Here is a 57,671-nt window from a genome sequence, read left to right as displayed (position 1 = left end):
GTGTTAAAATAAATATGTTGTCGATTTGCAGGGCAATCAATAGCCCAAATGGAATCACGCATTAACTTAGTAGTAGCACGCATGAGTTTTTCGGTGAAAGAAATGATTAGAGATGACATTGAGAGACGCGTAGTATGAGTAATATAAGTATAAATTTAATGGTATAAATGATAAGATAAATTGTTGTAGGCCAAACAGTTTTAGCTAAAGGAGCGAACAAAATGGGATTTTTATCAAAAATTGTTGACGGCAATAAAAAAGAAATAAAACGATTAGAAAAACTAGCTGATAAAGTACTTGCATTAGAGGAAAATATCGCTATTTTAACGGATGAAGAGATTCGTAATAAGACAAAAAAATATCAAGAAGAACTTAAAGAGATAGATGATGTTAAGAAACAAAATGATTATCTAGATAAAATATTACCTGAAGCATATGCATTAGTACGTGAAGGATCTAAACGTGTGTTCAACATGATTCCATTCAAAGTACAAGTGATGGGTGGTATCGCTATTCACAAAGGCGATATCGCAGAGATGAGAACAGGTGAAGGTAAAACATTAACAGCTACAATGCCAACATACCTCAATGCCCTTGCTGGCCGAGGTGTTCATGTTATTACAGTCAATGAGTATTTATCAAGTGTACAAAGCGAAGAAATGGCCCAATTATACAATTTCCTTGGGTTGTCTGTAGGCTTGAATTTAAATAGTAAAACAACAGCAGAAAAAAGAGAAGCATATTTACAAGACATCACATATAGTACAAATAATGAATTAGGATTCGATTATTTGCGTGATAATATGGTGAATTATGCCGAAGAACGTGTTATGCGTCCACTGCATTTCGCTATTATTGATGAGGTCGACTCTATTTTAATCGACGAGGCGCGTACACCATTAATTATTTCTGGGGAAGCTGAGAAATCAACATCACTTTATACGCAAGCCAATGTTTTTGCTAAAATGTTAAAAGCCGAAGACGATTATAAATATGATGAGAAGACAAAAGCTGTACATTTAACAGAACAAGGTGCAGATAAAGCGGAACGCATGTTCAAAATTGAAAACCTATATGATGTCCAAAATGTTGATGTCATCAGTCATATTAATACTGCCTTAAGAGCACATGTTTCATTGCAACGCGATAAAGACTATATGGTGGTTGATGGGGAAGTGCTCATTGTTGACCAATTTACAGGACGTACGATGCCAGGACGTCGTTTTTCTGAAGGATTACACCAAGCGATAGAAGCTAAAGAAGGCGTTCAAATTCAAAATGAATCTAAGACAATGGCTTCCATTACTTTCCAAAACTATTTTAGAATGTACAATAAATTAGCAGGCATGACTGGTACAGCCAAAACTGAAGAAGAAGAATTCCGTAATATTTATAATATGACGGTTACTCAAATTCCTACGAACAAACCGGTACAACGTACAGATAAAGCAGATTTAATTTATATTAGTCAAAAAGGTAAATTTGATGCTGTTATTGAAGATGTAGTAGAGAAACATAAAAAAGGTCAGCCTGTACTGTTAGGTACAGTTGCTGTAGAAACCAGTGAGTATATCTCAGCCTTGTTGAAAAAACGCGGTGTGAGACATGATGTTTTAAATGCAAAGAATCACGAGCGCGAAGCAGATATTGTTGCTAAAGCGGGACAAAAAGGTGCTGTAACAATTGCGACAAACATGGCCGGACGTGGTACCGACATTAAACTTGGTGAAGGTGTCGAAGAATTAGGCGGCTTAGCTGTTATAGGTACGGAACGTCATGAATCACGTCGTATTGATGACCAATTACGTGGCCGTTCTGGTCGACAAGGTGATAGAGGTGATAGCCGCTTCTATTTATCACTGCAAGATGAGTTGATGATTCGTTTTGGTTCTGAGCGCTTACAAAAAATGATGGGGCGTTTAGGCATGGATGATTCAACACCGATTGAATCAAGAATGGTCTCTCGGGCAGTAGAATCTGCGCAAAAACGTGTTGAAGGTAATAACTTTGATGCCCGTAAACGTATTCTTGAGTATGATGAAGTATTGCGTAAACAGCGTGAAATTATCTATAATGAACGTAATAATATTATTGATAGTGATAATAGTTCAGAGCTTGTTACTGCAATGTTGAAATCAACTTTACAACGCGCAGTTAATTATTACATTAATGAAGAAGATGAAGCATTAGATTATAATCCATTCATCAATTATGTTAACGATGTCTTTTTACAAGAAGGTAGCTTAACAGTTGAAGAAATAAAAGGTAAAGATTCCGAAGATATTTATAATATTGTCTGGGGAAAAATCGAACAAGCATATGATGCTCAAAAAGAAACTATTGGCACACAAATGCCAGAATTTGAGCGTATGATTTTGCTCCGATCTATTGATACACACTGGACAGATCACATTGATACTATGGATCAATTGCGTCAAGGAATCCATTTGCGCTCATATGCACAACAAAATCCATTGCGTGATTATCAAAATGAAGGTCATGAATTGTTTGATATTATGATGCAAAATATTGAAGAAGACACTTCAAAATTCATTTTGAAATCTGTTGTTCAAGTAGAAGAAAATATTGAGCGAGAAAAAACAACTGACTTTGGTAAAGCCCAACATGTTTCTGCCGAAGATGGTAAAGAAAAAGTGAAACCACAACCTATCGTAAAAGGTGAGCAAGTAGGTAGAAATGATCCATGTCCATGTGGTAGTGGCAAAAAATATAAAAACTGTCATGGTAAATAATGTGCTTGACGGTAATTGAATTAAATTCTCAATACTTAAACGAAGCGTGACCATAAATGTTATGCTTAATCCGTTTTGAGCCTTTTTGGAGTAGGATATTGAAGTTACACAAAGACTTCTATCCTGCTCTTTTTTTGGATTAGATTAATCATCAATCATACTACAATCGTGACAAAATATAATCATATATGTATCATAAAGAAGACAGAAGATATCATCGTTATAGGAGAGATAAGCATGGAACTTTCAGAAATCAAACGTCGTATAGAGGCGTATCAAGATAGTTTAACTCAAATTAGGGGGTCTCTTTGACTTAGAAAATAAAGAGACAAATATTCAAGAATATGAAGAAATGATGACCGAGCCTAATTTTTGGGACGATCAAAATAAAGCACAAGATATTATTGATAAAAATAACGCTTTGAAAGCAATAACTATGGGCTATCATGACTTAGACAATGAAGTTGAGGACATGTTTGCCACGACCGAGTTATTACAAGAAGAGTATGATGAGGATATGAAGGCTGAGTTGGAAATGGATGTCTTGGCCTTTAACGATAAATTAGATCAATTTGAATTACAGCTGTTATTAGATGGTCCACATGATGCTAATAATGCGATACTAGAATTACATCCAGGCGCTGGAGGTACAGAATCTCAAGATTGGGCGAGTATGTTACTCCGCATGTACCAGCGTTATTGTGAACAAAATGGATTTAAAGTTGAAACGGTAGATTATTTACCTGGTGATGAAGCAGGTATTAAAAGTGTGACGTTACTTGTCAAAGGACATAATGCGTATGGTTATTTAAAAGCTGAAAAAGGTGTTCATCGCTTGGTTCGTATTTCACCATTTGATGCATCAGGACGTCGTCATACATCTTTCGCGTCATGTGATGTGATACCTGATTTTAATAATAATGAGATAGAAATTGAAATTAACCCTGATGATATTACGGTTGATACTTTTAGAGCATCGGGCGCTGGTGGACAACATATTAATAAAACTGAATCAGCTATTCGAATTACCCATCATCCGACTGGCATAGTTGTCAACAACCAAAATGAACGATCACAAATTAAAAATCGTGAAGCCGCAATGAAAATGTTAAAATCCAAACTATATCAGTTGAAGTTAGAAGAACAAGCGCAGGAAATGGCGGAAATCCGTGGTGAACAAAAAGAAATAGGTTGGGGCAGTCAAATACGCTCTTATGTATTTCATCCATATTCAATGGTTAAAGATCATCGGACGAATGAAGAAACTGGGAAAGTAGATGCCGTGATGGATGGAGATATTGGGCCATTTATAGAAGCTTACTTAAGACAGCAAATGGATCAGTCATATTCGTCATAATGATTATTAGAACGCGCATGGGACATCATTATGTTCTAGGCTATAAACGATATATTGTCACTAGTTGACTGGATTGAAAATACGCTGATACCAAGTTTATTTCAATCCTAGTCAACCTTGCCAGAGCGGGACAGAATTCATTATGAATTCTGTCCCGCTCTCGTTTTAAATATAGGTAACGTAACATTATATTAAGATAGCGTAATGCTTTTTATTAGACACCTTGTATAGAAATAGTAAGGTTGGAACTTATTGTAAAAAATTTATTGCTTTTAGAATTGCTAAAACTCTAAGATTTGATTGTTTGTTTACGCATTACTAAACAAAATGGATGTAAAATGCAGTTATTTATATTACTTAACCCTAGTAAATGCATCAAAATATAGGGAAAATATAAACTTTATGTTACATAGTGATAACAATAGCCAATTCGCAACGACTTTATGCTAGTCTAAGATTAAATCAGACTACAAATGAAAAGGAATGACATCATGAAGAAAACAATAACAGCAACAGTTTCATCAGTAGCCGCATTTTTAGCTGTAAATGGTATTGCGGATGCTTCTCCGGCTAAACCAGTTAAAGCGCAAACAACGATTAATACTTTAGATACATCACATACAGAAGCTGTAACAGCAAATAATTATTCTGAAAATGATATCGTGGTAGTGAAATCAGGCGATTCATTAAATTCAATTGCTTCTGCTCATCATATTACAGTGACAGATATTTATAACTTTAACCCAGGAGTTACTGAATTAATTCATCCGGGGGACTTAATCGCAGTTTCTAGCAAAGGTGCTGCATTACTTGGTACTAATATTAATGGTGCAACTTATACCGAAGTATCTTCGTCAAATCAACCACAAGATATTGCGCATTTAGTTACATCGACAACATCATATGATAAACAACATGATTTAACTTTTGATGAGTTAACACATGCAAATGCAACAACAAGCTCACAATCACATGTGACTTCTGGCACTGCAGGATCTCAAAGCTATCATAATAATACGCAAGCATCATCATACAACGGCCAACAAACATCAGCGCCAGCACATCATAATGCAGTAACACATCATCGCTACCATTATGGTTCAACACCAGCGCCTAACAAATATAAATCTGTAGCTAATCAAGGCAACCTATATGCATATGGCAACTGCACATACTATGTCTTTAATCGTCGTAGTGAATTAGGACGTTCAATTGGCAGTACTTGGGGCAATGCAAATAACTGGGCTTATTCAGCAAAAAGAGCTGGATTTACCGTTAATAATACTCCAGCAGTAGGTGCGATTTTCCAAACAGGTGCAGGCTATTATGGACACGTTGGCGTAGTTGAACGTGTGAACAGCAATGGTTCTATTTATGTATCTGAAATGAATTATAATGGACATTTCAATAATGTCACACATCGTTCAATTTATAATGTGAGCAGTTATAAATATATTCATTAATAATAACAGCTTAATTAAGGTGAGGCTTTGAATGCAAATGCATTGAGGAAGTCTCACCTTTATTTATTTTTTATGATAGAGTTACTTTCTTTAACATAGTTGCTTGGTATAATAAAGCTAAGTATCATCAGCGATAAAATAATAGAAAGGATGACAAGTATGGCAATTCACCAGTATTTTAAAAGATTATCAGACTTAGAAAAGTTAATAAGATTGCCTGGTAAATTTAAATATTTTGAACATAATGTTGCTGCGCATTCTTTTAAAGTCACTAAAATAGCACAATATTTAGCAACCGTTGAGGCACATCATGGTAATGAAGTTGATTGGAAAAGTTTGTATGAAAAGGCACTTAATCATGATTTTGCTGAAGTGTTTACTGGTGATATAAAAACGCCAGTGAAGTATGCAAGTAGAGAACTTAAAATGTTATTTTCCCAAGTAGAAGAAGAAATGGTAAATACATTTGTCAATGAAGAGATTCCTGAACCTTATCAAGATATTTATCGCCAGAGATTACAAGAGGGAAAAGATGATTCTTTAGAAGGGCAAATACTAGCAGTAGCTGATAAAATAGAATTACTATATGAAACGTTTGGAGAAATTCAAAAACGTAATCCTGAACCCTTATTTTTCGAAATATATGAAAATAGCCTAGAAACAATAATTCAATTTGATCATTTAGTTTCGGTGCAAGACTTTATTGAGAATGTAATTCCAGAAATGTTAACCGAAAACTTTATTCCTAGAACAGAATTACGCGAGACAACGATGTCAATCTTAAAACAAAGAAATGGGTGAACATCATGATTTGGTATGTCTGTGCTGCGTTATTTCCATGTTTATTAGTCGTCTTGTTTAGTGTTGTAACAAGAAATAAATGGATTGGAACGCTGGTCGCATTGATTTTAATTGCAACGTCTATATATAAAGGTTTTTTTCACAATGAATGGATTATATTTTTAGATGTCGTTTCATTATTAGCTGGTTATGTTATTATTGATAATCTTAAATTACATCAATCACATGATAATGACTAACGAACGTCGAATATGATGTTTAAAATTAAAAATATGATAAACGCTAGCAGTTCAAACTGACCATGAAGAAGGACAAACATAGTAGCAACACTGTGTTTGTTTTTTGTTTAAAAGAATAAAAGATTTAACGGGATGTTTAGCGAACAAACGTTTGTATTTTTGTTGAATTATCTGTTAGAATAGAAAATAAATCGAGCAAAGTATATGATGAGACAAACGATAGGAGGCGTATCTTAATATGGTTGAGCACGTACCATTTAAACTAAAATCTGAATTTGAGCCACAAGGTGACCAACCTCAAGCAATTCAAAAGATTGTTAAGGGCATTAATGAAGGTAAGCGACATCAAACATTATTGGGAGCAACTGGTACAGGTAAGACATTTACAATGAGCAATGTAATTAAAGAGGTTGGCAAACCTACTTTGATTATCGCCCATAACAAAACCTTGGCAGGTCAACTCTATAGTGAATTCAAAGAGTTTTTCCCAGAAAATAGAGTCGAATATTTTGTTAGTTATTATGATTACTATCAACCAGAAGCCTATGTGCCTTCCACAGATACATTTATCGAAAAGGATGCTTCAATTAATGATGAAATCGACCAGTTACGCCATTCAGCTACAAGTGCTTTATTTGAACGCGATGATGTTATTATTATCGCAAGTGTGAGTTGCATTTACGGTTTAGGTAATCCTGAAGAATACAAGGATTTAGTTGTTAGTGTGCGTGTCGGTATGGAAATGGAGCGGACAGAACTTTTAAGAAAATTAGTCGATGTTCAGTATTCTAGAAATGATATAGATTTTCAACGCGGAACTTTTAGAGTGCGTGGCGATGTCGTAGAAATTTTCCCAGCTTCAAGAGAAGAAATGTGCATCAGGGTGGAATTTTTTGGCGATGAAATTGATCGTATTAGAGAAGTAAATTATTTAACGGGTGAAGTGTTGAGAGAAAGAGAACACTTCGCTATTTTCCCAGCCTCTCACTTCGTCACTCGAGATGAGAAGATGCAATTAGCGATTCAACGAATTGAAAAGGAACTTGAAGAACGACTTAAGGAATTACGAGCTGAAAATAAATTATTAGAAGCACAACGTTTAGAGCAACGGACAAATTATGATTTGGAAATGATGCGAGAAATGGGTTTTTGTTCGGGGATTGAAAACTATTCAGTACACCTAACATTAAGACCTTTGGGATCAACTCCTTATACATTATTAGATTATTTTGGTGATGATTGGCTAGTTATGATAGATGAGTCACACGTAACTTTACCGCAAATAAGAGGCATGTATAACGGTGATAGAGCACGTAAACAAGTGCTTGTGGATCATGGATTTAGATTGCCGAGTGCACTAGATAACCGACCGTTAATGTTTGAAGAGTTTGAGGATAAGACAAAGCAACTCGTATATGTATCAGCTACACCGGGACCTTATGAACTAGAACATACGGATGAAATGGTAGAACAAATTATTCGACCTACAGGCCTATTAGATCCTAAAATTGACGTCAGACCAACCGAAAATCAAATTGATGATTTATTAGGCGAAATACAAGAACGTGTTGAACGTAATGAACGCGTATTAGTGACAACATTAACGAAAAAAATGAGTGAAGATTTAACAACGTACATGAAAGAAGCGGGAATTAAAGTAAATTATCTTCATTCGGAAATTAAAACATTAGAACGTATTGAAATCATTAGGGATTTACGTATGGGTACGTATGATGTCATTGTTGGCATTAACTTATTGCGAGAGGGTATTGATATACCAGAAGTATCGTTAGTCGTCATTTTAGATGCGGATAAAGAAGGTTTCCTACGTTCAAATCGGTCATTAATTCAAACGATTGGACGTGCGGCGCGTAATGATCGAGGTGAAGTCATCATGTATGCAGATAAGATGACCGATTCTATGAAGTACGCCATAGACGAAACTCAACGTCGTCGTGAAATACAAACCGCACACAATGAAAAATATGGTATTACACCGCAAACGATTCATAAACGGATACACGATGTTATCAGTGCTACTGTTGAGAATGATGAAACAAATGCACAAGAACAAACTACAGTTCCTAAGAAAATGACGAAAAAAGAACGACAAAAAACAATTGAAAATATCGAAAAAGAAATGAAAAAAGCAGCAAAAGAATTGGACTTCGAGAAAGCAACAGAGTTAAGAGATATGTTATTTGAACTAAAATCAGAAGGGTGACAGTTACATGAAAGGACCAAGTATAGTAGTTAAAGGGGCGCGTGCGCATAATTTAAAGGATATCGATATTGAGCTGCCTAAAAATAAATTAATCGTTATGACTGGATTGTCGGGATCTGGAAAATCTTCATTAGCCTTCGATACCATTTATGCTGAAGGGCAACGTCGCTATGTTGAGTCATTAAGTGCATATGCTCGGCAATTTTTAGGGCAGATGGATAAGCCTGATGTTGATACGATTGAAGGCTTATCTCCTGCAATATCTATCGATCAAAAGACGACAAGTAAAAATCCACGTTCCACAGTGGCTACAGTAACGGAAATATATGATTATATTCGTTTACTCTATGCTAGGGTAGGTAAAGCCTATTGTCCCAATCATGGTATAGAGATTGAGTCCCAAACTGTTCAGCAAATGGTTGATCGTATATTAGAACTTGAAGAACGTACTAAAATTCAAATTTTGGCACCTGTGATTTCTCATAGAAAAGGGAGCCATGAAAAGTTAATAGAAAGCATTGGTAAGAAAGGATATGTACGCTTAAGAGTGGATGGTGATATCGTCGATGTTAATGAAGTCCCACCACTAGATAAGAATAAAAATCATACGCTTGAAGTGGTTGTCGATCGTTTAGTTGTGAAGCCAGGTATTGAAACACGACTAGCTGATTCAATTGAAACGGGTTTAGAATTAGCAGAAGGAAACATTACAGTCAATGTTATTGATGGTGAAGATCTTAAATTTTCTGAGAATCATGCATGTCCTATTTGTGGCTTTTCAATCGGTGAATTGGAACCAAGAATGTTTAGTTTCAATAGTCCATTTGGTGCTTGTCCTACATGTGACGGTCTAGGTCAAAGGTTGACGGTTGACTTAGATTTAGTTATTCCAGATAAGAATAAGACGTTAAATGAAGGAGCCATTGAACCATGGGAACCTACGAGTTCTGATTTTTACCCAACATTACTTGCCCGAGTATGTGAGGTATACAAAATCAATATGGATAAACCATTTAAAAAGTTAACGGATAGACAGCAAAATATTTTATTAAATGGTTCTGGAGACAAAGAAATTGAGTTTTCTTTTTCTAGTAGAAATGGTGGTACACGTCATAGAAAAATGACTTTTGAGGGTGTCTTACCTAATATTAGTCGACGTTTTCATGAATCACCTTCTGAATATACACGTGAAATGATGAGTAAATATATGACTGAATTGCCATGTGAAACATGCCATGGTAAACGACTAAGTCAAGAAGCGCTATCTGTTTATGTGGGTCAATACAATATCGGTGAAGTTGTCGAATATTCGATTGGTAAAGCTTTAGATTACTTTAAGAATTTAGTGCTGTCTGAACAAGATAGAGCAATTGCTAATCAAATTTTAAAAGAAATTATTGCACGATTATCATTTTTAAATAATGTTGGTCTAGAGTATTTAACATTAAACCGAGCATCAGGTTCTCTGTCAGGTGGAGAAGCACAGCGTATTCGTTTAGCAACGCAAATAGGTTCACGATTAACAGGTGTATTGTATGTTCTTGATGAACCATCTATTGGTTTACATCAGCGCGACAATGATCGTTTAATTCATACATTGAAAGAAATGAGAGACCTTGGCAATACACTTATTGTTGTCGAACATGATGACGACACGATGCGTGCTGCGGATTATCTTGTTGATGTTGGTCCCGGTGCAGGAAATCATGGCGGAGAAATTGTTTCGAGGGGTACCCCAGACAAGGTTATGAAAGATAAGAAATCACTTACTGGTCAATACTTAAGTGGTCAAAAACGCATTGACGTACCTGAACATCGAAGAGCGATTACTGAACGTAAATTAAGTATTAAAGGTGCTAGAAGCAACAATTTGAAAAATGTGGATGTAGACATTCCATTGTCAGTAATGAATGTTGTCACTGGCGTTTCGGGTTCCGGAAAAAGTTCATTAGTGAATGAAGTATTATACAAAGCGTTAGCTCAAGCGATAAACAATTCAAAAGTTAAGCCAGGTGACTATGACAAGATTACCGGTATGGAACAGTTAGATAAAATTATCGATATTGATCAATCGCCAATTGGTCGTACACCACGATCAAATCCTGCAACTTATACGGGTGTATTTGATGATATACGCAATGTCTTTGCACAAACGAATGAAGCTAAAATAAGAGGTTATCAAAAAGGACGCTTTAGCTTTAACGTTAAAGGCGGTCGTTGCGAAGCATGTAAAGGTGACGGCATTATCAAAATTGAAATGCATTTCTTACCGGATGTATACGTACCTTGTGAAGTCTGTGATGGACAACGCTACAATCGAGAAACGCTCGAAGTGACGTATAAAGGGAAGAATATTGCGCAAGTATTAGACATGACTGTTGAAGAAGCGACACATTTCTTTGAAAATATACCTAAAATTCATCGGAAATTGCAGACACTGGTTGATGTAGGTTTAGGTTATATTACACTTGGACAACAAGCTACAACGTTATCTGGTGGTGAAGCACAGCGTGTTAAACTTGCTTCAGAACTGCATAAACGATCAACGGGACGTTCGATTTATATATTAGATGAACCAACAACAGGATTGCATGTTGATGATATTCGACGTTTGCTTAAAGTTTTGAATCGATTAGTAGAAAACGGTGATACGGTAGTCATCATTGAACACAATTTAGATGTAATCAAGACAGCAGACCATATTATTGATTTAGGTCCTGAAGGTGGCGATGGTGGCGGTACAATTGTTGCCACAGGAACACCAGAGGAAATTTCAAATGTTGATGCATCCTATACAGGACAATATTTGAAAAATGTCTTAGCACGTGATAAAGCAGAATAACAATTGAACTAGTTTGATATGTATTTTGACTATAGGCTGAAGGTAGGCTTAAGAAAGACGTCAATAGTACAACGTATTGTATAGAAGCCAGTAAATGAGTTTTCTCATGAATTCATTTACTGGTTATTTTTCTAACAATCATCTCCAGACATGTATTATATCCGATTAAAAGCTTCAGTTAAGTGTGACTTTGATTGATGTTATTTATTTTTGTTGCTGTGAAATATATCAGTGTAACGACAATAATATGATATTACGGTATCTTATTATAAATCTTCCATTTTGAATGAACTTTTATATAACTTGGTGTGATATTTTTGATATGATAAGAAGTGAACAATTTCAAGTTACGTTTTGAGGTGAACCCATGCTTACAACAAAAAAGTTAGTTGAGCTATTAAAGTTAGAATTGCTTGTTGGGGAAAAAGGACTAAATAAACAAATTAAGAATACGGATATTTCACGACCTGGGCTTGAGATGGCAGGTTATTTTTCGCACTATGCATCAGACCGAATTCAGTTATTAGGTACGACAGAATTATCATTTTATAATTTACTTCCAGATGACGAAAGACAAGGTCGTATGCGAAAATTATGTCGACCTGATACGCCTGCTATTATAGTGACAAGAGGTTTAGAGCCGCCTAAAGAATTGATTGAAGCTGCCACTGAAATGAATACACCATTAATTGTCTCTAGCGATGCGACTACAAGTTTAATGAGTAGACTTACAACTTTTTTAGAACATCAACTTGCGCGTTCTACATCGTTGCATGGCGTTTTAGTAGATGTTTATGGCGTAGGTGTATTGATCACCGGAGATTCAGGTATTGGGAAAAGTGAAACAGCACTTGAATTAGTCAAACGTGGACACCGTCTAGTAGCCGATGATAACGTTGAAATAAGAGAAATATCTAAAGACGAACTCATTGGTAAACCGCCAAAACTTATCGAACATTTACTTGAGATTCGTGGATTAGGTGTTATCAATGTGATGACTCTATTTGGTGCAGGTTCCATTTTGACAGAAAAGCAAATCCGACTAAATATTAATTTAGAAAATTGGAATAAAGAAAAACTCTACGATAGAGTAGGCTTACATGAAGAAAAATTACGCATACTAGATACTGAAATCACAAAGAAAACAATTCCAGTTCGACCAGGACGAAACGTGGCAGTTATTATTGAAGTTGCAGCCATGAATTATCGCTTAAATATCATGGGCATTAATACTGCCGAGGAATTTAACGAACGTTTGAACGCAGAAATTAGAAAAAATGGACATAATCATGAGGAGCACTAACGTATGAATTTAATGGTAAGTTATATAAATCCAGTGGCAATTGAATTAGGCCCTTTATCGATAAAATGGTATGGGATTATTATTGCTTGTGGCATTTTGCTGGGCTATTTTGTCGCCCAAAAGAGTTTAATCAATGTAGGATTACATAAAGACACACTTGTAGATATTATTTTTTACTGTGCATTATTTGGCTTTTTAGCAGCACGAATTTATTTCGTTATTTTTCAATGGCCGTATTATGCACAGAATCCAGCTGAGATACCTAAAATTTGGCACGGTGGTATAGCGATACACGGTGGGTTACTCGGTGGGTTTATCACTGGAATAATTATATGTAAGCTAAGAAACCTCCATCCATTTCAAATTGGTGATATTGTTGCGCCAAGTATTATCTTAGCGCAAGGTATTGGTCGTTGGGGTAACTTTATGAATCATGAAGCGCATGGTGGTCCTGTATCACGTGCGTTTTTAGAACAACTACATCTTCCAGAGTTTATTATCAATAACATGTACATCGAAGGTACATATTATCATCCGACATTTTTATATGAATCCATTTGGGATGTTGCTGGTTTCGTCATACTCTTAACATTGCGTAAGCATTTACGAATTGGAGAAACATTCTTTAGTTACTTAATTTGGTATTCTATTGGTCGCTTTTTTGTTGAAGGCCTACGTACCGATAGCTTAATGTTGACAAGTCATATTCGTGTGGCACAACTTGTTTCAATCATTTTGATACTCGTCGGTTTAACTTTTATTGTCTACCGACGTTTAAAATATAAAGCGCCAGTTTATAAAGATGCAGGTCCACTTACCTGGCCAAGTCAGACGGCGAAGGTTAAGCGATGAGACGATTACAAAAACGTAGTAGTACAGGCATTAATCCATTATGGCATATGTATCGTTTTATTCGTTTTCCAAAAGTGTTGAAGCAAACCGTTATTATAGAATTTTGTCGTTTTATTCCTAGCATGCCATTGAAGCGATATGTCTATCGACGCTTTTTAAATATGTCTATCGGTCAAGCTACTGCAATTGCTTATAAAGTAACACCAGATTTATTTTATCCAGAACTTATAAGCATTGGTGATAACTGTGTGATTGGGTATAATACTACAATATTAACTCATGAAATTCTTGTTGATGAATATCGACAAGGTCAAGTGATAATAGGAGACCATACGATGGTAGGTGCCAATGTGACGATTTTACCAGGCGTATATATTGGTAAGCATGTGATTATTGCTGCGGGTTCAATTGTATCGAAAGATATTCCAGATGGTTGTTTTGCTTGCGGTAATCCAATTCAAATACATAGGAAGTGAGGTGACCAACAGTGAATCAACAAGATGATAATGTCATACATGTGAAATTTAATAATCATTTTTATCTTAAAATGGCAGACGAAAAATTTGAAAATGAAGATTGGGAACAGGCAGCTGAATATTACAGTCGAGTAATGGAACATGAGTCAGATAATATTGAAGTTATTACCAATTATACAACTGCATTAAAAGAGTTGGGACGATACAAAGAAGCAATTGCGATTAATTTTGATTTAGTTGCTAAAAATGAACATGTTCGCTCGGCATTTAACAATATTAGCAATGTTTATTTCAAATTGAAAGATCATTATAAGTGGTTTATTTTTGCCATGTCTAGTGCTGCTATGTCTAAGGACGTGGATATAAGAGCTATCTTTGAAGATGTACATCAGGTAGAATACGATGATGAAGAAAAATTTTACACGGAAGTAATGCTAGTTTCATTCCAATACGTATTTCAATATTTACTGACACAACAACGCTTTGAAGATGCTAAAAATTATATTTCTCATTTAGAACACCCACTGCGCAAACAACACATTGTTCAAAATTCTCTTGTACTATGTCATATCTATTTACGAGAATATCAGCAAGCGAAAAGAATATGTGAGCGTTTGTTAAAAGAAGATTCCTCTGACGTATACGCATTATGTCATTATACATTGGTGCTATATATTACTAATAATAAAGAAAAGTTTAATAAATATATGAAAGTAATGAAAAAGATTAGACCAATGAACGATGACGAGAGATTTAAACTTGGTATCATTCTTAGTTATTTAAAGCAATATGAAGCGTCTCAAAAGTTATTACTACCACTTTATCGTAAAAGTAAATTTCCCTCACCTCAAATGTACAATGCTTTAAGCTTTAACCATTATTACCTAGGAAATGAAATCGAAAGTGAAGCCATGTGGAAAAAGCTCCAGCATTTGGCAAAAAACGAAGTCGGTCCACCTCCATGGACGCTTGAGGATAGTAAAGAAAAATTTAATCAGAAAGTACTGCCATTATTACTTCATGATAATAATCATTATAGACTATACGGTATCTTTTTACTTAATCAATTAAATGGTAAAGAAATATTTATGACAGAAGAAATATGGGCCATTTTAGAAGAAATGACAGATTATGAAAAATTATATTTAACGTATCTGATACAAGGACTGAAACTAACAAAATTAGATTTTATCCATCGTGGCTTAGTTGAATTATATAAAAATAAACAACTGCAACAAGATATGGAACTGTCTATTAGTTGGATTGATACCGCAGAAGCACTTATTGCAAGTAAAGTGGATTATAATGAAATGGAACGCTATTTAGCTGCACATGTATATCTCTATTATCGCCACACAGCATTAAAAATGACAAAACGAGAAATCTTTGATTGGCTAGGTGTCACAAAATATAAGTTAGATTCAGCAGTAAAATACTTGTTGAGCATATAAATTTTATCGGTAATGATTATGGTTTATAATGCGCATGGTAAAGATAAACGAGGAGGCATATAAAATGACTGAAGTAAATTATGACGTTGCTATTATCGGAGCTGGACCAGCCGGTATGACAGCAGCGGTTTATGCATCACGTGCGAACTTAAGTACAGTTATGATTGAACGTGGTATGCCAGGTGGCCAAATGGCAAATACAGAAGAAGTTGAAAACTTTCCAGGCTTTGAAATGATTACAGGCCCAGATCTTTCTACTAAAATGTTTGAACATGCAAAGAAATTCGGTGCTGAATATCAATACGGGGATATTAAATCTATTGAAGATCAAGGTGACTATAAAGTCATTCATCTTGGTAATAAAGAAGTGACAGCACGTGCAGTTATTATTGCTACAGGTGCAGAATATAAAAAAATAGGCGTGCCTGGTGAACAAGAATTAGGTGGCCGTGGAGTAAGTTATTGTGCTGTATGTGATGGTGCCTTCTTTAAAAATAAAAATTTATTTGTTATTGGCGGCGGTGATTCAGCAGTTGAGGAAGGAACCTTCTTAACGAAATTTGCAGACAAAGTAACGATTGTACATCGACGAGACGAACTGCGTGCACAAAAAATCTTGCAAGATCGTGCATTTAAAAATGATAAAGTCAACTTTATTTGGAGTCACACGTTGAAATCAATTAACGATAAAGATGGAAAAGTTGGTTCAGTGACACTCGTATCAACTAAAGATGGTTCAGAACAAACATTAGATGCAGATGGTGTGTTTATCTATATAGGTATGAAACCATTAACTGCACCATTCCTTGATTTAGGTATTACTAATGAAACTGGCTATATTGTAACTAAGGACGACATGAGTACAGCGGTTCCTGGCATCTATGCTGCTGGAGATGTGCGCGATAAAGGTTTACGCCAAATTGTTACGGCAACAGGTGATGGTAGTATCGCCGCACAAAGTGCCATTGATTATATTGAAGAATTGAAAGACAAAGAAGCTTAAATTTAAGCATGTGCACAGTATGATATAAAGCCAGTACTATTTAGATTAAAATGGTACTGGCTTTTATTTACATACTTACATTTGTTTAAGCTATACGTTATGATTAAAGCATATAAAAATAAGTTGGAATAAAAAGTTATGGTGGTGATTCTGATATGACTCAATCAGAAAGGGAAATAAGTAAAAGTGAATTACTCGTTGTAACTGGTCTATCTGGGGCCGGTAAATCACTCGTTATTCAAAGCTTGGAGGATATTGGCTTTTTTTGTGTGGACAATTTGCCGCCAATATTATTGCCAAAATTTGTAGAGCTTATGGAACAAGGCAACCCTTCATTGCATAAAGTAGCCATAGCTATTGATTTACGTGGGAAAGAACTATTCACCTCACTCGTACAAGAAATTGATAACATAAAAAGTCGCAATGACGTTATTGTTGATGTTATGTTTTTAGAAGCGAGTACAGAAAAGCTTATTTCACGCTATAAAGAATCAAGACGTGCCCATCCGTTGAATGTAAAAGGAGAAGTATCGTTAATTGATGCGATTGAAGAAGAACGCCAACTGCTTTCAAGAATACGCACAATTGCTAATTATATAGTAGACACAACAACGATGAAACCGAAAGAATTAAGAACACGTGTTAATAAGTATTTTAAAGATGAAACATTTAAATCATTTAGTATCAATGTTACTAGCTTTGGATTTAAACATGGCATTCAAAAAGACGCCGACTTAGTATTTGATGTACGTTTTTTGCCAAATCCGTACTATGTTGAAGACTTAAGACCGATGACTGGTGAAGATGAACCTGTATATAATTATGTTATGAAATGGAAAGAAACTGAAATTTTCTTTGATAAACTAATGGATTTATTAAAATTTATGATTCCAGGTTATAAAAAAGAGGGTAAATCTCAATTAGTGATTGCAATCGGGTGTACAGGCGGTCAACATCGTTCTGTAGCACTTGCGCGACGCATCGGAGAAAAGCTCGATGAAATTTTTGACTATAATGTATATGTTCATCATAGAGATGCGCATATTGAAAGTGGCGTGAATAAATGAAAAAGCTAAAAATTGTGCTTATCGGTGGTGGCACAGGACTATCCGTATTAGCAAGAGGACTTAGAAACTATCCAATAGATATTACTGCAATTGTGACAGTGGCAGATGACGGTGGTAGTACAGGCGTAATACGTAATGAAATGGATATTCCGGCACCAGGAGATATTCGCAATGTCATCGCAGCATTAAGTGACGCTGAACCTATCATACAAGATTTATTTCAATATCGCTTTGAAGCTAATCAAATTGGCGGCCATTCGTTAGGCAATTTATTATTGGCAGCACTGACAAATATAGAAAATGATTTTGGTCACGCAGTAAAAGAACTGAGTAAAATATTAAACATCAAAGGTAAAGTTATCCCATCAACTAATACGAGCGTTAAATTAAATGCCGTTTTTAAAGATGGAGAAATTGTTTCTGGTGAGTCCAGCATACCAAAACGCAATAAACAAATTGAACGGGTCTATTTAGAGCCAAGCGATGTAAAACCAATGGATGAAGCAGTACAAGCCATAAAAGAGGCCGATTTAATCGTTCTAGGACCAGGTTCACTCTATACAAGCGTCATATCAAATTTATGTGTCAACGGCATCCAGAAAGCACTATTTGATACCGACGCACCAAAGTTATATGTAGCAAATGTAATGACGCAACCAGGTGAAACCAATGGTTATGATGTGTTAGACCATATTAATGCGATACATAAGCATGCAGGTAAAGATTTTATCAAATATGTGATATGTAACACGCAATTATATGATGAAGCAGTGCTAGCACATTATAAGAAACAGAATGCTGAACCTGTAGCAGCCCATTATGACATGTTAACAGCTAAAGGATTAAAGGTAATTACAGCTTCCAACTTAATCGAAGTGTCTAAAGATTACCGGGTAAGGCACAACAACGAAGTGTTAGCCAAATTAATATATGATATAGCACTAGATTTAACAAGTACAATACCGTTTAAACCAACACGGCATCAATCAAAATCTAACGATTAGACTGTTAGTAGTTGACAATGACGCGATTAGAAAGGTGAAGGTAACATGAGTTTTGCTTCTGAAATGAAAAATGAATTAACACGAATTGAAGTTGACGATTTAAATGCGAAAGCAGAACTTAGTGCATTGATTCGAATGAACGGTGCGCTTAGTCTTTCTAATCAGCAATTCGTCATTAATGTGCAAACTGAAAATGCAGCAACAGCACGTCGTATTTATTCATTAATTAAACGTGTGTTTGATGTTGAGGTAGAAATCTTAGTACGTAAAAAGATGAAATTAAAGAAAAATAATATATATATTTGTCGGACAAAAGTGCAGGCAAAAGAAATATTAGATGCTCTTGGAATATTGAAAAATGGGATCTTTACCTATGATATTGATAAAGAAATTATTCAAGATGATGAAATGAGACGTAGTTATTTACGCGGCGCATTCTTAGCGGGGGGATCGGTAAATAATCCCGAGACCTCTTCATACCATTTAGAAATATTTTCACAGTATGAAGATCATTCAGAAGGCTTAGTAAAATTAATGAACCACTATGAGCTAAATGCGAAACATTTAGAACGTAAAAAGGGAAGTATTGCTTATCTGAAGGAAGCAGAAAAAATATCAGATTTCTTAAGTCTTATTGGTGGTTACCAGGCTTTATTAAAATTTGAAGATGTACGAATCGTGCGCGACATGAGAAATTCAGTAAATCGTTTGGTAAATTGTGAAACGGCGAATTTAAATAAGACTGTAAGTGCTGCAATGAAGCAAGTTGAAAGCATTCGGCTTATCGACAAAGAGATTGGATTAGATAATCTACCAGACCGTTTACGTGAAATAGCTAAGCTACGTGTTGAGCATCAAGAGATTTCATTAAAAGAATTAGGTGAAATGTTATCGACAGGAGCCATTTCTAAATCTGGTGTTAACCATCGATTACGCAAATTAAATGAATTAGCAGATAAAATCAGAAGCGGAGAAAAAATCGATTTATAATAGTTTCATACAGTATTTAATCATGATTTATATAACACATAGAAAACACCCGAATGGTTTGAGATTGATTAAACCAATCGGGTGTTTTAATATGTAGCCCCCTCGAGAGGAATCGAACCTCTATTGTAAGAACCGGAATCTTAAGTGTTATCCATTACACTACGAGGGGTAAATAAAATATAATCAAAACGCTGTACTCATTGCGTGTTTAACAGTACAATCTAGTTTAGTGAGCGAATCTAGTTTACAAAATGTAGAACCAAACGTCAATAAGATAAAATAATAAAGCGTCTTTTTTGACCATTTTTGACTTTTAAGGTAAACTAACATTACTAGTTATTATAAGGAGGCAATATGAATGAATTTAATTCCTACAGTAATTGAAACAACAAACCGTGGAGAACGTGCCTATGACATCTATTCACGTTTATTAAAAGACCGTATTATCATGTTAGGATCAGCAATTGATGATAACGTTGCGAATTCAATTGTATCACAATTATTGTTTTTACAAGCACAAGATTCTGAAAAAGATATTTATTTATATATCAATTCACCAGGTGGAAGTGTAACAGCTGGTTTTGCAATTTATGATACAATTCAACATATCAAACCAGACGTACAAACGATTTGTATTGGTATGGCAGCATCAATGGGGTCATTCTTATTAGCTGCTGGCGCTAAAGGTAAACGTTTTGCATTACCAAATGCTGAAGTAATGATTCACCAACCACTAGGCGGTGCTCAAGGTCAAGCAACTGAAATTGAAATCGCAGCAAACCATATTTTAAAAACACGTGAAAAATTAAATCGTATTTTAGCTGAACGTACTGGTCAATCTATTGAACAAATTCAAAAAGATACAGATCGTGATAATTTCTTAACTGCTGAAGAAGCGAAAGCGTATGGCTTAATTGATGAAGTCATGGAACCAGAAGACAAATAATATATACAATTCAACAGAGCAAAAATTGCTTGAGACATCAATGTCTCAGACAAGTAGAAGAAGGCGATTTCTATTGAAATTTAGTAGAGATCGCCTTCTTCATTATTAATATATTAAGTAACAATAAGACCACACAAAAGAACCAACATGACGGAGTATTGAATATAGAAGAAGCACACAGATGATTTGTGTCAAACCATCTGTGTGCTAATATTTTATGATTTATGTCCCAGCTTATTCAGCCTATATTGACATTAGGTGACTGAATTGAAAATGAATTTTGTTCTGCTTCCTTTTAAATATTTATTGAACTAAATCATCTAATGCTGATTTTAAATGAGGATAGCTAAATTGGAAACCTAGCGCTTCGAGTTTATTTGGTAACACCTTTTGTGTATCTAATACAACGGTTGACATTTCACCAAGTACAGTACGTAACACGAATGCTGGCACCCATGTTTCGTGTGGTCGATGCATGGCGCGTCCTAAAGTATAGCCAAATAAATTTTGACGTTCGGCGATAGGTGCTGCAAAATTAAATGGGCCTGCTGCATCTGGTTCATCAATAGTGAAAAGAATAGCACGTACTAGGTCATCAATATGAATCCATGAATACCATTGGAATCCAGAGCCTAATTTTCCACCAACGAAAAATTTATAAGGTAATTCCATCGTTTGTAGTGCACCACCATCATCAGATAAAATCATGCTGAATCTTCCTAAAATCACACGCGTTCCGAATTGTTCAAATTTCTTGGCAAAACGTTCCCATTGATATACAACATCAGATAGAAAATCAAAAGGTGACGTTTGATATAACTCAGTATAAGAACGATTGATATCATGTGGATAATAACCCATTGCACTTGCATTAAATAACACTTCAGGTTTATCTGAGCGCTGTTCAAATAATGACACTAATGCTTGAGTAGATTGGATACGACTAGTCATAATGAGTTGTTTATAGCTATCAGTCCAGCGTTTATTTAAGGTAGCGCCTGCTAAATTTATAACAACATCAATATGACCAATTTCTTGCTCCCACCCGTCTTTAGACCAGTTAACATAGGTAATATGATTATTTTGACTGACTTTATCGCTACGCGTGAGAATGGTGATTTGTGCTGATTCACGTTGTAAAATACGATCCACAAGATGGTGTCCTACCATGCCGGTACCACCAGTGATTAAATAATGTTTCATGCAAGTCACCTCTATAATTTTTTTCTTTTAAGAACTATTATTAATAGTCATTATAATTGTTCAAACTTTATACAATAGTTAGTCATTAATATGTCATTTACTTTCTTTATAAATGGTTTTAAATCATTTTGAATAAGTTATAATAAAAGCGTACCTTCGATAATTAATTAGACATCTCTTAATTAGTATGAGTATACCCCATATTATACCCTCGAAGGTAAATTTTGACTCCCTTTAGTAGTGACCCATGCGATAAGCGTATGGGTCTATTTTACTATATAATTGTAAAACCACTAACAACAACAGATATGCTAACAATACCTATTAATATTATTCTTTATCATCCCACGCATAATATCAACTTTTATGTTTCAAAGTTACAATATGATAGCTGATTTTTTCAATTATTTAACTAAAATTAGAGGGATGTAAGGAAATCTTAATAATTAAATTAATGTTCCCAAGAACTGAAAATGTTATCATATAAATGATAATAAAAAAGTGAGTTGTGTATGAATATCTTTTAATGACATATTGATGTAAAATGTACCATCATAATAGTAAATTATTATACTCAAATATAGAGAAGTGAGGGAGCCTATTGTCTAAGGAAAATAAACAGTTCAATGATTATGAAGATTCAGATAAGAAACGTATGGGCACAGGCGCAAAAGTGATAAGTATCATAACAGTATTATTGCTTTTAGGTGGATTAGTTTTTGCAGTCTTTTCATTTGTAGACCATTCTAATCGCGCCAATGAAAGACTTAACAAGCAGTCAACTGAGGAAAAGAAAGAAGATTCAAAGAAAAAAGACAATAAAACGAATGAGCAAAAGAAAAAGCAACCGACGCAAGAAACACAACAAACGCAGCAACAAATTCCACAAACGCAACAAACACCTCAGACAACGCAACAACCACCAGCGACACAACAAAAGCCAAGAAAACCTTCCACTGAGGAACGGAATACACAAGAGAAAAATACTAAAGAGCCGTCTACCGAAGAAAATAATCAGCCTGACAAAACTAAAGAACCAGCTACACAAGAAAAGTCTAAAGAAAGCAATTCGCGAAACGACAATAAGACGCCAACGAGAGAATCTTCAGGTCAACAACGCTCAAATAAACCATCAGCACAGCAACCTTCTTCAAATCAAAATGGACAACAAAATAAACAGCGTAACAGTCACCAATCGAACACATCACAATCAACATCTAAAGCGCAATAAAGATAAAATCAGCAAGCTAGTCATATAAGCGACTAGTTTGCTGATTTTTTATCTATGAAGCATTTTAGGCACAAAATTTATAGCTTACATCTCGTACGTAGACGATTATCATTGGTGTATCAGGGTAAGAAAATACAAGTATTAAAAGGAAAGTCGTTTAATAGTCAGACTATTGATAATTTTTTGCAATTAAATTTAAAAAAGTCGGTCAAATGTCTTGCATTTTTAAACATCACATAGTACTATTGCAGTGTAGAAAGGTTAGATTTTGTCCCGCGTGGGACTATAAACGTCAAACCTAGTTATAATTTCTACTCATTACCTTTTTTATAAAAAGAGGAGGAAGGTAGTAGTGAAAGACTTGATGAAAGTTCAACAAAAGCTCATACCTGACCTTGTTGATAAAATGTATCGTCGGTTTTCTATCTTAACTACTATCTCTAAAAACCAACCTGTAGGTCGACGTAGTTTAAGTGAATACATGGACATGACAGAACGTGTATTGAGAGCTGAAACGGATATGTTAAAAAAGCAAGAACTGATACGAGTTAAGACAACAGGTATGGAAATTACTGAAGAAGGTAAAATGGTTGTTGAATATCTCAATGATTATTTTAATGTTTATTCAGATGATCATCAGATGGCACAGCAAATTAGAGAGATTTATAATTTGAAAGAAGTTCATGTTATACCGGGTAATTCTGACACTACCGAAACGGTAAAAGCAGAAATGGGTAGACAAGCTGGACAGTTACTTGAAGGTATACTTTATGAAGATGCAATTGTATCTGTTACTGGCGGATCCACAATGGCTCGTGTCAGTGAAGCGATGCATTTACTACCTTTCAATGTCTTCTTCGTTCCAGCGCGTGGGGGCCTAGGAGAAAATATGGTCTATCAAGCAAACACCATTTCAGCAAGCATGGCACAACAAACAGGTGGTTATTACACTTCATTGTATGTGCCAGATAATGTGAGCGAAACAACTTATAATACGTTGATGATGGAACCGTCTGTCATTCATACATTAGACAAAATTAAGCAAGCAAATATTACAATACACGGTATTGGTGATGCGCTGAAAATGGCGCATAGACGTCATTCCTCTAAAGAGGTTGTTGAAAAACTTCAACATCACCATGCCGTAGCCGAGGCATTTGGTTATTATTTTGATGCTTATGGTCAAGTAGTGCATAAAGTTAAAACAATTGGACTACAACTCGAAGACCTAGAATCAAAGGAATTTATATTTGCAGTAGCTGGTGGCAAATCGAAAGGGCAAGCTATTAAAGCTTATCTCAGTATTGCGCCAGACAACACAGTCCTTATCACAGATGAGGAAGCCGCAAAGGTAATATTAAATAAGGAATAAAAAGTTATTTGACTTTTTAAATATCATTTTAAAGGAGGCCATTATTTATGGCAGTTAAAGTAGCAATCAATGGATTTGGTAGAATCGGTCGTTTAGCATTTAGAAGAATTCAAGACGTAGAAGGCATCGAGGTAGTAGCAGTAAACGACTTAACAGATGATGATATGTTAGCGCATTTATTAAAATATGACACTATGCAAGGTCGCTTCACTAGCGAAGTTGAAGTTGTTGATGGTGGTTTCCGTGTAAATGGTAAAGAAGTTAAATCATTTGAAGAACCAGACGCAAGCAAATTACCATGGGGGGACCTAGGTGTTGACGTGGTATTAGAATGTACTGGATTCTATACAGATAAAGAAAAAGCAGAAGCACACATTCATGCAGGTGCTAAAAAAGTATTAATCTCTGCGCCAGCTAAAGGTGACGTTAAAACTATCGTTTACAACACTAACCATAGTGACTTAGACGGTTCAGAAACAGTTGTATCAGGTGCTTCATGTACAACTAACTCTTTAGCACCAGTAGCTAAAGTAATCAGCGATGAATTTGGTTTAGTAGAAGGTTTAATGACAACTATCCATGCATACACTGGTGACCAAATGACTCAAGATGGCCCACACAGAAAAGGTGACAAACGTCGTGCTCGTGCAGCTGCACAAAACATCGTACCTAACTCAACTGGTGCTGCTAAAGCAATCGGTAAAGTTATTCCTGAAATCGATGGTAAATTAGACGGTGGTGCGCAACGTGTACCTGTAGCTACAGGTTCATTAACTGAATTAACTGTAGTATTAGAAAAACAAGATGTAACAGTAGAACAAGTAAACGAAGCGATGAAAAAAGCTTCTAACGAATCATTCGGTTACAATGAAGATGAAATTGTTTCTTCTGACGTAGTTGGTATGACTTACGGTTCATTATTTGATGCAACACAAACTCGTGTAATGTCAGTTGGTGGCCGTCAATTAGTTAAAGTTGCAGCTTGGTATGACAATGAAATGTCTTATACTGCACAATTAGTACGTACTTTAGAATATTTAGCTCAATTATCTAAATAATTTGTAGCATAGTTATTTGACGAGTGCTCTGTACTGATAAATAATAAAGATAAGCTTATGAGTAAGCGGGGAGCACAAACGCTTCTCCGCTTATTTTTATATGAGTGTTCCTAGTAAAAGGAGGAAATTATAATGGCAAAGAAAATTGTTTCTGATTTAGATTTAAAAGGTAAAACAGTTCTAGAACGCGCAGACTTTAACGTTCCACTTAAAGATGGAAAAATTACAAACGACAACCGAATTGTTCAAGCTTTACCGACAATTAAATACATCATTGAGCAAGGTGGCAAATTAGTTTTATTCTCTCATTTAGGAAAAGTAAAACAAGAGAGTGATAAAGCTGGATTAACATTAAAACCCGTTGCTGAAGCTTTATCAGAAAAATTGGGGCAAGAAGTTATATTTGTACCTGAAACTCGCGGTGAAAAATTAGAATCAGCTATTAAAAATTTAAAAGAAGGCGACGTATTATTAGTAGAAAATACGCGTTTTGAAGACTTAGATGGTAAAAAAGAATCTAAGAACGATCCTGAATTAGGTAAATATTGGGCTTCATTAGGAGATGTATTCGTAAATGATGCATTCGGTACAGCACACCGTGAGCATGCTTCAAATGTAGGTATTTCTACTCACTTAGAAACAGCAGCAGGTTATTTAATGGAAAAAGAAATTAAATTCATTGGTGGCGTTGTAAATGACCCTCATAAACCTGTTGTAGCCATTCTTGGTGGTGCTAAAGTTTCAGATAAAATCGGTGTTATTAAAAACTTAGTCAACATTACTGATAAAATTCTTATCGGTGGTGGTATGGCATATACATTTATTAAAGCGCAAGGTCACGAAATAGGAAAATCATTATTAGAAGAAGATAAAATTGATTTCGCCAAAGAATTATTGGCGTCTAATGGAGATCAAATTATTTTACCAGTTGATGCAAAGGTAGCTGCAGAATTCTCTAATGATGCAGCAATTACTGAAGTAGCTATTGATCAAATTCCAGCTGACCAGGAAGCATTAGATGTTGGACCAAAAACGGTTGAATTGTTCAACAAAGAATTACAAGGTGCACATACAGTAGTTTGGAATGGACCAATGGGTGTCTTCGAATTCAGTAATTTTGCTCAAGGTACCATTGGCGTTTGTAAATCAATTGCAGCATTAGACGATGCCATTACAATTATTGGTGGTGGAGATTCAGCTGCAGCTGCAATTTCATTAGGATTTGCTGATGACTTTACACATATCTCTACTGGTGGCGGTGCTTCATTAGAATATCTTGAAGGTAAAGAACTACCAGGTATCAAAGCAATTAATAATAAATAAAATTGTCGTCAGAAATTGATTTATTGGCTAACATATAAAGTGCGGTGGCTTATTCCATGTACTGAGTTATTAGTTTAAGTCATGCGCCTTTAACCTTTAGAATTTAAACAATAGGAGTGTTATTAATGAGAAAACCAATTATTGCTGGCAACTGGAAAATGAATAAAACAGTTCAAGAAGCAAAAGATTTTGTAAATAATTTGCCAACTTTACCAGATGAAAAAGAAGTAGAGTCAGTAATCTGTGCACCAACAATTCAACTTGATGCTTTGATTACGTTAGTAAAAGAAGGTAAAGCAACAAGCCTTAAAATCGGTGCTCAAAATACTTATTTTGAGGATAATGGTGCTTATACAGGTGAAACATCTCCTGTAGCATTAGCTGATTTAGGCGTTAAATACGTGGTTATCGGACACTCTGAACGTCGTGAATTATTCCATGAAACAGATGAAGATGTAAATAAAAAAGCACATGCAGTCTTTAACCATCACATGACACCAATTATTTGTGTAGGTGAAACGGATGAAGAACGTGAAAATGGCAAAGCAAACGATATTGTAAGTAATCAAGTTAAAAAAGCTGTTGCTGGCTTAACTGATGCACAACTTAAAGAAGTTGTAATTGCTTATGAACCAATTTGGGCAATTGGTACTGGTAAATCTGCAACATCTGATGATGCGAATGAAATGTGTGCACAAGTACGACGCACATTAGCTGAAGTTTCTAGCCAAGATGTAGCAGACGCAACACGCATTCAATACGGTGGTAGCGTTAAACCAAACAACGTAAAAGAATACATGGCACAACCAGATATCGATGGCGCTTTAGTCGGTGGCGCATCTCTTAAAGTGGAAGATTTCGTTCAATTGTTAGAAGGTGCAAAATAATAATGGCGAAACAACCTACTGCATTAATTATTTTAGATGGCTTTGCAAATCGTGAGGAAGAACACGGTAATGCTGTTAAGCAAGCCAACAAACCTAATTTCGATAGATATTATAATAAGTATCCTACAACGCAAATTGAAGCAAGTGGTCTAGATGTAGGTTTACCTCCAGGCCAAATGGGTAATTCCGAAGTCGGGCATATGAATATTGGTGCAGGAAGAATCGTGTATCAAAGTTTAACGCGTATTAATAAAGCGATTGAAGAAGGAGACTTCTTTGATAATGATGTCTTGAACAATGCGATTCAACATGTCAAAGATCATCAATCTACTTTACATGTTTTTGGCTTGCTCTCTGATGGCGGTGTGCATAGTCACTATAAACACCTATTTGCATTATTAGAGTTAGCAAAACAACGTGGCATAGACAAAGTTTATGTCCATGCGTTCTTAGATGGTCGTGATGTAGATCAAAAATCAGCATTAAAATATATTGCTGAAACCGAAGATAAATTTAAAGAACTAGGTATTGGACAGTTCGCCTCTGTTTCAGGTCGCTATTATGCTATGGATAGAGACAAACGTTGGGATCGTGAGCAAAAAGCATATAACGCAATACGTGCTTTTGAAGGACCCCAATTTGCTTCAGCCGAAGAAGGTGTAGAAGCTAACTATGCTAAAGATTTAACCGATGAATTTGTAGAACCATTTATTATTGAAGGTCAAAATGAAGGAGTCAATGATGGCGATGCGGTAATTTTCTTTAACTTCCGTCCAGACCGTGCAGCTCAATTATCAGAAATATTTACAAACAAAGCTTTTGGTGGCTTTAAAGTAGAACAAGTCAAAGATTTATTCTATGCCACATTCACGAAATATAATGATCACATTGATGCTGAAATTGTCTTTGAAAAGGTTGATTTAACTAATACAATTGGTCAAGTAGCTCAAGATAACCAATTAAAGCAATTGCGTATTGCCGAAACAGAAAAGTATCCACACGTCACTTATTTCATGAGTGGTGGTAGAAATGAAGAATTTGAAGGTGAACGTCGTCGTTTAATCGATTCTCCAAAAGTAGCAACATATGACTTGAAACCTGAAATGAGTGCTTATGAAGTTAAAGATGCTTTACTTGAAGAGTTGGATAAAGGCGATTTAGATTTAATTATCTTAAACTTTGCTAATCCCGATATGGTTGGACATAGTGGTATGTTAGCGCCAACAATCAAAGCAATTGAAGCGGTAGATGATTGTTTAGGTGAAGTCGTTGATAAAATCTTAGAAATGAACGGCTATGCCATTATTACAGCTGATCATGGTAACTCAGATGAAGTATTAACGGATGATGATCAACCGATGACGACACATACCACAAACCCAGTTCCAGTAATCGTCACTAAAGAAGGCGTAGAATTACGGAAAACTGGCCGTCTTGGTGATTTAGCGCCAACATTGTTAGATTTATTGAATGTAACGCAACCAGAAGAAATGACAGGCGAATCACTCATTAAACATGACTAAAAACATTGTTTAATGGTGAAATCATTGATGCGCAATGATGACATACAGCTTGTCTGCTAATATATGAAATTATTTTATTAATTATTCAAATCAAGCTATAATAGCTTTAGATTAAAGTAAAAGGAGTTTTTGAACATGCCAATTATTACAGATGTTTATGCTCGCGAAGTCTTAGACTCACGTGGTAACCCAACAGTTGAAGTTGAAGTATTAACTGAAAGCGGTGCGTTTGGCCGTGCATTAGTGCCATCAGGTGCTTCTACTGGTGAACACGAAGCCGTTGAATTACGTGATGGTGATAAATCACGTTATGGTGGTAAAGGTGTTACTAAAGCTGTTGAAAATGTTAACGAAATTATCGCACCAGAAATCATTGAAGGTGAATTTTCAGTATTAGATCAAGTATCTATCGATAAAATGATGATTCAATTAGATGGTACGCCAAACAAAGGTAAATTAGGTGCAAACGCAATTTTAGGTGTTTCTATCGCTGTTGCACGTGCAGCTGCTGAATTATTAGGTCAACCTTTATATAAATATTTAGGTGGATTTAATGGTAAACAATTACCAGTTCCAATGATGAACATCGTTAATGGTGGTTCTCACTCTGATGCACCAATCGCATTCCAAGAATTTATGATTTTACCAGTAGGTGCTGAATCATTTAAAGAAGCGTTACGTTGGGGCGCAGAAATCTTCCACAACTTAAAATCAATCTTAAGCGAACGTGGTTTAGAAACTGCTGTTGGTGATGAAGGTGGATTTGCACCTAAATTTGACGGTACTGAAGATGCTGTTGAAACAATTATTAAAGCCATCGAAAAAGCAGGTTACAAACCAGGCGAAGATGTATTCTTAGGATTTGACTGTGCATCATCAGAATTCTATGAAAATGGTGTATATGATTACACTAAATTCGAAGGTGAACATGGTGCTAAACGTAGCGCAGCTGAGCAAGTTGACTACTTAGAAGAATTAATTGGTAAATACCCTATCATTACGATTGAAGATGGTATGGATGAAAATGACTGGGAAGGTTGGAAACAATTAACTGACCGCATTGGTGATAAAGTACAATTAGTTGGTGACGACCTATTTGTTACAAACACTGAAATCCTTTCTAGAGGTATTGAAGAAGGAATTGGTAACTCTATCTTAATTAAAGTTAACCAAATCGGTACATTAACAGAAACATTTGATGCGATTGAAATGGCACAAAAAGCAGGCTACACTGCAGTTGTATCACACCGTTCTGGTGAAACAGAAGATACTACAATTGCTGACATCGCAGTAGCTACAAATGCTGGCCAAATTAAAACAGGTTCATTATCTAGAACTGACCGCATTGCTAAATACAATCAATTATTACGCATTGAAGACGAATTATATGAAACTGCAAAATTTGATGGTTTAAAATCATTCTACAATTTAGACGTTTCAAAAAAATAATTTTCAAAAAATGCAATAAAAGTTCACGCTAATAATTATGAGTCTGGAACATTATTTTTGTTCCAGGCTCATAACTATATATTGGCAGTAATTGACTGGATTGAAAATACGCTGATACCAAGCTTTTTCAATCCTGTTCAACCTTGCCGGGGCAGGACTACGAATTCATAATGAAGCTATCTCGCTTTCAATCCTGTTCTATTTTTTATATAAAAAGCTGGAACGGTAATGTTATCATAGTAGTGAAACTGATATAATAAGATTTGAATTGATTAAAAGGAGTTACATGATGGAAAAACAAACTCAAGTAAGAGAAAAGCGGACGGGCAACTTAATTGCAATCAGTTCACTTGTGTTCAGCTTCTTATTAGTGTTCCATAATTTTGTCGCATTGGATATGGCTACAGCTAAAGCGCTACTTGCTTTTGCAGGTCAGAAAACATCAGATGCTGTCGCACATAATTTATTAAATGGCTTTAGATATACGGGGATTATGTATATTTTAGCTTATTTAGCCGGTATAATTGCATTTTGGAATAGACATATGTACTTATGGTGGTTTATGTTTGCCGTTTTCGTGTCAAATGCCATTTTTACCTTAATCAATATTTCACTAGTGATAAAAGGCATCACTACAGCACATTCATTCATGTATGCATTACCAATTCTTATAGTAATTATTGGTTCTTTAGCACTAGCATTGTATATGCTCGTTATCTCGATTAAACGTAAAAGTACATTTAATCGTTAGTAGATTTGATATAAACAAGCGTTCTGTGATATAATTCAGTTCGTATATAATGAATGGAGGACAATTTTCATGCATACATTTTTAATCGCACTATTAATCATTGATTGTATTGCATTAGTAACTGTTGTATTACTCCAAGAAGGTAAAAGTAATGGACTTTCAGGTGCTATTAGTGGTGGCGCAGAACAGTTATTTGGTAAGCAAAAACAACGTGGCATCGATTTATTTTTGCATAGATTAACAATTATTTTAGCAATCATATTCTTTATCATATTGATTGGCATAAGTTATTTCCAATTATAAGGTCCGACGATATAAATGTCGGGCTTTTTTAATTATAATAAGTGTATGTGACTGTTAAAGTACACAATAAATAGGAAAATAATGTCGCCTTTAAAGACATGTAATAATATAAAATAGTTATGTTTAGAAATAGGAGAGATGTTGTTATGCAAATTAAACTACCCCAACCATTCTTTTTTGAAGAAGGCCCCCGTGCTGTCTTACTGCTTCATGGTTTCACAGGAAATTCTTCAGATGTAAGACAACTAGGGCGTTATTTACAGAAAAAGGGAATCACCTCTTACGCGCCTCAATATGAAGGTCATGCGGCTCCGCCAGAAGAAATTTTAAAATCAAGCCCACATGTCTGGTTTAAAGATGCATTAGATGGTTATGATTTTCTTAAAGAAAAAGGCTATGATGATATTGTCGTTGCTGGATTATCTCTAGGTGGTGTTTTTGCACTAAAATTAAGCTTAAATCGAGATGTAAAGGGTATTGTAACGATGTGTGCTCCTATGGAAGGTAAGACTGAAGGAACAATATACGATGGTTTCCTTGAATATGCACGCAACTTCAAAAAATATGAAGGAAAAGATCAAGCAACGATTGATCAAGAAATGGAAAACTTTCACCCAACTGAGACATTAAAAGAGCTAAGTGCGACATTAAGTGAAGTTCGAGATGTTGTCGAAGAGGTGCTGGATCCCATTTTAGTTATACAAGCAGAACATGATGAGATGATTGATCCTCAATCAGCCAATTATATATATGACCATGTTGATTCAGAACAAAAAGACATTAAATGGTATGCCAATTCAGGTCACGTCATTACGATTGATAAAGAAAAAGAACAAGTTTTTGATGACATTAATGACTTTTTAAATACGTTAGAATGGTCAGAGTAAGGAATAAACAATAGAAATGAATATAGAAAGGAGGGGCATGATGAATTTAAAGCAATCCATTGAAGCAATCGTTAAGCAACCAGATTACGAACCGATGTCTGTGTCAGATTTCCAAGATGCTTTAGGTCTTAATAGTGCCGACTCATTTAGAGATTTAATAAAGGTGCTTGTTGAACTAGAACAATCGGGGTTAGTTGAACGTACAAAAACAGATAGATATCAGCGAAAACAAGGAAAGTCATTAGGCTCAAAATTGATTAAAGGAACATTGAGTCAAAACAAAAAAGGATTTGGCTTTCTTCGACCTGAAAATGATGATATGGAAGATATTTTTATTCCACCGACAAAAATAAACAGAGCCTTAGATGGTGATACAGTGATTGTTGAAGTAAAACAATCTAAAGGTGACCATAAAGGGAAAATTGAAGGTGAAGTGAAATCCATTGAAAAGCATTCGGTCACACAAGTTGTGGGAACATATAGTGAAGCTAGACATTTTGGTTTTGTCATTCCTGATGACAAACGAATTATGCAAGATATTTTTATACCCAAAGGGCAAAGTCTAGGTGCTATAGATGGTCATAAAGTACTCGTACAAATTACTAAGTATGCGGATGGACATGATAATCCAGAGGGACAAGTATCCGCTATACTTGGTCATAAAAATGATCCAGGCGTTGATATCTTGTCTATTATTTATCAACATGGCATAGAAATTGAATTTCCAGATGCAGTCTTGAAAGAAGCAGAAGCTGTTCCAGATGAGATTTCTCCATCTGAAATTGAAGGTCGTACAGATTTACGTGATGAATTAACGATTACGATTGATGGTGCAGATGCAAAAGATCTTGACGATGCCATTAGTGTTAAAGCATTAAAAAATGGAAACACCGAACTTACCGTTAGCATTGCAGATGTCAGCTACTACGTTACTGAAGATTCTCAGCTAGATAAGGAAGCTTACGATCGTGGGACAAGTGTCTATTTAGTTGACCGCGTCATACCTATGATTCCACACCGTTTAAGTAACGGTATTTGTTCATTAAATCCAGACGTTGACCGATTGACATTAAGCTGCCGTATGGAAATTAATGCACGTGGTGAAGTCGTTAATCATGACATCTTTGATAGTGTGATACATTCAGACTATCGCATGACATATGATGCTGTAAATCAGATTATTACTGAAAAAGACCCAGAAGTCCGTCAACAATATGAAGCCCTCACACCTATGCTCGATTTAGCGCAAGACTTATCACAACGCTTGATTCAAATGCGTCGTCGTCGAGGAGAAATCGACTTTGACATCAGCGAAGCGAAAGTATTAGTGAATAGTGAAGGCATTCCAACAGATGTCGTCACACGACAACGCGGTGATGGTGAACGGCTAATAGAATCGTTTATGTTGGCAGCCAATGAAACCGTAGCAGAGCATTTTAGTAACTTAGACGTACCATTTATCTATCGTGTACACGAACAGCCAAAATCCGAAAGACTAAGACAGTTTTTTGACTTTATAACGAACTTTGGCATAATGATAAAAGGTACAGGTGAAGATATTCATCCAGCTACACTACAATCTATCCAAGCAGAAGTAGAAGGACGACCAGAACAAATGGTCATCTCAACAATGATGTTACGTTCAATGCAACAAGCGCATTACGACGATGTAAACCTTGGACACTTTGGCTTATCGGCAGAATATTATACACACTTTACTTCACCAATACGTCGGTATCCAGATTTAACCGTCCATCGCTTGATTCGCAAATATTTAATTGAGCATAGCATGGACAGTAAGACACAACACTATTGGGCAGAAAAATTACCAGAAATTGCTGAACACACATCTCAACGTGAGCGTCGTGCGATAGATGCAGAACGTGATACCGATGAGCTTAAAAAAGCAGAGTATATGATTCAACATATTGGTGATCAATTCGAAGGTATTATTAGTTCTGTAGCCAACTTTGGCATGTTTGTCGAATTACCAAATACAATTGAAGGCATGGTCCATATTTCCAATATGACAGACGATTATTATCATTTTGAAGAACGTCAAATGGCATTGATTGGTGAGCGCTTAGCAAAAGTATTTAGAATTGGAGATACCGTCAAAGTTAAAGTGACCCACGTAGATGTAGATGAACGTATGATAGACTTCCAAATTGTCGGTATGCCAATATCTCAAAGTAGTAGTCAACGTCCAGCGAGAGGTAAAACCATTCAAGCTAAAACACGCGGCAAAGCTTTAGACAAATCAAAAAACGATGGGCAACGTCGCAAAAAATCTAAGAAGTCAAAACAGCGCAAAGGTAAAAATGCACGCAAAAAAGAAAAAAATGGTCAAACAAATCACAAACCATTTTACAAAGATAAAAGTGTGAAGAAAAAGTCACGAAGAAAGAAAAAATAAGCAACAAAGAGGTGATAACCAGTGGCTAAAAAGAAATCACCAGGGACATTAGCTGAAAATCGTAAAGCACGACACGACTACAACATTGAAGATACCATAGAAGCGGGCATCGTCTTACGAGGAACCGAAATAAAATCGATACGTCGTGGCAGTGCTAACTTAAAAGATAGCTATGCCCAAGTAAAACGTGGAGAAATCTATTTAAACAATATGCACATCGCACCATATGAAGAAGGAAATCGCTTTAATCATGATCCATTACGTTCTAGAAAACTCTTGTTACACAAACGAGAAATTATCAAACTAGGCGAGCGTACAAGAGAAGTAGGATACTCAATCATTCCGCTTAAACTGTATTTAAAACATGGTCATTGTAAAGTACTGCTTGGCGTAGCAAGAGGTAAGAAAAAATACGATAAACGGCAAGCGTTGAAAGAAAAAGCGATGAAACGCGATGTAGATCGTGCAATGAAAGCCCGTTATTAAGCAACGTCATTGCTTAATCGGGCTGATTTTGATATGATAATTAATGCTTGTTTATTATTCATTACGGGGACGTTCTTGGATTCGACAGGGGTCCCCCGAGCTTATTAAGCGTGTCGGAGGGTTGTCTTCGTCATCAACACATTCAGTTTATAATAACTGGCAAATCAAACAATAATTTCGCAGTAGCTGCCTAAGCGCACTCTGCATCGCCTAACCGCATTTCCTATGTGCTGTTAACGCGATTCAACCTGAATAGGATATGCTAAACACTGCCGTTTGAAGTCTGTTTAGAAGAATACCAATCAAGCTAGCACAACGTTGGTTGTCTATGACCTTTCATTGTGTGAAACTGAAATATAGACTACACACGTAGAAAGATTTGTATCAGGACCTCTGGACGCGGGTTCGAATCCCGCCGTCTCCATTATATAGCCTGCAACCACTGTGGTTGTGGGCTTTTTATTTTTAGGTGCACAAAAAGTGCGCAGATAGTGCACAACGCATAAAAAACCACTGCCTCATTTTTAGGTAGTGGTTATAAATATTTAATTATTTCTTTCTGTGTACTAAGGTACAAATGTCCGTATCTATTATATACTTCAGTGCTATCTGCATGACCTAATCGTTGTGCTATTATCATAATGCTTACACCATGATTGACTAACATAGAAGCATGAGAATGTCTTAAAATAGTAGATTCACTATAGGCTTTGAAGAACGTACCAAATAATACATAATTATCTTTATAAATGCTATTCTTTTTATATCATTTTAAATAATCTTTGCTATCGTTTATCTCTTTTGATATAAAAATAGTATTATCACTTTTAAGAAAATTAAGCTTGTGGGGATTTATTGGAATTATTATTAGTCATCTCTAGTAACAGAGATAATTACAACAATATTTTTTATTGGATTAATAGGAAATTTAATAATATAAAACTGCATGCTGAAATTATCTCAAAAGCTAGAATTGAGTGGATAAATTAATTTAGAAAGTTATCAAGTATTTGTATGAAGCGTATCAATCATTAGTTATTGGAGAAACACTTTTAAAATTTAGAAGAAAAGTTGAAAGAAATAAATTTGATACGAAATATTTAAAATTAAATAAGGATTGATTTTTTGAATAAAAAAATATTTTTAACAGTTATTATATTAATTAGTATAATATTGATCGTAGGAGGCGTCTATTTAAAAATGAAATATGATGAACAAAAAGAAAAAGAACAAAAGTACTATAATGAACAAAAAGAAAGAATAACTTTATATATGAAATACAATGTCAAAGATTTCAAAAACATTGAATTTACAGAATTCAAAAAAAATCCAATGGATGGCTATGATATTAGCGGTTATATAAATAAAGATAAAAATTTATCTTTTAGTGTAGGTATAAGGTCTACAGAAAATTTTCAATTTAATGGAAATATATCTTATTCAGAAGAATTAGAAAATAAATTTATTAAAAATACGAAAACAGTATCACAAATAAAGAAAGAACATAGGTAGGTCAAAATTGTAACTAAGCAATATTTTAAGTGGTGTTTTTACGCTGAGATATGTTCTTTGTTGAAGTAGAGATGAATTACTACGTAAAGGTTGTGGGTTATGGTAAATATCAAGTGACTAATCGTTACGATTTATGCAAATATAAGGGAACAACTGGTTTCATGCTTTGTTTAAGTAGTTTTAAAATATAATTCTATTAGAATTTATAAAGATGGCCCATCAATCAACTGAAATTACTTAGGTTCTATAATAAATCGGACTGGTGATTTATTATAGAACCAATTTTTATTAATGACTTTAGTCTGTTGAGCACGTAAAGCGTGCGAAATAAAAAATATATTCAAAACTAAGAAATGCAAGATAAAGCACTAGGTAAATTGAATGTAAGAGAAACCTCTTTATAGGCTAGCTAAAGTGACAATCACATTTTGTATTGGACATGAAATGAAAAAGCCAGCGCCTATAGACGCTGGCCGGTATAGCGGGCTTATAGTCGCAGAACAAACCACCCGTTTGACGGGTGGTTTTGATTTTAATAGTATAGCTTAAATTAAGCATTTATTATTTTTAACTTAAAAAAATATCGTCTGACCATTTCTATAACCATCATCCAAACTACATGACCAAATAGTTCAGAAATATGTTCTGTGAATGGTTGTTCAAAAGGACTTGGGACAACTTGCATGATAGGCATAATAACCAAGTGAAAAGCAATCCAAATTACAATTCCAAATAATGCACCATATCCCAAAGTAATCTTAGAATATTTATTAGCTAAAATAATATAAATAATTGCTATTACAATTGAAAAACTATAATGAACAATAAAGCTTACAAATGGCAATGCATGTTCAGAAAAACTATATGTAAGGTGTGTGACATTTGAAGGTATTCCCAATATCTGTAAGAGTTCTTGAGGCGGATTTGTTGCATCTCTAGCTGGTGTTCTTGGTGGGAACATAACTTCCCAACCCAATTTAACTATTCCTGACAATAAACCGGCTAAAATACCTACCCAAAGAACTTTTAACCAGTTTTGTTTCTTATTAGTATTGTCCATTTTTAACTTCTCCTTTCTATATCATTTTTATTATAGCATTATTAGAACTTTTTGAATATTTAATATACTATTTAAAGTTAATAGTCAAAATTAGTATTTTTGTGATGCTTTACTAAAAAATTAGGTAGATTAAGCATAGAAATCTAATTAATGTGTATGTTTGAATGATTATCTATTCTTTATGAATAACAATGTCTAATTTTTGAAAATAGCTACTTAAACAATTCATTCTGTTAGATATAAAGAGTAGAAAAAATGGAATTTCCTTTGTTTTTAGGGGACATGAAATACTAAGTCATACATTCAGTGACGTATTTTTCTCTCACGCTTCGAAAATTGTGAAATTAGATAAATAGAATAAAGCAGACATTAATTGAGACTACGAGTATTAACCAACACTACATTTAGTAATATGGTTTAAAGAATCTGCGAAAAGAGGACTGCGTATAGACGATGAAATAGTAATAAAAAGTTTGTGGTTAAGAAAAGTGAATTTGAACCTAATCTAGACACGAACTAATTGAATGTATTTATACTTTTCAAAAATAAAAATATGTGTTACGCTTTAAGTGGTTAGGCGCCTAACTATATTAGAAAGGGTTGTTCACGTGAACGAATTTTATTTGATAGATAGTCCGACTTATACAAAATTAGAAGGACTGAAAAAAGAATATGAAAACTTAGATATTATTTCTGTCATGTTATATCTTGAAATTAATAAAGCTTACAAAATTATGAAAAGTAAATATGACAAGTTTATAGAAGAATATGATTTGTCAGAAGCTAAGTTTTCAATTTTAATGTTGCTTTCTTATGAAGAAAATATGACTTTATCGCCATCAGATTTATCTAAGAAAATAGGTAATAAAAAATCAACAATTACAGGATTAGTTAAAGGGTTAGAAAAACAAGGCTTAATTAGAAGGGTTAATTTATCAAATGATAAACGTTCCAGTTATGTACAAATGACTGAAATTGGTTATTTAAAGTTGAAAGAGTTTTTACCTAATAATTATGACTTTGTGTCAAATATATTTAGTGATTTTGATGAACAAGAAAAAGAAACATTTTTTCATTTGATGAATAAATTAAGAAATAAAATAGAAGAGGATGGAGAAAATGAATAAAATTGAATTTTTAGAAACTTTTTTAAGCTTATATATTAATCATCATGTTGTGCTTGAAGATATGGAAAAAGGTACAAATAAATATACAGTTTTAGACGTAAGAAATGCACCTAAAGAAGTGAAAAAAGATAAAATTAAAGGTTCTTTAGAGATACCAGCTAAAGACTTAAATAATCGTTTAAACGAGTTATCTCAAGATAATATTTATGTTGTTTATGATTGGACTGGAGGAACGATTTTAGGTAAGCAAGCGTTGTTAGAATTATATCGAAATGGTTTTGAGGCTTATGAATTAGCTGGAGCATTAGAAGGATGGAAAGGTATGAGCTTACCATTAGAAGATGTAGAATAGTTAAGTTTTTATCAGTTATACTTTTAATTTATGCTATTTTTAAAGTTAAATTACCTTCATAAAAGAATAATTGAAATTTTAAGTGAATACATTAAAAAATCGTAAAGATGACCTTATACATGAGGTTATTTTATAAGGTGAAAAGTTATTGTATTTATTGATTCAATCAGTAATTGACGATGAAATAGCAACGAAAGAGATTGTGGTTAAGAATGGTGAAACTTGACTAGAAACTGGTAGGTTAAAACTCGTATACCATGAACATGTGGAATTTGTAGATGTACCTATCAATTCTAGTAGTAGATTAAAGGCTAATGATATATTAGGCCGTTATCTTAGATTAGCAATATTCAAATGCTGTAGTTCACATTTATTACAAATATTAGTTTTATAGAGAAAAGTAATAAGAGTCTGGGACATAATTATATTTTAGGCTCTGAGTTCTATATTGGCAGTAGTTGACTGGATTGAAAATACGCTAATACCAAGCTTTTTTCAATCCTAGTCAACCTTGCCGGGGCGGGACTAAGAATTCATTATGAATTCTGTCCCGCTCCCTTATTATTTAATATTGTTAAAACCAACCATTATATGTTTTGCAACTGTTTTTTACAATCAGCTATTGAATCAGAATTATGAGATACTTTTTTGCGAAACAAAGTACTGGCAATACCCAAGTGAATACGATTTTTTATAAAGAATATAGATATTGGCGACGAACTAAGATTCTAATTTTTACAGCATATTTAATGATTTTTAAAAATATGTTTATATTCAATTTTTTCTATTTGGGGCAGTGATCTATATGGTTTAGATAGGTAAAATATAAGGCTGCCGATTATAAATATCAGACCTGTAAGAACAAGCGTATAATCAAGATCAAAATATTTAATTAATACACCACTAGATAAGCTGCCTAAAGGTAAAGTCATTGCAGATATGCTAGTTATTATAGTAGTAATGCGTGCTAATAATTTTTCAGGAGTTACCTTTTGTTGGATTGATACTAGAGAAACGTTACCTATACTAATAGTGATAAATGAGATTGGAAATAACATCATAAAAATAATATTAGGAACATAGTTAATAAATATTAAAAGTAAACCCGAGGATAAATATAAAAATATCAAGATTTTACCATAACCAATATTTACATTCTTTATATAAGGCGCGAGTAATGAACCAACAATTAAACCTAATGAAAGTAAGCTCATTAATAAGCCAAAATAAAATGAACCACCAAGATAATTTGCTTTTAAAGGGATCCAAGTATAAAGAATTCCTAATCCAAAATTAAGAATGGAACTTAATACAGCTATTAAAAGTAATAAAGAATGATATACCTCTTGAAAGCCTTCTTTTAAATTATTTAAATATTTACCTTTATATATAGATTCTGTTTGTGTTACAGGCCATTTTATTAACATAAAAAATAAAGCAGCGATTAAAAATATTAACGAATTACCAAAATATAATGGAATGAAAGAGAGTGTAGCAACAATAATACCACTTAAAGCATTCATGATAACATCTGTACCTTGATAAGCCACACTCATAGCAGAATTTGCTTTAACTAACGCATCATTACTTACCAAAATAGGAATTGCTTTTGACTGTGCTGGATAACCTATTTGCGCACAAAACATAGCGAGTGTCACTAAAATAATTAAAAGATAAACATTTAAGATGCCAACAAAATACAAAAAAGTTATAGTTAATAAAATTAAAAATTGAAGAATAGGTGTTATGATGAGCGTCTTTCTTAAAGCAATGGCATCTACTATAGGCCCAAACAAAAAAGAAATACATATAGGAATCATTAATAATGTATTTGTTAATCCAACTAATACTGAATGATGTGTCCATTGTAAAACTGTCCATGTTGTTGCTACATAATAAAGGCTATCTCCAGCATTAATTAAAATTCTTGCTAAAAGTAGATTGAAAAAAGATTTGTTTTTATGTAAATGTTTCATATTTATCATCCTTAATTATAGTACTTTAATTAAATTATAAGTTTTTTAGTATAAAAATAAAGTATTATTAACAAATTCGTCAGTATACAATTAATTTAATTATGGTATAGAAAAAATATTGATTAAACATATGTTATACTATCTAAATGTCCATTGCCTGATTTACAAATAATTTTAACGTTGAATGATAATTTATGTTGTAAGACGCAAGTTCAATAATTCTAATGGCAATGCTCAAATAATTCGATAGATTTAGAGTAAGAGTACTTAAGGACGTTGAGAAACTACAAAACGTTTAGTATATTATAGATGTAAATTACATATTTTATAGAAGCTAAATGCCGGTTATATCATTAATAAATATTAAAGAAAGGAGCCTCTTTCAATGAGCTTTTCAGCCTTAATGAGTATTGTTTTTTATTTATGTTTGGCCTGTGTCGTTTCCATTCCATCGATGATTTTAGGGATTAAGAAGCATAATGAAAGAAAAAGAATAATTAGAGATAGATAAGTGATATGTTATATTTTCGATGTATTTATATAAATTCAGTCATGTTGAAATAATTATTTCATGAAATTGCCAACTGAAATATCACGTATATCTTAAATACTTCTTTTCCATAGTTAAGAACAGAACATGCTGTTTCTTTTGCATAAAAGAACTTTGAAAATGTGAACGCTTATGCGTATATTTTTCTATTTTACTAAATATAAAAATATTACTAATTCATGTTACATTTTTTTACAAACATGTAATAATAAAAATAGGGTATTTACAAGAAAGATATTTAGTAAAATAGGGGTTATTTAAAATGGCAAATAATACAAAATATTTTCATCATGTTGAACATAGAAAGTTTCAAAATCATTCTAAATTTACATTATGGTTATCATTAGTTATAACGCTCATCTTTACGATTGTTGAATTTGCGGGTGGTATCTATGCGAATTCTTTGGCGTTACTTTCGGATTCATTTCATATGCTGAGTGATGTCTTAGCTTTAGGGTTATCTATGGTTGCGATTTATTTTGCGAGTAAACCGCCCACAAAAAATTATACTTATGGTTTCTTAAGACTTGAAATTATTGTTGCTTTCCTTAATGGACTGGCTTTAATTGTTATTTCTTTAGGGATTACGTATGAGGGTGTCATGCGTATCATTCATCCAGAACCAGTCGAGAGTGGTGTCATGGTTGTTATTGCTACACTTGGGCTTCTCGTTAATATCATTTTAACGTTGATTTTAGTTAGATCTTTAAAAAAAGAAGACAATATCAATATTCAGAGTGCGCTATGGCACTTCATGGGGGATTTGTTAAATTCTCTTGGTGTTATTGTGGCTGTAGTATTAATTCATTTTACAGGTTGGGAAATCATCGATCCAATCATTAGTATCATTATTTCACTTATCATATTTAATGGTGGCTATAAGATTATAAAAAATGCGTGGAAAGTGCTTATGGAGCGCGTTCCAGAAGGATATAGTTCAGACGAAATTATCGATCATATGAAACGTATTGAAGGTGTTATTGATGTACATGAATTTCATTTGTGGAGCATCACAACGAACCAAAGCTCTCTTAGTGCACATGTGGTTTTAAGTGATAAATATATTAAATCTCCATATGCGACCATTAATAAAGTCTCAGATTTACTTAAAAATAAATATCATTTAGAACATGTCACACTTCAAATTGAAAATATTGAACTCAATCATTTGAATGAAGATTATTTTAAGCAATATCAAGGTGATTCTCAAGACTAATATGGCACGATATTTTATTATTTTCTAAATAGCTGATGCATATGTCGTTTAAAAAACAATAATTTAATACTACTACTGTTTCCTATGATATGTTAATAACATGTCAGGTTGACTATCATGAATCAACAGATAAATAGTGAAGAAAGAATTTTGTACGAATCTAATTTATATCATAGAAATTATATGATAGTCTATACATAAATAAGCAGTAAATTTAATATAGGTGGTCTTATAATGAGTATAAAAGAAATGTGGGATTATTTAGTAAATAAAAAGTGGACATCTAAAGATATTGGTATACTTATTTTTTATGTTATTGTCGCAAGTATCTTTGCCACACCAGTATTAGGAATTCCTCTCGGTGTGTTGGCCTTTCTAATTATTAATGAAGATGTTTTGGATGATAATAAAAAGTAATAAAATATTTATATTGGATTAAGAGTTACAGCACTCATGTGTTGTAGCTCTTTTTTTAATTTTCTTTATAAATAAAAAAAGATGTCAGTGACGCCTTCTGATTTTATAATATAAATATTTAGTTGTCCGCATCTCTATATTTTGATAATATAAAATAAAAAATAAATATAATAGACATCGATGGAAGTATAAGGGATGTGAAGACATGTTGCATTCAAAGAAGTTGCTGATATGCTTTGTCGTTTTAATGCTTTTATTGGCGGGTGTGGCATGAACAACAAAGATAATAATAGAGAAGCTCAAATTAAACGTAGTTTTAATAAAATGTTAAGCATTTATCCGACTAAAAACCTTGAAGACTTTTATGATAAAGAGGGCTTCCGAGACCAAGAATTTGATAAAAACGATAAAGGAACGTGGATTATTGGCTCTACTATGGTCATCGAACCCAAAGGAAAAAGTATGAAAACTAGAGGAATGGTTTTATACATAAATAGAAATACAAGAACTACAACTGGAAACTATATTTTAAGTGAGATAACTGAAGATAAAAAAGGCAGACTGCAAAGCACAGAAAAGAGATATCCGGTAAAAATGGAACACAACAAAATTATTCCAACAAAACCAATAAATGATAAAAAGTTAAAAGAGGAAATAGAAAACTTTAAATTTTTTGTACAATATGGCAATTTTAAAGATATCAATGACTACGGAGATGGTGATTTTTCATACAATCCCAATGTGCCAAGTTATTCAGCAAAATATCAATTAACTAATGATGATAATAATGTGCGACAGTTAAGAAAAAGATATCATATTCCAACCAATAAAGCATCTAAGTTATTGTTGAAAGGTGATGGCGATTTCAAGGGTTCATCTGTCGGTTATAAAGATATAGAATTTACTTTTGTCGAAAATAAGGAAGAAAATATTTATTTTACTGATAGTATTAATTTTAATCCAACTGAGCGTGATGAAACATGATGAAAACAGATTATCAAATAAAATCTGGGAATATAACAAGTAACTCTGAAGAAACAAGTGCCATATCTAAAATCAGTTATGAAATTGAAAATGCCAATGATAATGGTTTGAAGCGTCAAAAAGTTAAACAACAAATTGACAAATTAAAAGAATATAATAAATTTCCTAAAAATCTTAAATATATTGATAGCTATACTGATCCACTCACTGGTACGACAGCAACAGCATTTTTAAATAAAGATACTGGAAAAGTAACGGTTGGTATGACTGGAACAAATATTCATGATGAGGTTTTAAAAAAAGCAGCATCAAGTGTTTTTCGGCGAAGGTCTGAATTTACTACACAAGATTTTGTAGATGCATTTGAATCAGTAAAAGATATAGGGGCAGACTTAAATATTGCTTTACATTCAGTCACTGATAAAGATTTAAGATATAGAAATACACAACAATTTATTGAAAATTTACAAAAATATTATGACATAGATACGATTACTGGCCACTCTCTTGGGGGGAGAGATGCAATCATTCTAGGCATAAGTAATCATATTAAAAACGTTATTGTTTATAATCCAGCACCATTAACAGTAAAGAATTTACGAAAGCATTTACCATTTAGTTTTAAAGAAGATATGAATGACCAAGAAATAGAGGATCTAGTGAGAAATTATGATGGGAATATACTAAGGATTATTTCAGATGAAGACTGGTTAGATAATTCAGTTAAAGGATTAGAACATATAACAGCAGGGAATAAGTTGATTATTAAAAATGGTGAAGGGCATTCGATTGATGGGTTTTTAAAAAAATTTGCTCAAGAAATGATAAAATCAGAATTAAGAAAATTAAAAGTATATCAAGAAGAGAATAATAAAATATTCAAATTAGCGATTAATAAAACTGAAAATCGCTTAGAGAAAGTTAATTTGTTGAGAATGAATTGGATTCAAGTGAATGGTGGGATATTATCGTCATCTCAACAAAAAGTGTTAGAAAACTTGACGGCATTATCTATAGCAGAAGGATTAAGCCAATTAATTAAAGAAGAAAGTCAGCGATTGGAGAAGGTATATCAAGAAATGTCGAGAAAATTTAGTGAAAATTGGAAAGAATCGGAAAAATCAGGGGTTGAAATAGGTAGTCATTTATCATACCATCAAGTATTAAGTGCTTTAGATGCTGGAAATATAACGGAACATAGACTTGAGACACACCCTAAAAGAAAAATTTCTAACAAATTAAAGCAATTAAAAGATGTCTCTAGAGATTATAATGATTACATAGCAAAGATAAAAAAGAGTATCCGTGAAATTGTTGCTAATGATCAAATTCTAGCGAATCAAATAAGTGGTATTATATGATGTTTTCAGCATATCAAAATGTAGATAATCTTGAAGACGCATATGTTATAGAGAGAGAGCATATCGATAAGCAACTAGAATTTCTTAACGAATTAAGATATCAATCGCTTAGAGAAAGTGAACAAAATTATGATCGATTCATATATTTAAAAAATAAAATGAATTATAGCGAGGAAGCTAATGCTAAAATGATAAGTCTAATAGAAGAATTTGATCATGAAATAAATTATCGTATTAGAAGTGAAGAGATGAAATTAGAAGATGATAAAGACGAGCTTAAAAGAGCATATATAAGACAATTAGAGAAAATAAGAGGGGAGGCGTAATCTATGTTAATGCCAAATCCTATCATAGATTCTTATTTAATAGATGAGATAAAAAAAGAAAGAGAACTACAACAAATTATAAATGTAATAGCCCCAGAACATGATAAGATTCATCTTGATAATAAAAATAAGTTAAAAAATGATGAAAAAATATTGATAGATCAAATGGTTAGTCATTGTCATGCTTTTAGTAGAGATTTTAAAAATGTAGCTCAAGGTGATTGGGTCAGACGTGCGATGTTAGAATTAAAAAAGTTAAGTTACCATTTAAGAAAGATTCAGGATATAAAAGTATAAAACTAACAATTACAAGTTTAAAAAGTGGGTGTCTCTCGGTGTGTTGGCCTTTCTAATTATTAATGAAGATGTTTTGGATGATAATAAAAAGCAATAAAATATTTATATTGGATTAAGAGTTACAGCACTCATGTGTTGTAGCTCTTTTTTTAATTTTCTTTATAAATAAAAAAAGATGTCAGTGACGTCTTCTGATTTTATAATATAAATATTTAGTTGTTCGCATCTATGTATTTTGATAATATAAAATAAAAAATAAATATAGTAGACATCTATGGAAGTATAAGGGATGTGAAGACATGTTGCATTCAAAGAAGTTACTGATATGCTTTGTCGTTTTAATGCTTTTATTGGCGGGTGTGGCATGAACAACAAAGATAATAATAGAGAAGCTCAAATTAAACGTAGTTTTAATAAAATGTTAAGCATTTATCCGACTAAAAACCTTGAAGACTTTTATGATAAAGAGGGCTTCCGAGATCAAGAATTTGATAAGAACGATAAAGGAACGTGGATTATTAGCTCTGAAATGAATATTCAAACAAAAGGAGATAATTTGAAGTCAAGAGGTATGATTTTATATATAAATAGGAATACTAGAACAACAAATGGATACTTTGAAATAGATGAAATAAGTGAAGATAAAAAAGGAAGACCAAAGAGTAAAGAAAAGAGATATCCAGTAAAAATGGAGCACAACAAAATTATTCCAACAAAACCAATAAATGATAAAAAGTTAAAAGAAGAAATAGAAAACTTTAAATTTTTTGTACAATATGGCAATTTTAAAGATATCAATGACTACGGAGATGGTGATTTTTCATACAATCCCAATGTGCCAAGTTATTCAGCAAAATATCAATTAACTAATGATGATAATAATGTGCGACAGTTAAGAAAAAGATATCACATTCCAACCAATAAAGCACCTAAGTTATTCTTGAAAGGTGATGGCGATTTCAAGGGTTCATCTGTCGGTTATAAGGATATAGAATTTACCTTTGTAGAAAAAAGAGGAGAAAATATTTATTTTACTGATAGTATAGACTTTAATCCAACTGAACATGACGAAAGATGATAATAAAATATTTATATTTGATAAATAAGCTAGAACATCATTATGTTTTAAGCTATGTACTAAATATTGACAGTAGTTGACTGGATTGAAAATACGCTGATACCAAGCTTTTTCCAATCATAGTCAACCTTGCCGGAGCGGGACTACGAATTCATTATGAATGCTATCTCGCTCTTTTTTATTATGAACTGTGTCCATAAAACCGCTAATACTTTATTAATAGCTGAAAGGCCTAACAATAATTAATATTTATTAGATTATTCTGCATATTAATAGTATATAATTTAATTAATTTTTTAATATAATAATCATGCTAGATTTACATTCTTTTAAAGTCGTCTTGATATCTTAAATATGTAAGGCGATGTTATTCAATTTAATTTAGGGAGGAATTACAGTTGTATTTGCAAACAAAAAAATCAAAATGGATAAGTGGTATGGCTAGTATGGTTATGGTCTTAAGTATGACTATGTATTGTCCAGGAAATGCTGAAGCAAGTGGTGCGGGACAAGGTCCTAATCAAGCTACAAATCAAAATGAAATTAAAGTGACACAGACTAAACCACATGTTGCACCAATACCTACAAAAAACAGTCCGAACCGAATTATGACAAATTTTAATGGCAATACTCAGAAAGAAATGGGCTTTAGTTGGTATACAACGGATCGGTTCAAAGATGCTAAAGTTTGGGTTTCTGAATCTGGACGTTTTGATGATGCACAAATATTTAATGCTAAACCTAAGAAGGTAAACTCAAAATATCTTGAGCGTGATGATAGTGGTCATTTTATTTTTAAAGATGTACAAAAAGATGATGAAGGCAACGTAATCAAAGATAAAAATGGCAAGGAAAAAGTAAACGGGTATTATACTGATGCAAACGCACATGGCCCAGAATGGACAAGTGGTAATGAACATGGTGAAGCTACGTTCACATCACAAACAGAATATACATATAAAGCAAAAGCAACGGGCTTAAAACCAAATACAAAATATTACTATAAAGTGGGCAGTTTGCAAGGTGGTCAAAGTACTGTTGGGCAATTTCAAACATCAGGTAACAAAGGGGATGCCTTTAAGTTTGTTCAATACACAGACACACAAAATGCGTTTTGGAATGAACATGTTAGAAATGAGGCACAATTTGGAGCTGACACATTAAATCAAGCAATTCAAACGGCAGGCAATCCTAATTTTGCATTGCATACGGGGGACTTCGTAGAGACAAGCGAAATTGAAGATGAGTGGGCAGATTTATATGATCAATCAAGACCGTCATTTATGTCCTTACCTGTAGCTGCTACAGCTGGGAATCATGATGAACATGCGTTTAATGAAGATGATCCAAAACTATTAGGACAATTTAATCAACACGTCAATGTGCCAAAAGCAAATAATGCGGTAAATGGTGGTTCTTATTATTCATTTGATTATAATGGTGCACATATGGTTGTAGCAAATACAAATGACAATAAGAAGTCAAAAGATAATCCAGATGAAAAAGCAATTGGTAAACAACAAATGGCATGGATTAAAAATGATATTAAACAAGCCCGCAAAAAAGGTGCTAATTGGATTATTTTAAACTTGCATAAACCAATGTATTCTAAATCTTATCACGCTTTATCAGATGAAGACATTCAAAAAGTTCGCAACGAATTGACAAAAGAAATTGACGATTTAGATGTTGATTTGGTATTGCAAGGTCATGATCACGTGCTTGCACGCACGCATTCACTTAGACATACCTCAACTAAAAACAGTTTTGTTAATGCTAGAAAAGAAGATGCCAAGCAAATATTAGGCGATGATCATGTTGAATATTATGACAATCCTAAAGGATCAGTGTACGTCTTACCAAATACAGGTGGTACAAAGGCCTATGACGATATTTATGATCGTTCATTAAAACACATCAAAAAAGTAAGACCAGAACTTAAAGGATTAACGCAACGTCAACTGGATCATTATAACAGTTTGTTTGCTGTAGGAAAGCAACCACAAAAGACATCTGCATTTAAAAATAAACATGCAAACAATAGAGATTCTTCAGCACAAAACTTTTCAGTGTATGAAGTTTCAGGCAATAAGTTAAAAGTTAAAATATATCAATTATACGGTGATATTAGTAAAGGTGAACCAAGAGATATTAAATTAATAGATGAGTTTGGAATTAAGAAAGATAAAAATAAACGATAAACAGCTATTCTTATGAACTAAATCATAAGTTGAGATAATGGACGATGTGACTGTATTTTTTACAGGGTTAGCAAGAATGGAGTGTTAAACTTTGATGACAGGCAAAAGATACATGGCAGTATTACTAACAGTTTGCATGGTATTGACGGCATGTGATAGTCATGGCGATAAGCAAACAGAAGCTTCTGGCACACCACACGTTGAGCATCATGATAAAGAGCGACAACAGTTAAAAAAAGATGTGCTTAAGTGGGCGAATAAACAAGGTGAACAGCATAAGCGGGCCGTTACCAATCGCTATTTTGGTAGTGGAGAGATATCGACTGGTGATTGGTACGCCTTAACCGCAGATGGTCAGCTACAAGTGAGCAATCAAAACAAACCCGGACCCAAGGCATTTAAACTCCATACGCTTGCAGGGTTTGTAACGTATAAATCAGCACATAAGCAAACTGGAATAGATTCTCGTGCCCAAAACTTATCTAATGTAGAGGGTTATGCAAATGTTGCAGATATGTCATATCCCATAACCAAATATTTAATCGCAGATAATGGTAAAGTATATAAATATCAATTTCAGAAACAAGATGATACGAGGTTATCTAGTGGCTTTGCGCCGAAAGATCATAATGACAAAGATCCCAATCTTAGTCCGAATATACAATTTAAAGAAGTAAACAATGCCACAATGAAACAACTTTTGAAGCAGCTAAAGCATAAATATCCACAGTTATTTCGTGAATCATAGCATTAATAAAAGTACGAAGTAATTTAGAAATAGCAAAATCTATGGTGGTCCTAGCACAAATAAATAGAATTCATTTCAACACCACTAAGATGATTATAGCCGTATGATATTTCAAGGTATCTTGATTTTCATACGGCTTAATTATTTCATTTATAAGTTCTAATTTCTGGCGCTTGATAACATTGAATAAATTGTTCCATTTCATTAATATTATCTGAGAATAGCATATGTTGGCGATCTGTTTGACTCAAGAAGCCTTCAGTAACCATATGATCGTAAAAGTGTTGAATATGGTCGTAGTAATTATTAATGTTATAAAAAATACAAGGGTTTTGGTTTTGTCCAATTCTTGACCATGACACAACTTCGGAAATCTCTTCAAGTGTTCCCGGACCTCCAGGAAGTGCAATGCATACATCACCAAGAGATAAGATTTTTTCTTTACGTTCAGACATTGAATTAACAATGATTAATTCATCTAAGCCATTATGGGCTAATTCTCTTTGTTGCAGAAATGTGGGCATGACACCAATTGTTTTACCACCATGTTGTATGACGCTATTTGCAATCGCTCCCATTAAACCTGCATTGCCACCGCCAAAAATAAGCGTATGGTTTTGTTCAGCAATCCATTGACCTAGCTGAATTGCGCCTTCTTTATAAATACCGTTGTGGCCTTCACTCGCACCACAATAGACAATAATATTCACATGTTTCACTCCTAAGAAGTTTCGTTTTTTGACAGTAATACGTTATAAGTATAGTAAAATGTTTAAGCAATATAAAGCGATATTTTGGATTAAGTGATGCATGAATCATTATTCTACTCTTTATTAACACCCTAAGTTACGTTATATTGTAACCAGAAATGTAAAAACACAATTGGGTTGGTAGTCCCAATGCAAAGTTTAGCTTTGTCAGTAACCTTCCTCCTCAGGTCGTCCATCATTTCTAATTGCTAAAAATTAGAGGAGGGGTAGCATGGAGCTATCTATATTACATGATGGTCAGTTTTTTATAGGTTTGGTTGAATACCGTAAAGGTCAAAAGGTGAAATTTGTAAAATACACGTTCGGTGTAGAGCCAGATGACGAAGTAGTATTGCAATTTATTACCAATCATTTATTAGCTTGTTTAGATGATGCGGAGGTTGAAATAAATAGCAAACCGCCAAAGAAACACCTTAATCCTAAACGATTACAACGTCGTGTGGCTAAAGAACAAAAACAGCCTAAAGATTTAACAAAAGCACAAATGGCATTAAAAGAAGAACAACAACGGAAGAAAAAGCGCCGTAAACAACGTTACAAAGCAGATAAAGAAGCTGAAAAAGCCTATAAAAGAAGAGTCAAAAGAATTAAAGCAAAAGAAAAACATAAAGGCCATTAATGTGTATTGGGAGCGGGACAGCTTTCATTATGAATTCGTAGTACCGCCTCGGCAAGGTTGACTAGGATTGAAAAAAGCTTGGTATAAGCGTATTTTCAATCCAGTCAACGATTGCCAATATATCGTTCATAGCCTAAATACATTATGATGTCCCAGACGCATTACCCTAGCGTTATACTTTAATGTTAAGGGTGAAATTTTATATAAAAGAACAAAACTAAGCTAGTTGAAAATTTTGAAATAGTGGTGACATAATTATCCCAATAAAATAGGGAATGCAAGTAATCGAATGTGTCTTTAATTAAGGAATGAGCTATACAAAGGAGAAAATCGTATGTGTTCAGAGCAAGAAACCTATGACTTTATTTTATCGGTAGCTCTAAGACGCTTATGACAGATTAATATAGAAAAAATAAAGGAGAGATATAATGATACAAGCCATTAACCATATTTGTTTTTCTGTAGCTGATTTAGCGACATCTATAGACTTTTATGAACGTATTCTTCAAGGTGATTTATTAGTACAAGGACGAACTACAGCTTATTTTAATATTGGAGGATTGTGGATTGCTTTGAATGAAGAACAAAATATACCAAGAAACGAGATTCAATATTCCTATACACATATTGCCTTTTCTATTGAAAATAAAGATTTTGATGCTTGGTATGATTGGCTTGAAAAGCATGAAGTACCTATTTTAAATGGACGACTAAGACATCTTAAAGATAAAAAATCAATTTACTTTACAGATCCAGATGGTCATAAATTAGAACTTCATACTGGCACGTTGCAAGATCGTCTAGCTTATTATAAAGATGACAAACAACATATGACTTTTTATGTATAAAGTAAGCAGAATAGTGTTATATAAAAATAGTAAAGAAGTTAAAACAAAAAGCACGCCACACAGCATATTATGATGCAGTGAGGCGCAAGTTATAAATATTAATATGGTTGAAATAATTTTTTCCATTGATAGCTAACGGATATAGCTATACTCATAACTAATAATAAAAGAGGGAGTTCTGAAGCCATATAGCCTTGCGGTAAGTGAACCGTGAACAGTGCACCAAGCATAATGACTATGAAGCCAATAGCGATGTAATTAGTTAATAGACCGACAATCATCATGATACCACCAACAAGTTCAAAGAGGCCTAATAAAATGCCGACAAATGCAGGGAAGCCCATATTAGACATCATTGTCATAGGCTCGTGAAAACCACCGATTGCTTTTTGAGCACCGTGAATAGTGAATGTAATGCCTAACATGATACGAATTAGAAGAAGGCCAAATTTCAAAAAATCACCCTTTCAATAGTATATTTAGTATAATAAATATACTATAACAATAAAAATATTACGAGGTAAGTTTATGCGCCTCGCAAAACATATGATTACTATTTATCAAAGATTTTTATTTCTGTAGTTTCTGATTGTATATCAATCACCAACGTATCATCGAAAAGATATGTAGTGGGCGTTTCACCTTTCAAGTCAATTTCTGCTAATATTTGAAAACTACTATCATCAATTGGCTCTATAACTGAAAGGCTTTGTTCAAATTCTTGAACAGCGATGTTGCGTTTAGATTGAATATGAATATCCCATGCTGGCATGTTATCACCTTTTTCATTATCGTATAGTTCTATATATTAACTAAAACTTTGTTCAAATTCTACAAAAGTTTTAGTCGTTACACTTATATGATTGATGCGATCCCCTGACACATCACCATTAATATAACCATTATTAATGAGCACCTTACAATTTTCAACAAAATCATGATAATCTCTATCACAAAAATAGGTGTCTTGTGCTGATGCAGAATCTTTAAAGTCGTTTGCTTTATCCTCAGGTTGACCAGCATTTGAGCGTTCCATGTAAAGTTTGTAAAACTTTGCAATGGTATATTTTTGTTCTTGCGTTAATTCATCCATAAATATGCCTCCTAAAAAACATCATATACCTATAAATACCCTCTATATAGTCAGGAAATGTTTTGAACGGCATATTGTAATAAAAATGTCTTATTTTGCTTTTTCTATCCCTTTATGAACAGCTTTCGCAAATTTATAAAAAGTATGCGTGTAATTATCACTGTTATTACGTGTTGTTTTATCTAGTTTCAAGTCTTTAAAAAAGAGTTGACGTTGTTTCGTAGTTAACTCCAATTGCACACCTGAATCAGTGCCATTTTGATTAACAAAATTATCTTCCGACATTGCTTCAATTCCTTTAGGGCTAGACTTAATAGTAAAGCCAGCTTTGCGCAGTTCAGTGCGAATCGCTTTGGCCATATATTTGTCTTTTCCACCGATGTAAATAAATGGATCTTCACCATTAAAGCCATGAACCGATATCGTTTCTTTTGTAGCTGCTAGCATATTCATTAATTGAGGTTCATCATAATTGGTTGAAGTAATATGTAAACGTTGATTATCTGCAGGTAATAATCCTTGAAAACTATAAAAATCATACTTCCCTATATTAGCAATGCGGCGAGCAATTTCAGTCGATCCAGGTTCAATCCCACCACCATGTATGGCAGTGATTAAAATATTATCGTTTTTCACATGCTTAGTGCTAATTTTCCAGTCTTTGTTTTGTGTCGTGTGATGCTTTAAGTCATTAAAATCTTTGTAGGTATCTGAGGTTTGGTTAACGGCATTTTGACGCGTAAAATAAATCGCACTAAAAAGGGCGATAATTGTTACAATAAGGCCAATAACCAAGGCATAATAATATTTTTTATTCCAGTGTCGTTGCATAAAAACTCCTTTTAGTAAAAAATAATATAAAACTTAAACTTTAGAAAGTATAATTGAAAACAATTTAAATATAAAGCATTTGCGGCTTTAAAGCATTATAAATGCTAAAAAAATTAAATAAATTTAAAGATTAACGCATATAATACATAAAATTCATCTAAACTTTACAAAAAAAGGATAGAAAATAAGTGAAGGACGTGATGATTATGAATAAAGATCTATTAAGAAAATACTTCCAAAACGAAGATTTTCACCCCATTACTATTGTCGTAGGAGCCAAAAGAATCACCCTAGAAAACGACATAAACATCGACTACCAAAACGAAGTCATCATCTATCCCATGCCCCAAACCACACGAATCATACCATTCACATCCATCACCTATATCGACCTAAAAGACACAAAAAACACCCACATCAACCTATACAAACTAGAATAGGGGCCCCAACAAAAAGGAATGCGCCAAGCATTTCAACGAACAACGCAAGTTGGGGTGGGGCCCCAACAGAGAGAAATGCGAAGCGCATTTCGTCAAGCACAGCAAGTTGGGGTGGGCCCAACAGAGACAGTTTGGCACATCATTATATTTTAGGCTATGAACGATATATATTGGCAGTAGTTGACTGGATTGAAAATACGATTATACCCAGCTTTTTTCATCCATTTTTCGGCTGTTTTATATGTAAAATGTAAATATATATTAAAAGAAAAAGAACTTAAATACAAGATATATACGGGTAATATAGGAGTGATATCTTGAACGTTAATTTAATGTATATGATTATGTAAAGCATATGAATACTGCAAACTAGCTTTAATGTATCGCCATTATATCACTAAAAATATGCCTTTATATTTTTTAATAATCATAAACGAGTTTCAAGCGATAGTCTTTGGAAAAATTGTCTACAAGTGCATAAGGGGAAATAATTTTTAAGCCTTGGTCATTAATTGCATTGTCACTAACACCATATTTATAAGCTTGATAGATAATTTTGGTACAATATGTATAATTTTCACTCTTCAAGTTTAATGTTACGAGATAGGTTTTATCGCTGTCTTTGTAATGCGCTTTTGCCCATTGTGCTGCTTTGATACCAGCGCCTGGTTTAACACTACGATAAACCTTTATCCAGTCATTTTTTCCGTCGCCAAACCGATGTTTAAATGATTCAAAAGATTCCACAATTGGTTTGTCACCAGGTCCTTCAATCTGGAGTACAGTATCATGGTCTATGGCAATACTTGAATGTCCAAAAAAGCCGAATAAAACAGGACCTTTTGTTAAAATAATATCGCCTGGCTGCAGCTTGAAATCTTTATTGTGTATACGAGTGTTTTGAGTCTCAGTAGCTGGTATTAAGCTGACAAAAAACAAAATAACACCAACAATAATAAATATATTTAATCTTCTTAAAACCAACTCAACAAACACCTTCTATCTATCTAATAGTTTACCCAATTATAGCAAACAATCGACGGGCCCCCAAGCACAGAATAACTGGCTAAAATAGTTTTTTAACAAAACAAGCTGGGGTGGTTGAAGCTGTCTTCTAAACAAGTGAGCTTAAATATATAAAGAAGCACAAAGATGACTTATTTTAAACCATCTTTGTGCTATTATTTTGGGAATGATGTCCCAGTTTGTTTTGTTCATACAATAGAGCTTCTATAATACGCCAAATATTAAAACATATATGAGAAGTGCAATACCAAATATATAGAACACCACTGTAAAGCCAAGATATGATTCTTTTTTTGAACCAGCTTTTGTTCGAAGCAATTTAAATAGTATCAAAGATGCAGCAACGACAAAAATGATGCCTAACCATAATAAAATTGTTAAATGTGTGCTCATCTTAGCCACCTCCTATAGACAATTAACTTTATACATTATTCTATGATTAATTTTAATTCATTATAACACTTAATAGAAAGATGTATAAAAGCCAAAGCTAAACTAATGATGGAAAGAATCACTCTTGAAAATATAGTCGTTCTATCATAGCAATTGCAATGAAATATTTTATTTCACAATTTAGACACATTTATCAAAATATAATTAATTTTGTGAAAAAATATACTTTTAAAGGTGATTAATGTCGATATATGTGGATTAGTAAAGCCATTGATGATGTGAAATTATTTTCACCTTTACTAAGAACAATGATATAAGCGCACAACACTATTAAAATTGTATGAAAATAACATGCATAATCTTTAGTAATCTGCTAAGATATAATAAAATAAGAAAGTAAGTTTTAATAAACCTAATAATCAAAAGAAATTAAGGGGAGGTATAACGATGACATTTTATGACTTTATCATCGATTTTAGTAATGATGATACGCCATTAGGCTATTTAGCAAACTATATTTTGAATGATTGCGAATTCCCAAAAGATGAAAAAAATAACAAAATTATTCGCGAATATGTGATATCAAAATATGCCAATCAGCAACTGATTGAAAGCACTAATAGAGCCATTAGCTTGTATAAATTAGTTTGATTGTGTGTAGTACCAATTCTGTTCATGTAAAGCTTGCCATACATCCCGTGTTTTAAAGTTAATTTCATTCCCTTTAATGGAATATGGTTGGATGATTTCATTATCAATCCAACTGCTAATGAGTTCATGTGGTAC

General features: G+C 33.7%; 55 protein-coding genes, 1 other RNA gene and 1 pseudogene (1 of these 57 only partly in view). 45 read left to right on the top strand and 12 right to left on the bottom strand.

Going from position 1 to position 57,671, the window contains the following annotated elements:
• Window positions 1–221: 221 nt before the first annotated feature.
• The 16 genes from secA to clpP all read left to right on the top strand — a co-directional run bounded on the left by secA (window position 222) and on the right by clpP (window position 20,771).
• Window positions 222–2,753: a preprotein translocase subunit SecA gene (gene secA, locus AL499_RS04650; RefSeq protein ID WP_002459714.1), complete on the top strand. Its 2,532-nt coding sequence runs from the start codon at window positions 222–224 to the stop codon at window positions 2,751–2,753.
• A gap of 237 nt (window positions 2,754–2,990) precedes the next feature.
• Window positions 2,991–4,110, top strand: a protein-coding gene (prfB, locus tag AL499_RS04645; protein WP_096032083.1) for a peptide chain release factor 2 whose coding sequence is annotated in 2 segments (ribosomal slippage) — window positions 2,991–3,062 and window positions 3,064–4,110 — 1,119 coding nt in all. Because the reading frame shifts where the segments join, the coding sequence is not laid out codon by codon here.
• A gap of 491 nt (window positions 4,111–4,601) precedes the next feature.
• Window positions 4,602–5,573, top strand: coding sequence for a COG3942 and LysM peptidoglycan-binding domain-containing protein (locus tag AL499_RS04640; protein ID WP_002492754.1), 972 nt, complete (start codon window positions 4,602–4,604; stop codon window positions 5,571–5,573).
• Between the two features lie 159 nt (window positions 5,574–5,732).
• A complete protein-coding gene (locus AL499_RS04635) occupies window positions 5,733–6,374 on the top strand; it encodes a YfbR-like 5'-deoxynucleotidase (RefSeq protein ID WP_002492747.1) in 642 nt (213 codons plus the stop codon).
• A gap of 5 nt (window positions 6,375–6,379) precedes the next feature.
• On the top strand, window positions 6,380–6,613 hold the full coding sequence (locus AL499_RS04630) for a CsbA family protein (protein ID WP_002459710.1): 234 nt from the start codon (window positions 6,380–6,382) through the stop codon (window positions 6,611–6,613).
• A 238-nt stretch (window positions 6,614–6,851) separates the two neighbouring features.
• Window positions 6,852–8,837 (top strand): excinuclease ABC subunit UvrB, encoded by a 1,986-nt coding sequence (gene uvrB, locus AL499_RS04625; RefSeq protein WP_002459709.1) that lies wholly within the window; start codon window positions 6,852–6,854, stop codon window positions 8,835–8,837.
• Between the two features lie 7 nt (window positions 8,838–8,844).
• Window positions 8,845–11,679, top strand: coding sequence for an excinuclease ABC subunit UvrA (uvrA, locus tag AL499_RS04620; RefSeq protein WP_002492758.1), 2,835 nt, complete (start codon window positions 8,845–8,847; stop codon window positions 11,677–11,679).
• Window positions 11,680–12,046: 367 nt separating this feature from the next.
• On the top strand, window positions 12,047–12,982 hold the full coding sequence (gene hprK, locus AL499_RS04615) for an HPr(Ser) kinase/phosphatase (protein WP_002459707.1): 936 nt from the start codon (window positions 12,047–12,049) through the stop codon (window positions 12,980–12,982).
• Window positions 12,983–12,985: 3 nt separating this feature from the next.
• Window positions 12,986–13,834, top strand: coding sequence for a prolipoprotein diacylglyceryl transferase (gene lgt, locus AL499_RS04610; protein ID WP_002459706.1), 849 nt, complete (start codon window positions 12,986–12,988; stop codon window positions 13,832–13,834).
• Entirely contained in the window at window positions 13,831–14,310 is a 480-nt protein-coding gene (locus tag AL499_RS04605; protein ID WP_002492766.1) for an acyltransferase, read from the top strand. The genes lgt and AL499_RS04605 overlap by 4 nt, the downstream gene beginning before the upstream one ends.
• Before the next feature lie 11 nt (window positions 14,311–14,321).
• Window positions 14,322–15,761, top strand: coding sequence for a tetratricopeptide repeat protein (locus tag AL499_RS04600; protein WP_002492760.1), 1,440 nt, complete (start codon window positions 14,322–14,324; stop codon window positions 15,759–15,761).
• A 64-nt stretch (window positions 15,762–15,825) separates the two neighbouring features.
• A complete protein-coding gene (gene trxB, locus AL499_RS04595; RefSeq protein ID WP_002479331.1) occupies window positions 15,826–16,764 on the top strand; it encodes a thioredoxin-disulfide reductase in 939 nt (312 codons plus the stop codon).
• A 155-nt stretch (window positions 16,765–16,919) separates the two neighbouring features.
• A complete protein-coding gene (gene rapZ / locus AL499_RS04590; protein WP_002459702.1) occupies window positions 16,920–17,831 on the top strand; it encodes an RNase adapter RapZ in 912 nt (303 codons plus the stop codon).
• Window positions 17,828–18,835: a gluconeogenesis factor YvcK family protein gene (locus tag AL499_RS04585; RefSeq protein ID WP_002459701.1), complete on the top strand. Its 1,008-nt coding sequence runs from the start codon at window positions 17,828–17,830 to the stop codon at window positions 18,833–18,835. The genes rapZ and AL499_RS04585 overlap by 4 nt, the downstream gene beginning before the upstream one ends.
• A gap of 45 nt (window positions 18,836–18,880) precedes the next feature.
• Window positions 18,881–19,825, top strand: a complete 945-nt coding sequence (gene whiA / locus AL499_RS04580) for a DNA-binding protein WhiA (RefSeq protein ID WP_002459700.1) — start codon at window positions 18,881–18,883, stop codon at window positions 19,823–19,825.
• 358 nt (window positions 19,826–20,183) lie between these two features.
• Window positions 20,184–20,771 carry an ATP-dependent Clp endopeptidase proteolytic subunit ClpP gene (gene clpP / locus AL499_RS04570; protein ID WP_002459699.1) on the top strand — a complete coding sequence of 196 codons (588 nt, stop codon included), beginning with the start codon at window positions 20,184–20,186 and terminating at the stop codon, window positions 20,769–20,771.
• Between the two features lie 303 nt (window positions 20,772–21,074).
• On the opposite strand, the gene AL499_RS04565 is transcribed toward clpP, so the two are convergent.
• The gene (locus tag AL499_RS04565) at window positions 21,075–21,974 is read right to left on the bottom strand and encodes a TIGR01777 family oxidoreductase (protein ID WP_002492762.1); all 900 of its coding nucleotides are present in this window, start codon (window positions 21,972–21,974) and stop codon (window positions 21,075–21,077) included.
• Between the two features lie 601 nt (window positions 21,975–22,575).
• On the opposite strand from AL499_RS04565, the gene AL499_RS04560 reads away from it, so the two are divergent.
• The 13 genes from AL499_RS04560 to ssrA all read left to right on the top strand — a co-directional run bounded on the left by AL499_RS04560 (window position 22,576) and on the right by ssrA (window position 36,087).
• Window positions 22,576–23,205, top strand: coding sequence for a DUF4887 domain-containing protein (locus AL499_RS04560; protein ID WP_002492757.1), 630 nt, complete (start codon window positions 22,576–22,578; stop codon window positions 23,203–23,205).
• Window positions 23,206–23,557: 352 nt separating this feature from the next.
• Window positions 23,558–24,577, top strand: coding sequence for a sugar-binding transcriptional regulator (locus AL499_RS04555; protein WP_002459696.1), 1,020 nt, complete (start codon window positions 23,558–23,560; stop codon window positions 24,575–24,577).
• A 47-nt stretch (window positions 24,578–24,624) separates the two neighbouring features.
• Window positions 24,625–25,635: a type I glyceraldehyde-3-phosphate dehydrogenase gene (gene gap, locus AL499_RS04550; RefSeq protein WP_002459695.1), complete on the top strand. Its 1,011-nt coding sequence runs from the start codon at window positions 24,625–24,627 to the stop codon at window positions 25,633–25,635.
• Window positions 25,636–25,767: 132 nt separating this feature from the next.
• Window positions 25,768–26,958: a phosphoglycerate kinase gene (locus AL499_RS04545; RefSeq protein WP_002492750.1), complete on the top strand. Its 1,191-nt coding sequence runs from the start codon at window positions 25,768–25,770 to the stop codon at window positions 26,956–26,958.
• A gap of 125 nt (window positions 26,959–27,083) precedes the next feature.
• Window positions 27,084–27,845, top strand: coding sequence for a triose-phosphate isomerase (tpiA, locus tag AL499_RS04540; protein WP_002492764.1), 762 nt, complete (start codon window positions 27,084–27,086; stop codon window positions 27,843–27,845).
• A gap of 2 nt (window positions 27,846–27,847) precedes the next feature.
• Window positions 27,848–29,368, top strand: a complete 1,521-nt coding sequence (gene gpmI, locus AL499_RS04535; protein ID WP_002492744.1) for a 2,3-bisphosphoglycerate-independent phosphoglycerate mutase — start codon at window positions 27,848–27,850, stop codon at window positions 29,366–29,368.
• 135 nt (window positions 29,369–29,503) lie between these two features.
• Complete coding sequence (gene eno, locus AL499_RS04530) at window positions 29,504–30,817, top strand: surface-displayed alpha-enolase (RefSeq protein WP_002459691.1); 1,314 nt, start codon at window positions 29,504–29,506, stop codon at window positions 30,815–30,817.
• A gap of 289 nt (window positions 30,818–31,106) precedes the next feature.
• On the top strand, window positions 31,107–31,568 hold the full coding sequence (locus tag AL499_RS04525; protein ID WP_002492742.1) for a hypothetical protein: 462 nt from the start codon (window positions 31,107–31,109) through the stop codon (window positions 31,566–31,568).
• A gap of 69 nt (window positions 31,569–31,637) precedes the next feature.
• Window positions 31,638–31,871: a preprotein translocase subunit SecG gene (gene secG, locus AL499_RS04520; RefSeq protein ID WP_002459689.1), complete on the top strand. Its 234-nt coding sequence runs from the start codon at window positions 31,638–31,640 to the stop codon at window positions 31,869–31,871.
• Between the two features lie 146 nt (window positions 31,872–32,017).
• Window positions 32,018–32,758, top strand: a complete 741-nt coding sequence (locus AL499_RS04515; RefSeq protein WP_002479324.1) for an alpha/beta hydrolase — start codon at window positions 32,018–32,020, stop codon at window positions 32,756–32,758.
• 40 nt (window positions 32,759–32,798) lie between these two features.
• On the top strand, window positions 32,799–35,174 hold the full coding sequence (rnr, locus tag AL499_RS04510) for a ribonuclease R (RefSeq protein ID WP_002492752.1): 2,376 nt from the start codon (window positions 32,799–32,801) through the stop codon (window positions 35,172–35,174).
• 21 nt (window positions 35,175–35,195) lie between these two features.
• Entirely contained in the window at window positions 35,196–35,660 is a 465-nt protein-coding gene (smpB, locus tag AL499_RS04505; RefSeq protein ID WP_002492746.1) for an SsrA-binding protein SmpB, read from the top strand.
• A 65-nt stretch (window positions 35,661–35,725) separates the two neighbouring features.
• Window positions 35,726–36,087, top strand: a transfer-messenger RNA (tmRNA) gene (gene ssrA / locus AL499_RS04500).
• A 108-nt stretch (window positions 36,088–36,195) separates the two neighbouring features.
• On the opposite strand, the pseudogene AL499_RS12290 reads toward ssrA, so the two are convergent.
• Window positions 36,196–36,456, bottom strand: a pseudogene (locus AL499_RS12290) (tyrosine-type recombinase/integrase); the annotation flags it as partial.
• A 329-nt stretch (window positions 36,457–36,785) separates the two neighbouring features.
• Between AL499_RS12290 and AL499_RS04495 the strand changes: the two are divergent.
• The gene (locus AL499_RS04495; RefSeq protein WP_172412343.1) at window positions 36,786–37,172 is read left to right on the top strand and encodes a DUF1433 domain-containing protein; all 387 of its coding nucleotides are present in this window, start codon (window positions 36,786–36,788) and stop codon (window positions 37,170–37,172) included.
• Window positions 37,173–37,722: 550 nt separating this feature from the next.
• Here the strand turns inward: AL499_RS04495 and AL499_RS04490 are convergent.
• Window positions 37,723–38,232: a YagU family protein gene (locus AL499_RS04490; RefSeq protein ID WP_002492767.1), complete on the bottom strand. Its 510-nt coding sequence runs from the start codon at window positions 38,230–38,232 to the stop codon at window positions 37,723–37,725.
• A 608-nt stretch (window positions 38,233–38,840) separates the two neighbouring features.
• On the opposite strand from AL499_RS04490, the gene AL499_RS04485 reads away from it, so the two are divergent.
• A complete protein-coding gene (locus AL499_RS04485) occupies window positions 38,841–39,359 on the top strand; it encodes a MarR family winged helix-turn-helix transcriptional regulator (protein ID WP_002492753.1) in 519 nt (172 codons plus the stop codon).
• Window positions 39,352–39,711: a rhodanese-like domain-containing protein gene (locus tag AL499_RS04480; protein WP_002492756.1), complete on the top strand. Its 360-nt coding sequence runs from the start codon at window positions 39,352–39,354 to the stop codon at window positions 39,709–39,711. The genes AL499_RS04485 and AL499_RS04480 overlap by 8 nt, the downstream gene beginning before the upstream one ends.
• Window positions 39,712–40,457: 746 nt before the next feature.
• Here AL499_RS04480 and AL499_RS04475 read toward each other — a convergent pair.
• On the bottom strand, window positions 40,458–41,687 hold the full coding sequence (locus AL499_RS04475) for an MFS transporter (RefSeq protein ID WP_002492745.1): 1,230 nt from the start codon (window positions 41,685–41,687) through the stop codon (window positions 40,458–40,460).
• Window positions 41,688–42,499: 812 nt separating this feature from the next.
• Here AL499_RS04475 and AL499_RS04470 point away from each other — a divergent pair.
• The 9 genes from AL499_RS04470 to AL499_RS04430 all read left to right on the top strand — a co-directional run bounded on the left by AL499_RS04470 (window position 42,500) and on the right by AL499_RS04430 (window position 50,865).
• A complete protein-coding gene (locus tag AL499_RS04470; protein WP_002492765.1) occupies window positions 42,500–43,453 on the top strand; it encodes a cation diffusion facilitator family transporter in 954 nt (317 codons plus the stop codon).
• 234 nt (window positions 43,454–43,687) lie between these two features.
• Window positions 43,688–43,870, top strand: a complete 183-nt coding sequence (locus AL499_RS04465; protein ID WP_002492763.1) for a VraH family peptide resistance protein — start codon at window positions 43,688–43,690, stop codon at window positions 43,868–43,870.
• 270 nt (window positions 43,871–44,140) lie between these two features.
• Entirely contained in the window at window positions 44,141–44,854 is a 714-nt protein-coding gene (locus AL499_RS04460) for a tandem-type lipoprotein (protein ID WP_062248918.1), read from the top strand.
• Window positions 44,851–46,215 carry a hypothetical protein gene (locus AL499_RS04455; RefSeq protein WP_002492132.1) on the top strand — a complete coding sequence of 455 codons (1,365 nt, stop codon included), beginning with the start codon at window positions 44,851–44,853 and terminating at the stop codon, window positions 46,213–46,215. The genes AL499_RS04460 and AL499_RS04455 overlap by 4 nt, the downstream gene beginning before the upstream one ends.
• Window positions 46,215–46,541, top strand: coding sequence for a hypothetical protein (locus tag AL499_RS04450; protein ID WP_002492130.1), 327 nt, complete (start codon window positions 46,215–46,217; stop codon window positions 46,539–46,541). The genes AL499_RS04455 and AL499_RS04450 overlap by 1 nt, the downstream gene beginning before the upstream one ends.
• Before the next feature lie 3 nt (window positions 46,542–46,544).
• A complete protein-coding gene (locus AL499_RS04445) occupies window positions 46,545–46,838 on the top strand; it encodes a hypothetical protein (protein WP_002492129.1) in 294 nt (97 codons plus the stop codon).
• 364 nt (window positions 46,839–47,202) lie between these two features.
• On the top strand, window positions 47,203–47,916 hold the full coding sequence (locus AL499_RS04440; protein WP_062248915.1) for a tandem-type lipoprotein: 714 nt from the start codon (window positions 47,203–47,205) through the stop codon (window positions 47,914–47,916).
• 398 nt (window positions 47,917–48,314) lie between these two features.
• Window positions 48,315–50,117, top strand: coding sequence for a purple acid phosphatase family protein (locus tag AL499_RS04435; RefSeq protein WP_002493043.1), 1,803 nt, complete (start codon window positions 48,315–48,317; stop codon window positions 50,115–50,117).
• 94 nt (window positions 50,118–50,211) lie between these two features.
• Window positions 50,212–50,865: a hypothetical protein gene (locus AL499_RS04430; RefSeq protein WP_002493025.1), complete on the top strand. Its 654-nt coding sequence runs from the start codon at window positions 50,212–50,214 to the stop codon at window positions 50,863–50,865.
• A 146-nt stretch (window positions 50,866–51,011) separates the two neighbouring features.
• On the opposite strand, the gene AL499_RS04425 is transcribed toward AL499_RS04430, so the two are convergent.
• Window positions 51,012–51,575 carry an LOG family protein gene (locus tag AL499_RS04425; RefSeq protein WP_002493041.1) on the bottom strand — a complete coding sequence of 188 codons (564 nt, stop codon included), beginning with the start codon at window positions 51,573–51,575 and terminating at the stop codon, window positions 51,012–51,014.
• 271 nt (window positions 51,576–51,846) lie between these two features.
• Between AL499_RS04425 and AL499_RS04420 the strand changes: the two genes are divergently transcribed.
• Both AL499_RS04420 and fosB read left to right on the top strand, forming a co-directional pair.
• A complete protein-coding gene (locus tag AL499_RS04420; protein ID WP_002479313.1) occupies window positions 51,847–52,254 on the top strand; it encodes a YjdF family protein in 408 nt (135 codons plus the stop codon).
• A gap of 428 nt (window positions 52,255–52,682) precedes the next feature.
• Window positions 52,683–53,102 (top strand): FosB/FosD family fosfomycin resistance bacillithiol transferase, encoded by a 420-nt coding sequence (gene fosB / locus AL499_RS04415; RefSeq protein WP_002479312.1) that lies wholly within the window; start codon window positions 52,683–52,685, stop codon window positions 53,100–53,102.
• A 98-nt stretch (window positions 53,103–53,200) separates the two neighbouring features.
• On the opposite strand, the gene AL499_RS04410 is transcribed toward fosB, so the two are convergent.
• The 4 genes from AL499_RS04410 to AL499_RS04395 all read right to left on the bottom strand — a co-directional run bounded on the left by AL499_RS04410 (window position 53,201) and on the right by AL499_RS04395 (window position 55,026).
• On the bottom strand, window positions 53,201–53,557 hold the full coding sequence (locus AL499_RS04410; protein ID WP_002493047.1) for a DoxX family protein: 357 nt from the start codon (window positions 53,555–53,557) through the stop codon (window positions 53,201–53,203).
• A gap of 98 nt (window positions 53,558–53,655) precedes the next feature.
• The gene (locus tag AL499_RS04405) at window positions 53,656–53,874 is read right to left on the bottom strand and encodes a hypothetical protein (RefSeq protein WP_002459672.1); all 219 of its coding nucleotides are present in this window, start codon (window positions 53,872–53,874) and stop codon (window positions 53,656–53,658) included.
• 36 nt (window positions 53,875–53,910) lie between these two features.
• Complete coding sequence (locus tag AL499_RS04400; RefSeq protein ID WP_002493027.1) at window positions 53,911–54,195, bottom strand: hypothetical protein; 285 nt, start codon at window positions 54,193–54,195, stop codon at window positions 53,911–53,913.
• Window positions 54,196–54,285: 90 nt separating this feature from the next.
• Window positions 54,286–55,026 (bottom strand): poly-gamma-glutamate hydrolase family protein, encoded by a 741-nt coding sequence (locus AL499_RS04395; RefSeq protein WP_002493049.1) that lies wholly within the window; start codon window positions 55,024–55,026, stop codon window positions 54,286–54,288.
• Window positions 55,027–55,232: 206 nt separating this feature from the next.
• Here AL499_RS04395 and AL499_RS12280 point away from each other — a divergent pair, with 206 nt between their 5' ends.
• Entirely contained in the window at window positions 55,233–55,466 is a 234-nt protein-coding gene (locus AL499_RS12280; protein ID WP_002459669.1) for a hypothetical protein, read from the top strand.
• 420 nt (window positions 55,467–55,886) lie between these two features.
• Here AL499_RS12280 and lnsA read toward each other — a convergent pair whose 3' ends face one another.
• Both lnsA and tsaT read right to left on the bottom strand, forming a co-directional pair.
• Window positions 55,887–56,405 carry a lipoprotein N-acylation protein LnsA gene (lnsA, locus tag AL499_RS04390; protein WP_225306496.1) on the bottom strand — a complete coding sequence of 173 codons (519 nt, stop codon included), beginning with the start codon at window positions 56,403–56,405 and terminating at the stop codon, window positions 55,887–55,889.
• Window positions 56,406–56,696: 291 nt separating this feature from the next.
• Complete coding sequence (gene tsaT, locus AL499_RS04385; protein WP_002459666.1) at window positions 56,697–56,885, bottom strand: type II toxin-antitoxin system toxin TsaT; 189 nt, start codon at window positions 56,883–56,885, stop codon at window positions 56,697–56,699.
• 447 nt (window positions 56,886–57,332) lie between these two features.
• Here tsaT and AL499_RS04380 point away from each other — a divergent pair, with 447 nt between their 5' ends.
• A complete protein-coding gene (locus AL499_RS04380; protein WP_002459665.1) occupies window positions 57,333–57,536 on the top strand; it encodes a YozE family protein in 204 nt (67 codons plus the stop codon).
• On the opposite strand, the gene AL499_RS04375 is transcribed toward AL499_RS04380, so the two are convergent.
• Window positions 57,528–57,671 carry the 3' portion of a hypothetical protein gene (locus AL499_RS04375; protein ID WP_002459664.1) on the bottom strand. 99 nt of this gene lie beyond the right edge of the window, so the window shows 144 of its 243 coding nt (coding positions 100–243); its start codon lies beyond the right edge, outside the window; its stop codon occupies window positions 57,528–57,530. The two genes, AL499_RS04380 and AL499_RS04375, sit on opposite strands and share 9 nt — an antisense overlap.

It is taken from the genome of Staphylococcus lugdunensis (assembly GCF_001558775.1).
GTDB classification, from domain to species: Bacteria; Bacillota; Bacilli; order Staphylococcales; family Staphylococcaceae; genus Staphylococcus; species Staphylococcus lugdunensis.
Note: the sequence above shows the minus strand (reverse complement) of the source record. Positions and strands in the feature narration are given on the sequence as shown.

What these genes read in the sequence shown, in the direction of transcription:
- AL499_RS04380 (WP_002459665.1), top strand. Translation starts at nt 57,333, where the DNA reads ATGACATTTTATGACTTTATCATCGATTTTAGTAATGATGATACGCCA.
- AL499_RS04445 (WP_002492129.1), top strand. Translation starts at nt 46,545, where the DNA reads ATGTTAATGCCAAATCCTATCATAGATTCTTATTTAATAGATGAGATA.
- AL499_RS04465 (WP_002492763.1), top strand. Translation starts at nt 43,688, where the DNA reads ATGAGTATAAAAGAAATGTGGGATTATTTAGTAAATAAAAAGTGGACA.
- AL499_RS04515 (WP_002479324.1), top strand. Translation starts at nt 32,018, where the DNA reads ATGCAAATTAAACTACCCCAACCATTCTTTTTTGAAGAAGGCCCCCGT.
- AL499_RS04460 (WP_062248918.1), top strand. Translation starts at nt 44,141, where the DNA reads ATGAACAACAAAGATAATAATAGAGAAGCTCAAATTAAACGTAGTTTT.
- AL499_RS04395 (WP_002493049.1), bottom strand. Translation starts at nt 55,026, where the DNA reads ATGCAACGACACTGGAATAAAAAATATTATTATGCCTTGGTTATTGGC.
- whiA (WP_002459700.1), top strand. Translation starts at nt 18,881, where the DNA reads ATGAGTTTTGCTTCTGAAATGAAAAATGAATTAACACGAATTGAAGTT.
- AL499_RS04475 (WP_002492745.1), bottom strand. Translation starts at nt 41,687, where the DNA reads ATGAAACATTTACATAAAAACAAATCTTTTTTCAATCTACTTTTAGCA.
- AL499_RS04405 (WP_002459672.1), bottom strand. Translation starts at nt 53,874, where the DNA reads ATGCCAGCATGGGATATTCATATTCAATCTAAACGCAACATCGCTGTT.
- secA (WP_002459714.1), top strand. Translation starts at nt 222, where the DNA reads ATGGGATTTTTATCAAAAATTGTTGACGGCAATAAAAAAGAAATAAAA.
- AL499_RS04440 (WP_062248915.1), top strand. Translation starts at nt 47,203, where the DNA reads ATGAACAACAAAGATAATAATAGAGAAGCTCAAATTAAACGTAGTTTT.
- fosB (WP_002479312.1), top strand. Translation starts at nt 52,683, where the DNA reads ATGATACAAGCCATTAACCATATTTGTTTTTCTGTAGCTGATTTAGCG.
- hprK (WP_002459707.1), top strand. Translation starts at nt 12,047, where the DNA reads ATGCTTACAACAAAAAAGTTAGTTGAGCTATTAAAGTTAGAATTGCTT.
- uvrA (WP_002492758.1), top strand. Translation starts at nt 8,845, where the DNA reads ATGAAAGGACCAAGTATAGTAGTTAAAGGGGCGCGTGCGCATAATTTA.
- eno (WP_002459691.1), top strand. Translation starts at nt 29,504, where the DNA reads ATGCCAATTATTACAGATGTTTATGCTCGCGAAGTCTTAGACTCACGT.
- tpiA (WP_002492764.1), top strand. Translation starts at nt 27,084, where the DNA reads ATGAGAAAACCAATTATTGCTGGCAACTGGAAAATGAATAAAACAGTT.
- AL499_RS04400 (WP_002493027.1), bottom strand. Translation starts at nt 54,195, where the DNA reads ATGGATGAATTAACGCAAGAACAAAAATATACCATTGCAAAGTTTTAC.
- AL499_RS12280 (WP_002459669.1), top strand. Translation starts at nt 55,233, where the DNA reads ATGAATAAAGATCTATTAAGAAAATACTTCCAAAACGAAGATTTTCAC.
- AL499_RS04585 (WP_002459701.1), top strand. Translation starts at nt 17,828, where the DNA reads ATGAAAAAGCTAAAAATTGTGCTTATCGGTGGTGGCACAGGACTATCC.
- AL499_RS04470 (WP_002492765.1), top strand. Translation starts at nt 42,500, where the DNA reads ATGGCAAATAATACAAAATATTTTCATCATGTTGAACATAGAAAGTTT.
- rapZ (WP_002459702.1), top strand. Translation starts at nt 16,920, where the DNA reads ATGACTCAATCAGAAAGGGAAATAAGTAAAAGTGAATTACTCGTTGTA.
- AL499_RS04480 (WP_002492756.1), top strand. Translation starts at nt 39,352, where the DNA reads ATGAATAAAATTGAATTTTTAGAAACTTTTTTAAGCTTATATATTAAT.
- gpmI (WP_002492744.1), top strand. Translation starts at nt 27,848, where the DNA reads ATGGCGAAACAACCTACTGCATTAATTATTTTAGATGGCTTTGCAAAT.
- AL499_RS04545 (WP_002492750.1), top strand. Translation starts at nt 25,768, where the DNA reads ATGGCAAAGAAAATTGTTTCTGATTTAGATTTAAAAGGTAAAACAGTT.
- AL499_RS04490 (WP_002492767.1), bottom strand. Translation starts at nt 38,232, where the DNA reads ATGGACAATACTAATAAGAAACAAAACTGGTTAAAAGTTCTTTGGGTA.
- uvrB (WP_002459709.1), top strand. Translation starts at nt 6,852, where the DNA reads ATGGTTGAGCACGTACCATTTAAACTAAAATCTGAATTTGAGCCACAA.
- AL499_RS04640 (WP_002492754.1), top strand. Translation starts at nt 4,602, where the DNA reads ATGAAGAAAACAATAACAGCAACAGTTTCATCAGTAGCCGCATTTTTA.
- secG (WP_002459689.1), top strand. Translation starts at nt 31,638, where the DNA reads ATGCATACATTTTTAATCGCACTATTAATCATTGATTGTATTGCATTA.
- rnr (WP_002492752.1), top strand. Translation starts at nt 32,799, where the DNA reads ATGAATTTAAAGCAATCCATTGAAGCAATCGTTAAGCAACCAGATTAC.
- clpP (WP_002459699.1), top strand. Translation starts at nt 20,184, where the DNA reads ATGAATTTAATTCCTACAGTAATTGAAACAACAAACCGTGGAGAACGT.
- AL499_RS04430 (WP_002493025.1), top strand. Translation starts at nt 50,212, where the DNA reads ATGACAGGCAAAAGATACATGGCAGTATTACTAACAGTTTGCATGGTA.
- AL499_RS04605 (WP_002492766.1), top strand. Translation starts at nt 13,831, where the DNA reads ATGAGACGATTACAAAAACGTAGTAGTACAGGCATTAATCCATTATGG.
- trxB (WP_002479331.1), top strand. Translation starts at nt 15,826, where the DNA reads ATGACTGAAGTAAATTATGACGTTGCTATTATCGGAGCTGGACCAGCC.
- AL499_RS04420 (WP_002479313.1), top strand. Translation starts at nt 51,847, where the DNA reads ATGGAGCTATCTATATTACATGATGGTCAGTTTTTTATAGGTTTGGTT.
- AL499_RS04630 (WP_002459710.1), top strand. Translation starts at nt 6,380, where the DNA reads ATGATTTGGTATGTCTGTGCTGCGTTATTTCCATGTTTATTAGTCGTC.
- lgt (WP_002459706.1), top strand. Translation starts at nt 12,986, where the DNA reads ATGAATTTAATGGTAAGTTATATAAATCCAGTGGCAATTGAATTAGGC.
- AL499_RS04565 (WP_002492762.1), bottom strand. Translation starts at nt 21,974, where the DNA reads ATGAAACATTATTTAATCACTGGTGGTACCGGCATGGTAGGACACCAT.
- AL499_RS04635 (WP_002492747.1), top strand. Translation starts at nt 5,733, where the DNA reads ATGGCAATTCACCAGTATTTTAAAAGATTATCAGACTTAGAAAAGTTA.
- gap (WP_002459695.1), top strand. Translation starts at nt 24,625, where the DNA reads ATGGCAGTTAAAGTAGCAATCAATGGATTTGGTAGAATCGGTCGTTTA.
- tsaT (WP_002459666.1), bottom strand. Translation starts at nt 56,885, where the DNA reads ATGAGCACACATTTAACAATTTTATTATGGTTAGGCATCATTTTTGTC.
- AL499_RS04525 (WP_002492742.1), top strand. Translation starts at nt 31,107, where the DNA reads ATGGAAAAACAAACTCAAGTAAGAGAAAAGCGGACGGGCAACTTAATT.
- AL499_RS04455 (WP_002492132.1), top strand. Translation starts at nt 44,851, where the DNA reads ATGATGAAAACAGATTATCAAATAAAATCTGGGAATATAACAAGTAAC.
- AL499_RS04450 (WP_002492130.1), top strand. Translation starts at nt 46,215, where the DNA reads ATGTTTTCAGCATATCAAAATGTAGATAATCTTGAAGACGCATATGTT.